Source organism: Kitasatospora sp. NPDC057692 (assembly GCF_042799475.1).
Classification (GTDB): domain Bacteria; phylum Actinomycetota; class Actinomycetes; order Streptomycetales; family Streptomycetaceae; genus Kitasatospora.
In genome coordinates this window covers 1-57671 of record NZ_JBHVIV010000035.1, presented here as the reverse complement: position 1 = coordinate 57671, position 57671 = coordinate 1, and the positions used below count along the sequence as shown (strand labels likewise).

General features: G+C 74.1%; 37 protein-coding genes and 4 pseudogenes (1 of these 41 running past the window's edge). 19 read left to right on the top strand and 22 right to left on the bottom strand.

Annotated elements, in window-relative coordinates; genetic code table 11:
* On the top strand, positions 1–252 hold the final stretch of the coding sequence (locus ACFVFS_RS20865; protein ID WP_380626080.1) for a LamG-like jellyroll fold domain-containing protein. It extends 4104 nt beyond the left edge of the window; 252 of the gene's 4356 nt are visible here — the last part of the coding sequence; the start codon falls outside the window, past its left edge; its stop codon occupies positions 250–252.
* 148 nt (positions 253–400) lie between these two features.
* On the opposite strand, the gene ACFVFS_RS20860 is transcribed toward ACFVFS_RS20865, so the two are convergent.
* Together ACFVFS_RS20860 and ACFVFS_RS20855 are read right to left on the bottom strand one after the other, a co-directional pair.
* Positions 401–1963: a class I adenylate-forming enzyme family protein gene (locus ACFVFS_RS20860; RefSeq protein WP_380626079.1), complete on the bottom strand. Its 1563-nt coding sequence runs from the start codon at positions 1961–1963 to the stop codon at positions 401–403.
* 183 nt (positions 1964–2146) lie between these two features.
* Positions 2147–2899, bottom strand: coding sequence for a glycosyltransferase family 2 protein (locus ACFVFS_RS20855; RefSeq protein ID WP_380626078.1), 753 nt, complete (start codon positions 2897–2899; stop codon positions 2147–2149).
* A gap of 253 nt (positions 2900–3152) precedes the next feature.
* Here ACFVFS_RS20855 and ACFVFS_RS20850 point away from each other — a divergent pair, with 253 nt between their 5' ends.
* Positions 3153–4343: a cytochrome P450 gene (locus ACFVFS_RS20850; RefSeq protein WP_380626077.1), complete on the top strand. Its 1191-nt coding sequence runs from the start codon at positions 3153–3155 to the stop codon at positions 4341–4343.
* Positions 4344–4461: 118 nt separating this feature from the next.
* On the opposite strand, the gene ACFVFS_RS20845 is transcribed toward ACFVFS_RS20850, so the two are convergent.
* The 9 genes and pseudogenes from ACFVFS_RS20845 to ACFVFS_RS20805 form a co-directional block, all read right to left on the bottom strand.
* Positions 4462–5691, bottom strand: coding sequence for a TIGR02679 family protein (locus tag ACFVFS_RS20845; protein WP_380626076.1), 1230 nt, complete (start codon positions 5689–5691; stop codon positions 4462–4464).
* Complete coding sequence (locus ACFVFS_RS20840; RefSeq protein WP_380626075.1) at positions 5688–9773, bottom strand: TIGR02680 family protein; 4086 nt, start codon at positions 9771–9773, stop codon at positions 5688–5690. The genes ACFVFS_RS20845 and ACFVFS_RS20840 overlap by 4 nt, the downstream gene beginning before the upstream one ends.
* A gap of 16 nt (positions 9774–9789) precedes the next feature.
* Positions 9790–11004 (bottom strand): TIGR02678 family protein, encoded by a 1215-nt coding sequence (locus ACFVFS_RS20835; protein WP_380626074.1) that lies wholly within the window; start codon positions 11002–11004, stop codon positions 9790–9792.
* Between the two features lie 34 nt (positions 11005–11038).
* Positions 11039–12553: a TIGR02677 family protein gene (locus ACFVFS_RS20830; protein WP_380626101.1), complete on the bottom strand. Its 1515-nt coding sequence runs from the start codon at positions 12551–12553 to the stop codon at positions 11039–11041.
* Positions 12554–12832: 279 nt separating this feature from the next.
* Positions 12833–12991, bottom strand: a complete 159-nt coding sequence (locus ACFVFS_RS20825) for a hypothetical protein (protein WP_380626073.1) — start codon at positions 12989–12991, stop codon at positions 12833–12835.
* 235 nt (positions 12992–13226) lie between these two features.
* Positions 13227–13928: pseudogene (locus ACFVFS_RS20820) on the bottom strand (phospholipid scramblase-related protein); the annotation flags it as partial.
* A 373-nt stretch (positions 13929–14301) separates the two neighbouring features.
* Positions 14302–14919 (bottom strand): hypothetical protein, encoded by a 618-nt coding sequence (locus ACFVFS_RS20815; protein WP_380626072.1) that lies wholly within the window; start codon positions 14917–14919, stop codon positions 14302–14304.
* A gap of 286 nt (positions 14920–15205) precedes the next feature.
* A pseudogene (locus ACFVFS_RS20810) lies at positions 15206–15334 on the bottom strand (family 1 glycosylhydrolase); the annotation flags it as partial.
* Positions 15335–15623: 289 nt separating this feature from the next.
* A complete protein-coding gene (locus ACFVFS_RS20805) occupies positions 15624–20201 on the bottom strand; it encodes a DUF5979 domain-containing protein (RefSeq protein WP_380626071.1) in 4578 nt (1525 codons plus the stop codon).
* 744 nt (positions 20202–20945) lie between these two features.
* Here ACFVFS_RS20805 and ACFVFS_RS20800 point away from each other — a divergent pair.
* A complete protein-coding gene (locus ACFVFS_RS20800) occupies positions 20946–21566 on the top strand; it encodes a hypothetical protein (protein ID WP_380626070.1) in 621 nt (206 codons plus the stop codon).
* 351 nt (positions 21567–21917) lie between these two features.
* Here ACFVFS_RS20800 and ACFVFS_RS20795 read toward each other — a convergent pair.
* Positions 21918–22702: pseudogene (locus tag ACFVFS_RS20795) on the bottom strand (glycoside hydrolase family 1 protein); the annotation flags it as partial.
* 438 nt (positions 22703–23140) lie between these two features.
* Between ACFVFS_RS20795 and ACFVFS_RS20790 the strand changes: the two are divergent.
* Entirely contained in the window at positions 23141–24262 is a 1122-nt protein-coding gene (locus ACFVFS_RS20790; protein ID WP_380626069.1) for a DUF6615 family protein, read from the top strand.
* Between the two features lie 338 nt (positions 24263–24600).
* Here the strand turns inward: ACFVFS_RS20790 and ACFVFS_RS20785 are convergent, their stop codons facing one another.
* The 3 genes from ACFVFS_RS20785 to ACFVFS_RS20775 form a co-directional block, all read right to left on the bottom strand.
* Positions 24601–25956 (bottom strand): GH1 family beta-glucosidase, encoded by a 1356-nt coding sequence (locus ACFVFS_RS20785; protein WP_380626068.1) that lies wholly within the window; start codon positions 25954–25956, stop codon positions 24601–24603.
* Positions 25957–26058: 102 nt separating this feature from the next.
* On the bottom strand, positions 26059–26808 hold the full coding sequence (locus ACFVFS_RS20780; RefSeq protein ID WP_380626067.1) for a hypothetical protein: 750 nt from the start codon (positions 26806–26808) through the stop codon (positions 26059–26061).
* Positions 26809–27385: 577 nt separating this feature from the next.
* Positions 27386–27667: a hypothetical protein gene (locus ACFVFS_RS20775; protein ID WP_380626066.1), complete on the bottom strand. Its 282-nt coding sequence runs from the start codon at positions 27665–27667 to the stop codon at positions 27386–27388.
* Between the two features lie 1039 nt (positions 27668–28706).
* Between ACFVFS_RS20775 and ccsA the strand changes: the two are divergent.
* Together ccsA and ACFVFS_RS20765 are read left to right on the top strand one after the other, a co-directional pair.
* Positions 28707–29361: pseudogene (ccsA, locus tag ACFVFS_RS20770) on the top strand (cytochrome c biogenesis protein CcsA).
* A gap of 102 nt (positions 29362–29463) precedes the next feature.
* Positions 29464–29727, top strand: a complete 264-nt coding sequence (locus ACFVFS_RS20765) for a zf-TFIIB domain-containing protein (RefSeq protein WP_380626065.1) — start codon at positions 29464–29466, stop codon at positions 29725–29727.
* A gap of 339 nt (positions 29728–30066) precedes the next feature.
* Here ACFVFS_RS20765 and ACFVFS_RS20760 read toward each other — a convergent pair whose 3' ends face one another.
* Complete coding sequence (locus ACFVFS_RS20760) at positions 30067–31725, bottom strand: PxKF domain-containing protein (protein ID WP_380626064.1); 1659 nt, start codon at positions 31723–31725, stop codon at positions 30067–30069.
* A 523-nt stretch (positions 31726–32248) separates the two neighbouring features.
* On the bottom strand, positions 32249–33466 hold the full coding sequence (locus ACFVFS_RS20755; protein ID WP_380626063.1) for a TetR/AcrR family transcriptional regulator: 1218 nt from the start codon (positions 33464–33466) through the stop codon (positions 32249–32251).
* A 175-nt stretch (positions 33467–33641) separates the two neighbouring features.
* On the opposite strand from ACFVFS_RS20755, the gene ACFVFS_RS20750 reads away from it, so the two are divergent.
* The 3 genes from ACFVFS_RS20750 (at position 33642) to ACFVFS_RS20740 (ending at position 39201) form a co-directional block, all read left to right on the top strand.
* On the top strand, positions 33642–34928 hold the full coding sequence (locus ACFVFS_RS20750; protein WP_380626062.1) for an MFS transporter: 1287 nt from the start codon (positions 33642–33644) through the stop codon (positions 34926–34928).
* A gap of 55 nt (positions 34929–34983) precedes the next feature.
* Positions 34984–37446, top strand: coding sequence for a glycoside hydrolase family 3 C-terminal domain-containing protein (locus tag ACFVFS_RS20745; RefSeq protein WP_380626061.1), 2463 nt, complete (start codon positions 34984–34986; stop codon positions 37444–37446).
* Positions 37447–37554: 108 nt separating this feature from the next.
* Complete coding sequence (locus tag ACFVFS_RS20740; protein ID WP_380626060.1) at positions 37555–39201, top strand: family 20 glycosylhydrolase; 1647 nt, start codon at positions 37555–37557, stop codon at positions 39199–39201.
* A 70-nt stretch (positions 39202–39271) separates the two neighbouring features.
* Here ACFVFS_RS20740 and ACFVFS_RS20735 read toward each other — a convergent pair whose 3' ends face one another.
* Positions 39272–39829 (bottom strand): hypothetical protein, encoded by a 558-nt coding sequence (locus ACFVFS_RS20735; protein WP_380626059.1) that lies wholly within the window; start codon positions 39827–39829, stop codon positions 39272–39274.
* Between the two features lie 133 nt (positions 39830–39962).
* Between ACFVFS_RS20735 and ACFVFS_RS20730 the strand changes: the two genes are divergently transcribed.
* From ACFVFS_RS20730 to ACFVFS_RS20720, 3 genes are all read left to right on the top strand, one after another.
* Positions 39963–40625 (top strand): TetR family transcriptional regulator, encoded by a 663-nt coding sequence (locus ACFVFS_RS20730; protein WP_380626058.1) that lies wholly within the window; start codon positions 39963–39965, stop codon positions 40623–40625.
* Between the two features lie 165 nt (positions 40626–40790).
* Positions 40791–40985 (top strand): DUF1918 domain-containing protein, encoded by a 195-nt coding sequence (locus ACFVFS_RS20725; protein ID WP_380626057.1) that lies wholly within the window; start codon positions 40791–40793, stop codon positions 40983–40985.
* A 47-nt stretch (positions 40986–41032) separates the two neighbouring features.
* Positions 41033–42892 carry a SpoIIE family protein phosphatase gene (locus ACFVFS_RS20720; RefSeq protein WP_380626056.1) on the top strand — a complete coding sequence of 620 codons (1860 nt, stop codon included), beginning with the start codon at positions 41033–41035 and terminating at the stop codon, positions 42890–42892.
* On the opposite strand, the gene ACFVFS_RS20715 is transcribed toward ACFVFS_RS20720, so the two are convergent.
* Complete coding sequence (locus tag ACFVFS_RS20715) at positions 42889–43632, bottom strand: PIG-L deacetylase family protein (RefSeq protein WP_380626055.1); 744 nt, start codon at positions 43630–43632, stop codon at positions 42889–42891. The two genes, ACFVFS_RS20720 and ACFVFS_RS20715, sit on opposite strands and share 4 nt — an antisense overlap.
* 263 nt (positions 43633–43895) lie before the next feature.
* Here ACFVFS_RS20715 and ACFVFS_RS20710 point away from each other — a divergent pair, with 263 nt between their 5' ends.
* The 5 genes from ACFVFS_RS20710 (at position 43896) to ACFVFS_RS20690 (ending at position 49858) form a co-directional block, all read left to right on the top strand.
* On the top strand, positions 43896–44915 hold the full coding sequence (locus tag ACFVFS_RS20710; RefSeq protein ID WP_380626054.1) for an MDR family NADP-dependent oxidoreductase: 1020 nt from the start codon (positions 43896–43898) through the stop codon (positions 44913–44915).
* A 36-nt stretch (positions 44916–44951) separates the two neighbouring features.
* On the top strand, positions 44952–45332 hold the full coding sequence (locus ACFVFS_RS20705) for a MerR family transcriptional regulator (RefSeq protein ID WP_380626100.1): 381 nt from the start codon (positions 44952–44954) through the stop codon (positions 45330–45332).
* Positions 45333–45410: 78 nt separating this feature from the next.
* A complete protein-coding gene (locus ACFVFS_RS20700; protein ID WP_380626053.1) occupies positions 45411–46058 on the top strand; it encodes an ArsR/SmtB family transcription factor in 648 nt (215 codons plus the stop codon).
* Positions 46055–47350: an MFS transporter gene (locus ACFVFS_RS20695; RefSeq protein WP_380626052.1), complete on the top strand. Its 1296-nt coding sequence runs from the start codon at positions 46055–46057 to the stop codon at positions 47348–47350. The genes ACFVFS_RS20700 and ACFVFS_RS20695 overlap by 4 nt, the downstream gene beginning before the upstream one ends.
* 495 nt (positions 47351–47845) lie before the next feature.
* Positions 47846–49858 (top strand): FUSC family protein, encoded by a 2013-nt coding sequence (locus ACFVFS_RS20690; RefSeq protein ID WP_380626051.1) that lies wholly within the window; start codon positions 47846–47848, stop codon positions 49856–49858.
* Between the two features lie 15 nt (positions 49859–49873).
* Here the strand turns inward: ACFVFS_RS20690 and ACFVFS_RS20685 are convergent, their stop codons facing one another.
* The gene (locus tag ACFVFS_RS20685; protein WP_380626050.1) at positions 49874–51280 is read right to left on the bottom strand and encodes an amidase; all 1407 of its coding nucleotides are present in this window, start codon (positions 51278–51280) and stop codon (positions 49874–49876) included.
* 242 nt (positions 51281–51522) lie between these two features.
* Between ACFVFS_RS20685 and ACFVFS_RS20680 the strand changes: the two genes are divergently transcribed.
* Positions 51523–53319, top strand: a complete 1797-nt coding sequence (locus ACFVFS_RS20680; protein ID WP_380626049.1) for a beta-galactosidase family protein — start codon at positions 51523–51525, stop codon at positions 53317–53319.
* 77 nt (positions 53320–53396) lie between these two features.
* Here the strand turns inward: ACFVFS_RS20680 and glmS are convergent, their stop codons facing one another.
* Together glmS and ACFVFS_RS20670 are read right to left on the bottom strand one after the other, a co-directional pair.
* Positions 53397–55223 (bottom strand): glutamine--fructose-6-phosphate transaminase (isomerizing), encoded by a 1827-nt coding sequence (gene glmS, locus ACFVFS_RS20675; protein ID WP_380626048.1) that lies wholly within the window; start codon positions 55221–55223, stop codon positions 53397–53399.
* 73 nt (positions 55224–55296) lie between these two features.
* Positions 55297–55581: a hypothetical protein gene (locus tag ACFVFS_RS20670; protein WP_380626047.1), complete on the bottom strand. Its 285-nt coding sequence runs from the start codon at positions 55579–55581 to the stop codon at positions 55297–55299.
* A gap of 203 nt (positions 55582–55784) precedes the next feature.
* On the opposite strand from ACFVFS_RS20670, the gene asnB reads away from it, so the two are divergent.
* A complete protein-coding gene (asnB, locus tag ACFVFS_RS20665) occupies positions 55785–57635 on the top strand; it encodes an asparagine synthase (glutamine-hydrolyzing) (protein ID WP_380626046.1) in 1851 nt (616 codons plus the stop codon).
* Positions 57636–57671 lie beyond the last annotated feature (36 nt).

Below are 57671 nucleotides of genomic sequence, written 5' to 3'. Positions count from 1 at the left end.
AGGATCAAGGTCCCCGGTACCGAGCGCTGCCTCAGCACCAGTCCCACCGGCTCGCCGGTCGTCATCCTGCCGTGCGGCAACGCCGACCAGCAGACCTGGGTCCGCCAGAGCGACGGCCGGCTCTACAACCCGGCGTCCCAGAGCTGCCTGGAACTGCCCGGCTGGCAGGACGCGAACGGCACCGCCCTCGGGCTCTGGCCCTGCAACTCCGGCGCCAACCAGCGCTGGCACCTCCAGGCCCGAGCCGCCTGACCACCCCGCTCAAAGGCCACCGAACCCTGTAGAACCCCGCGGCCCCCGTCCGGAACCCATCCGGGCGGGGGCCGCTCTGTCGAGCGGTCGCCGCGACGCGGCTTCCGTGCGCGGCCATCCGCACGGGTGCTCCGTGCGACTTCGGCGATCACCGCCTCTCCCGCGCGACCAGCGCGCGGAGTTGTTCGCGGTCGGGCTTCTCGGTCCGTCCCCGGCGGGGGATCGCCGGGAGGCAGTGGATCCGGTCCGGCAGCGCCGCGTGGTCGATCGTGCGGGGCAGTTCGCGGTGCAGGCGGCGCAGGAGTTCCGGTTCCGGGACCGAGCCGTCCGGACGGACGGCCAGCACCACCGCCTCGTCGGCCGTCAGCGGATCGGGGACGCCCACGATGACGGCCTCGGCGATGCCCGGAAGGGCGGCTATCGCGGGTTCGTACAGGCCGGGGTAGAGGTTGAAGGAGCCGCGGATCAGCATGTCCTTGGTCCGGCCGAGCAGGACGATCCGGCCCTCGGCGTCGATCCGGGCCCGGTCGCCGGTGTTGAGTTCGCCGATCGCGCCGTCCCCGACGTAGCCGATCGCCAGGTGGGCGCCGCGGAGGAGCAGTTCGCCCTCCTCGTTGAGGCGTGCCGTGACGCCGGGCAGGGGGTGGCCGGCCAGGTCGCCGTGAGGTGCGTGGTCGAGCTTCTCCCCGGCCTCGGTCACGGCGATCGGCAGCATCTCGGTCGCACCGTAGATCACGGCGATCCGGGCCGAGGGGAGCGCGGTCCGCAGGCGGCGCAGAATCGGGGGCGGCACGGGAGCGGCCCCGAGCAGCACCGTGCCCAGGGTGTCCGGGAGCCGACCGGCGGCGAGCAGGCGGGACAGGGCGGCCGGGGTGCCGAAGGTGTGGGTGGCGCGGCGGCGCCGCAGGTCCCGCAGGAACCGCTTCGGACGCACCGGGAGCGGCGCCGCCGACCAGGTGGCGCCGGCGGCGAGGAAGGCGAAGGCCATCATCAGCTGCTCGGAGTGCACGACGACCGGGCCCCGGGCGGCGGGCAGGCCGAGGCTTTCGCCGAGCAGGTCCGCGCCGGCCAGCAGCGTCCCCTGGCTGTGCACGACCCCGCGGGGGCGGGCCGTGGTGCCGGAGGTGAACACGATCAGGGCGGGGCGGTCCGGATCCCCCGCGGGCTCGGACGGGGGTGCGGACGCCGTGCGCGCCAGCGCGGCGGCGGAGAGTGCGTGCGGGGGCAGGCCGGGGAGGCGCGGGCCGGTGTGGACCAGGCGCAGGGTCGGGTCGTGGAGCGCGGGAAGGTCGAGGCCGAGGCGGCGCAGCAGTGTGCGCCCGGCCCTGCGCGCGGAGAGCGCGGAGAGCCAGGACTCGGCGGCCAGCCAGCGCGGCGCGGCGAGCGATTCGGCGACGAGCCGGCCGCGTGCGGCGTCGAGCTCGGCGCCGGCGCCCGGGTCGGCCACCACCACGGCGGCGCCGACCGCCATGACGGCCAGGCCGAGCACCAGGGCGTCCCGGCCGGGGCGGACCGCGAACAGCACGGTGTCACCGGCGCCCATTCCGGCGGACCGCAGCCCGCTCGCGGTCGCGGCGATCCGCCGGGCGAGCTCGCCGTAGGTGAGCGTGCCGTGCGCGTCGAGCAGGGCAGGCGCGTCGGGCGTCCGGCGCGCGTGGTCCGCGATCCGCCCGGCCAGTCCGGTGCCTGCGGGGTCCGGCGTGCTGCTCATGGGGTGGTCACCTCCGGGGACTCGCCGCTCATCCGGCCGTCACCTCCCGTCGTGCGGACGCCGGGATCAGCACCCGCCGTTCGATCCGTCGCCGTGCGCTCCGCCCGGCCCGTCGCCGTACGATCCGCCCGGCCCTCGCCGCCGGCTGCGCCGCCCGTCGCTCCCGGACGTGTTCCCGACGCCTCATCGGATGTCGACCACGTCCGGCCGGTACCGGTGGTCCGCGTACCAGGCCAGCGTGTTGCGCAGCCCGAAGGCGCGCAGCCGCCGCACCGAACCGTGGACCGTCATGCCCGGGACCTGCCCGTACGCCGCGGTGAGCCTGCGGACCCGGTTCACCAGGGCGCGGTCCTCGTGCTCCTCCTCGATCGCGGTGCGCGGGAAGCCGCCGCAGCGCTGGTAGAGGTCGGCGGTGATGGCCAGGTTGCAGCCGGGGCACATCAGGTACGGGCCGAGGTACTGCGGATCCTGGTTGCCGGGCCGGAACCTGCCGAACCGGGCCGCCACCGCGACCACCGCCGGAAGCAGCCGGCTCTCCCACAGTTTGAGCCGGAACTCGTCGGTTCGCGGCCTCAGTGGGCCGGTGACCAGTTCCAGCCCGCCGGACAGTCCGCGCCGCACGGCCGCCGTCCAGCCGGGCACCGGCAGGCAGTCGGCGTCGGTGCGGGCCAGGTACCGGGCACCGGCCTTGATCGCGTACCGCATCCCGGTGTCCGCCGCCGCGCCGGTGCCCTTGCGCGCCTCGGTGATCAGGTGCAGCGGGAACCCGGCGGTGACGGCGAACTCCCGGACCACCTCGGCGGTCCGGTCGGTCGAGGTGTTGTCCACCACCACGCACTCGAAATCCACGTCGTTCTGCCCCGCCAGCGCCCGCAAGGTGGCCGGCAGCGAGGCCTCCTCGTTGTAGGCCGGCACGACCACCCACAGATCCGTCACCGATGCTCCCACTCGACCAGGTTCACAACCGCGCGAAGAGGACGCCGAGCGGGACTCCGCCGGCCAGGCCGATCAGGGCCGCCCCCGGCCCGTACCGGCACCGGTGGCCCGACCACCTGTCCACATTCCCCGACACCGTGTCCAGGCTGTCCAGGCCTCCCCCGGGCCGCCCGATCATACGATGATCCCAGGGCCGGGCCCTGCCACGGTACGGTTCCTCGCACGGACACCCAAGGCGGCGGCGGGGGCGGCGATGAGCGCGACGACAACGGCGGAACGGCACGAGAGCAAGCTGCTGTGGGCCAGCCGACCCGCGCTGTGGACGCTGACCAGGATCACCATGGCACGGCCCTTCGGACCGATCCGACGGGTGCCCCGGCTCGGCTGGGTGGCGGGCGAACCCACCCTGATCCGGGCCGTGCTCAACGACCACGAGCACTTCACCCTGCTCGGCGAGGGCGGCGTGGGCCATCTGTGGGAGCAGATCCTCGGACCGTACGTCACCCGGCTCTTCGACGGCGCCGGCCACGCGGACCTGCGCCGCCGCGCCCGGGACCTGTTCACCGAGCAGAACTCCGCCGCCCTGGTCGAGCGGGCCGCCGGACCGGTCTACACCGATGTCACGGCTCGCCTCGCCGCCGGCGACCGGGTCGACGTGGCCGCGGCCGCCCGGCTCGTCGTCGGCCGCCTGATGGCCGACCTGCTGGGTCTTCGACTCCCGCCGGACAGCGACGACTCCGCCTACCTGGAGACCTTCGCCGCCGGCGAGCGGCTGGCGGCACTCGCCCTCGACACGGCCGCCTCGACCGAACTGCCGCCGGAGCGGATCGAAGCGGCCAGGGACATCGTCAGGTCACTGACCAGCGGCGTCCCCGCCGCCTACGCCGACGCCGGACCCGACACCCTGCTCGGCCGCTGCCGCGAAGCCGGGATCACGCTGGAGGAGGCCTGCGGCCTCGCCTCGCTGCTGCTCGTCGCGGGCACCGAGACCGCCGCCAGCGCGATGGCCCGAACGGTCGCCCTGATCCACGACACCGAGCAACAGGAACCGCTCCTCGCCGACCCCGGACTGGTCCCCGACGCGGTCCGCGAGGGACTGCGGGTGACCACCCCCGCGCCGGTGGTCGGACGGCACGTCAGCGCGGACGTCACCCTCGCCGGCCGCCAGCTCCGCGAGGACGACCGCATCCTCCTCGTCACCTACGCGGCCGACAACCTCGCCGGCGGCTTCGACCTCGCCCGCCCGTACGACCCACGCTCGCGCCAGCTCTGGTTCGGCGCCGGCCGACACCTCTGCCTGGGCGCCCCCGTCGCACGGGCCGAGATCGCCCGCATGGTCGAGGCGGTCTGCACCGCGGGTCGCCCGTACCGCATCGTCTCGCGCAGCTACGCCCGGAAGGTGATGATCCCCTCCTACGCCTCACTCGTCCTCGAACTCCGATGACCGGGACGTTCCGGGTCAGTCGCAGATCAGGAGCCCCGGGGGTACGGCGTCGGGTGGGGAAGTCGACGTGGACGAGGCCGAAGCGTTGGTGGTGGCCCTCGGCCCGTCGAACAGGCTGTCATTCTCCGTGCCGGTGGTCTGCCAAGTCGTCGAGGAGAGGGTCTGCGACCATCTCCTCGACCACTGCGGTGCGCAGTTCGGCCATCGAGTCGACGAGCCCCGGATCCCATGGAGCAGGCGTGAGGCGGCCCGGATCGGGGCCCGAGGGAACCCGCGTCACGGCGGCCCGGTAGTCCTCGGCCGCCATCCGCCAGGGAGCGGCGCCGGTCTTGGCCATGACGTGAGCCGCGATCCGGATGCCCTCGCCGTCGAAGTCGCCGTGGTAGTGCAGGAATGCACCGTCCTCGGCGAGTCGGCGCAGCAGGTGGATCACGGCGGTGTTGGGCCAGCCGGAGGTGCAGACCAGCGGCGGGCACTGCCGGCCGAAGCGTCGTAGGGCGAGGGCGAGCACACTGGGGTTCTCGGTGATGTGCACGGGTCCCGCGGGACCGGTGAATTCGCCGGGTGAGCGCAGTTGGGCGAGGGTGAGGCTGACGGGGTGCCCGGCTCCGGCGCAGATCCGGGAGATCCCGGCGACCGGGCCTTCGCCCCCGGGGCGGAGACCGGCGGCGAGCACGGTGGCGGACAACTCGTCGTCGGCCACGCCGGCTCGGCCCCAGAGTGCGCGTCGCCCTTCGGCGGCGTCGGGCATGTCGGTGCCGTACAGCACCGCCAGTGCGCGCAGGACCAGGGAGGACAGCCGGGTCCCGTCGTCGAGGGCGTGGGAGTCGCCGTCCAGGAGGCGAGCGGCGAGGACCGGTAGTGGCTCACCGCCGGCCGGGAGCGCTGCGAGGACGGTCAGCGCGGCGGTCATCAGGCCCCTGGTCCGATCGGGTGAGCCGTCGACGAGGCCGGCGGTCCGCAGGTGGCCGACCCATTCCAGCAGAGCGGGCTGGGCGGTGACCACCTCGTGGTCGCCCAACCACGCCCACAGGGCGTCGCGTTGACCGGTCCTGTGGTGGCGCTCGGCGGCCCGGTCGTGGATCGGCCCGAGGATCGCGGTCACCACGTCCCGGACGGGCCGACCGCAGGCGTCCAGCACGGCACCGTCGAGTCCGGCGAGGGGGATCGTCGGTTCGGTGCCGGGGAGCCGGTCGAGTCCGAGGAGGTCGGCCAGTGCCTCCCGACCGGCGTCGTCGAGCGGTCCGGACCGTACTCGGCTGACGGGGCGGCCGGTCGAGAGGCGGTCGTGGACGGCCGACCAGAGGGGCCGGAGTTCGGGAAGGTCGAGGGGGTGCCGGTCCGTCATGCCGGTTCTTCCGCATCGGCTTCGTCGGACAGCAGGTCGGTTCCCGTCCAGGTGAAGCGGGCACTGGTGACGGCGTCGTCGCCGTCACCTCCGGTGATCAGCTGGTGGACGGCGATGCCGGAGAGCTCCCGGTAGGTGCACCACTCGTGGTCGGAGGTGAGCAGCAGGTCGAGGTCGAGTGCCGCGAGGAGGCCGAAGACCTGCCCGCGGTTGACGGTGTCGACGCCGACGAAGACCTCGTCGAGCAGAATCAGTCGCGGCGACTCCGGCACCGCCTCGTAGTGGGCGGCCACGGCGGCGAACAGCGGCAGATGGAGGGCGATGGCCTTCTCGCCGCCCGAGAGCGCGCCGTGGAGCTTCTTGGTGAGCAGCTGCCACCCGGAGCCGTTGGCGCGGTCCAGTTTGACGACGAACTGGTGCCAGGCCGTGTAGTCGAGGACCTCGGCGAGCTGCTCCTCCCAAGTCGCCGCCGTGTTGCGGGTCTTCGCTTCCTCGATACGGCCCCGGAAGAACGTGTGCAGGGCTTCGCGGTCGGCTTCGGTGATCCGCGCCGGGTCCTTGAGCAGCAGCTCACGGGCCGTCCGCGTGCCGGCGGGCAGGTCGGGGTGGATCTGCCACACCAGACGGACAGCCACCCGCGAGGCGGTCCGGACCCGTTCGAGGTGGCCGTTCATCCGCTCGACGAGTTCACCGGCCTGGCGGATCCGGGAGGCGAGGTGGCGGCGGGTGTCGCCGGTGAGGGTCCGGTCGAAGAGGCCGCGTTCGGCGGCGGTGATGTCGCCCTGACTGCGGTCACGGTCGCCGGTGAGGATGGCGAGGAGGCCGGCCGCGCCGACCCGGATTCCGTCGACGGTGGCGGTGAGGACGTGGACGTCCTCCGCCGCTTCGAGTTCGAGGTCGGCACGGCTGCTGAGGGTCTGGCGGGCTCGGTGGACGGCCTCGGAGAGACGGTTCAGGGAGTCGCCGAGGTTCCTGGCGCCGTGCAGCACGCTGGGCCACGCGGCGGCGGTCTCGCGCGCCGCTTCGAGGGTGGCACGGGTGCCGTCCACGGAGGTGAGGACGAGCCCGAGGCCCGCGTCCTCGGGGAAGCCGAGGACGCACAGGCGCCGGAAGCCGTGGGCGGCCTCGTTTCGGACCGCTACGGCCCTGCCGTGCAGGGCCTCGTCCCGGGCCGTGGTCGCGCCCAGTGCGCCGATGCGGCCTTCGAGCGTGAGAAGTGCCTGGGTACCGGATTCGAGGTCGCGGCGGATCCGGTCGAGAGACTGCCGGAAGTCACTGATGCGGGCCGCCACTTGGCGGTAGTCCTCGCCGACGGTGCTCTCGACCGCCCGGAGCGTTGATCGGAGCCCACGGGCGGCGGTCTCGGCGGTCTCGGCCTCCTCCAGGCTCTCGGCCGCCGCGCCCCTGGATGCCTCGGCATGGCTGCGCGCGGAGTTCCAGGCATGCTGAGCGGCTGTCCAGGCGAGGTGGGCGTCGAGCCAGACGTCGGCCTGTTCACGCAGCGCGTCGACGGCTGCGGCCGTCTTGTCCAGCGCGGCTCGTTCGGTCGGCAGGGCGTGCTCGGCCGAGGCGACGGCGAGTGCGCGCAGCGCGTCCGCGACCGCGGCCTCCTGTCGCGCGAGCCGTTCGACCGCCTCGCGTACGGCCTCCTCGCGGGCGCCCACCTCGGACTCCGACCGCTCCCAGACACTCCTGGCCCCCTCCACCTCCCGGTGGTGCGGCCGGGAGCGGAGGTCGGCACCGAGGCGCGTCCGGCGGTCGGCGAGGGCACGCAGCCGCGTCTCGTAACCGGTGACGGCGGTGTCGGCCTCGGCCAGTTCGGTGGTGAGCTCCGCGATCCGCCGTTGCCTGGCGCGCTCCCGGGCCGCGGCACCGATGTGGCTGGACTCCTCCTTGCTCCAGGAGCCGACCGCCATCGCCAGCCGCCAGCTTCCGTCGGCCCCCACGGCGGCCGGGTGGTCCGCCGGCAGGGCGGGACCGTAGGCGATACCGCGAAGCAGCCTCTGCACCAGAGCGGGAGGCACCAGGCCGTCGGGTTCCGGAGCCAGGACGTCGAGCAGCGAGGGGCCCGGCGCGGGCACGGCCGCTGCCGGGTCGGCCAGGGTGTCGTGTCCGGCGATGACGAGACCACCGTCGGCAGTCACCAAGGCGTCGAGCAGGCCGGCCGCTTCCAGGGCCGCCTCGACGCCTGCCTGATCGGCGGGCGGCACATCCGGCCGGAAGGCCAGCAGTCGCCACAGTGGCGCCCCGGGCAGGACCGCCCGGTCGGCCGTGCGGGTCCGTGGTGGAACCGGCGGGAGATCCGCCGCGACCGCGGTGCGTTCCAGTTCTCCGAGGAGCCGGTCACGCCCGGCGCGGGCGTCGTCCCGGCCGGCGCGGGCGGTCGTCTCGTCGGCGGTGATGGAACTCTCCGCCGCCCGGGCCGCGGCTTCGACCAGCGCGAGGACATCGGTCTCGACGGCGGCACGGGACGCGAGCTCCTCGACGTCGTCGATCGACAGCTCCGCGCAGTCCTCCGTCGCCCAACGGTGCAACAGGGCGGCGTGGGCGTCGACGGCCTCCTCGTAGGCGCGGGCGTTCCCGTCACGCCGTGCGGTCGCCCCGGCCAGCCGTTCCCGCGCCGAATCGAGGTGCTGCTCCGCCATCGTCCGGCCCGCGAGGGAACGCTCGTGGCACTCGACGGCGGCGCGGACGTCGGCGATCTGGCGGTGCCGCGAGACGACCGCACCGCGCAGCAGGCGGCGCGCCGTACGCCCCTGCTCCTCGTCCTCCCCGGGCGGCCCCTGTGCGGCGCCGAGCACCGTCTGCACCTCGGCGCAGACGGACTCCATGGCTGCTCGCCGCGCCGCGCCGCGTGCGTCCTCGTGAGCGGCCCGGGTCTGTTCGGCCCTCTGCTCGGAGCGCAGCCGCGCACCGTCCGCACGCCCCGCGTCCTCGTCGGCCGCCCGAACCTTCCGGTCTGCGGCGGTGCGTGCCCCGACGGCGGCCCGGTCCGCCTGTTCGCTCCTGCGACGGAGCTGATCGAGTTCCTGTCCCTGCCGATACGCCTCGGAGTCGAGCAGCCCCTCGATCGCGCCCTCGATCTCCTGCCGCCCGTATTCGCGCTCCTGCTGCGCCCGCTTGTTCTCCTCCCGCTCACGCACGGCTTCCGCGTGCGCCTCCGCGCTCTCCCTCGCGATGCGAGCGAGGTTGTCCATTTCGGTCGTCGCGGAGATGAGCGCGGCCGCGCCGGCGCGCAGGACGCGCTGGGCGTAGCCGCGTTGTTGGTTCGCGACGGCGGTGGCCGCGGCCACCTCGTCGTCCAGGGCCTTCAGGTGTTCGCGCTGGCGGTCGAGGCGCTCGAATCCCTCGGCCAGTTCGGTGATCTCCCCCTGGCCGAGCGGGGGCAGCGCCCGCGAGAGCAGGGAGGACAGCAACGACGGATCCAGGCGCTCAGAGAGCTTGGGGGTGCGGAGTTGGAGCAGCGCGGTGATCAGGGCGTCGTAGCGCTGCTCGCTCAGCCCCGGGAAGAGCGTGCTCCGGACCGTGTTGCGGTAGTCGGTGGGAGACCCGTGCAACTCACCCTGCCCTTGCAGGGCGTCGGCCAGCGCGGCCCGGGTGAGCGGCTGGCCCGCGTCGTTGACCAGGGAGAGGCCCCCGGGGCGGTCGATCCACGCGCCGGTGGTGAAGTAGTCCACGGTGACACCGGTGGTGTGAACGCCGGCCTGGAGCCTGGCGCCGCAGGTGAACCGGACAGGGTCGCCGTCGCCGCGGACGAACTCCAGCCACACGTACCCGACGCGGGTCTTGCCCGAGGCGCCCTCCCCCATCAGGTTCCAGTGCATGGTGCGTTCGGAGCCGCCGAAGGTCGACAGCCGGTTGGGGCGCAGGCTGGCGTCGAGCAGGAACGGCAGGAGCACCTCCAACGCCTTCGACTTGCCCGTGCCGTTCTGCCCCCGCAGGAGCAGCCGGCCCTCGTGAAAGGTGAAGGTCTCGTCGTAGTAGCGCCAGATGTTGAGGATTCCGGCCCTGGAGGGCCGCCAGCGCACTGCTGCGGCGGCCGTCGGGGACACGGGGCGCTGCGGTAGCCGGGTCACGGTCATCGGAGGTCTTCCCTGGTCAGGTTGCGGGACCGTCGGCCACGGCGGTCCGGTACCGGAACGCCACGGGGCGGGGGACGGTGCGGTCGCCGATCCGGCACGCCAGGCCGAAGTCGTCGAGGACGCGAAGGGCATCGGTCGTGAGCCGCTGGGCGCCGTCCTCGGACTGGTAGCCCTTCGCCCACTGCGGGAAGCGCCGCAGCAGTCCGTTCGCCTCGGCCACGAGCTGTTCCGGTGTCAGCCCGTCCGGAGCGTCCGTCAACGGTTCCAGCAGGAGCAGGGCGGCGACGCGGGCCGTCGCGGAGTCGTCCGGAAAGCGGCTGTCGGTGGCGATCCCCTCCGGGTCCACGAGCAGCAGGCCGTCGGCCCGTTCCTCCAGCACGAAGCCGCCCTGCTCGGCGGCACGCCGGACGATCTGCCGCCCCGTCGGCGAGGTCAGGTAGGCAAGTTCGTCAGCGCCGAGTTCGTCGTGGTGCAGGACGGGATCATCGAGGAGCCGACGGAGCACCGAGTGCCGCAGCCTCAGGTTGCGCTGCGCGTCGGAAGCGTCGGCACCGCCGTACCTGCTCTCGCGCACCGTGCCCCGCAGGAGTTCCTCGAAGCGCAGTGGTACGTCCGCCGTCGGCACGGCCAGCCGGGACGGCCCGACGGGCGCGGCGAGCAGGCGCATCAGCACGGTCGCGTCCACCCGGTAGAGGACCTTGGCCTTCGCCGAGTCGACGAAGCTCTCCGTGGCGCCGTCCACCGTGAGGAGTGCGCCGAAGGTCTCCAGCAGCTTGAGGACGTCCACGAAGGCCATGCGCTCGGGCTTGCTCGCCGTGTCGAAGGGCGGCAGCGCCTCGTCGGTGGCACACGCCTGGACGACCCGGTCCGCGAGCAGGCCGACCGTCGTCACCGGGACCGGGAGCAACTCGGCCGCGACGACGCACAGCAGCGTGTAGCGGCGGCGGTCGAACGGGGCTCTGCCGGACCGCAGCCGTCGGGCGGGGCGCGAGTCGTCGGGCACGGTCCGGATCTTGAGCAGGCGCACGTACCCCAGGCGTGGCTCCACCACCAGCTGCCAGCCGCAGTTGTAGTCGAACCACTTCGTCAACGGATCCTGGCGGCGGCGTATCAGTTCGAAGGCGGGCGGGTCACCGCGCTCGGTGATCAGCGGTCGGCCGAGGAGCAGCCTGATGCCTCGGGCGATGTCCTGCCGCTCGGCCAGGACCAGCTGGTTGGCAAGGGTGCTCATGCGCTCCTCCTGGTGGTGATCGCACTCCGTCGGCTCATCCGGTGTCCTCCCGGATGACCGCCCGAATGACGCCCGGGCTTCGGATCTCCACCAAGTAGTCGGGGCCTTCGAGCTGGCCGTGGGAGGTCCGCAGGACGGCCCGTCCGCCGTCGGGACAGGGCCTGAGTACGACCTCGACGCGGCCGTCGGAGGTGACCGCCCGACGCGCCCCACCCGCGTCCGGCGCTGCGGCCAGTGCCCTGCCGAGGAGGTCGAGCAGCCGGTCGAAGACGACGTGGTCCAGCATCCGGAAGCCGGAGAGTCGCACCGGGCCGTCCGTGCCCAGGACGTCCCAGGCGGCTTCGAGTTCAGCCCTCTCCTTCCGGGCCCGCTCGGCCCGGGCCGCCTTGATGCCCCCGATGTCGCGCACCTTTCCGGTGCGCGTGAACCGCTCGGTACGGCCGCTGGTGCGCAGCAGTGCCGATACCTCCACCGGCGGGGTCTCGGCCCAGCTGCCCGACGACGGCACCAACTCCGGATCGGGGTGCGCGAGATGGGCGTGCCGAGCCGGGCCGAGGCCGAAGGCGGCCGACCACAGGCGGTGCAGGTCGTCCTCGCCGGGCGCTGCGGCGAACCAGCGGGCCAGCTCCCGGAAGTCCTGGACGGCACTGGAGGAGCGACGCCGTGACTCGGTGATCCGGTCGAGGACCTGGAGGAGCGTCACGATCGCCCGCCGCGCCACGTCGTGCAACTGCTCCACGCGGGCACGCGCCCCGTCGGCCGGCCGGAACCAGGACTGGAGCCCCTCCCAGCGCGCCCGGCGCCGCTCCAGCCAGGCCGGTGCGGGATCACCGTCGGCGGCCGGCGGCAGTTCGGCGCCCCACAGCGCCCGCGCGTGCAGCAGGCTCACGCCGCGGTGCTCGACCCGCTCCACGGCCGTAGCCACCGCCTGGCCCCGCTGGTCCAGGTTCACGAGGAACTCCTGGAGGTAGGCCACCGTCGCGGCCTTCACCTCGCGAAAGGTCGCCAGGTCCGCGCCCTCGGCGCGCAGCAGACGCTGCAACTCTCCGTTGAACGCCTTGGTGTTGGACAGCAGCGCCTCCAGGTGGCCCTCCAGCTCCATCAGCGTCGTGAACACCCGACGGTCCGAGGCCGCGGAATCACCCATGAGGACGTACAGCTCGTCGAGCCGGTCCGTGATCGCCTCCAGCACCGCCGTCTGGAGCGCCCCGGTCGATGCGAGCACGGCCAGCGCGTGCTCGACCCCGGCGAACGCGGCCTCACCGCGCCGGGTCAGCGAGTACTGGAGGTTGCGGCGCTCGTACTCCTCGGCGGTGCGGTAGTTCTCCGCGTGGTTCTGGACGACGTCGAGCAGCTGCCACTCCCTGAGCTTCCCCAGCGCCGCCTGGAGGTCGTCGTCATGGACCGCGTCGAGCCACCCGATCATCCGCAGCCGACCCCGGACGTCGTCCACCCCCAGCGCGGTCTCCAACCGCTCGTTGGCCGCCCCGAAGGCCTGGAGGATCGCACCGTAGAGTTCGGCCCTGTCCCCCGTCGTGAACCGGAACATCTCCGGCGGCACCCTGCGCAAACGGCCCCCTCCTCTTCCCGGCCGACATCAGAGTACCCGGCTACTCATGTGGACTGCTGTCGCAGATCGTGGACCACCCGCCACGCCTGATCGGCGGACTGCTGCCGCGCCACGTACTTCTCCTCAAGTTCCCGGCGTACGCGTTCCGGCTCACCCTGGAAGGCCGGGGGAAGCCCGGTTGTGATCCGAGCCGCCGCCTGGAGAGCGGCAAGTGTCGGCGCGCTCTCGCCGAGATCCAGACGGCATTCGGCTGCACGATCACCTCAGCCACGTCCGCCGGGACCACAGCACTCCTCGGAGCCGCTGCTCACGCAGGTGCTGGTCGCGCAGGGCGCCCTCGGTCCGGCCGTCGTGCGGAGGTCGCCCCGAGCAGAGCAGGTAGAGGACGCAGCAGAGGCTGTGAACGTCGCCGGCCACCGTGGGCTCACGATCCAGCAACTGCTCCGGGGACTTGTGACCGTGACCTCCCGGAGTCGACGTGGACGAGGCCGAAGCGCTGGTGGCAGCCCTCGGCCCGTCGAACAGACTGCCGTTCCATTCGTGACGGCGGCCTGCCAGCTCTCCACCCCTGCCCGCCCCGGACACCTACCGGCTTCGTGCCCCGCCCCCGGCCGGGGGTGGGGCACGAACAACGAACGGGGTGCGGTCGCGGCTATCCGAGGCCGCGGGCGTCCTGCTTCAGCGCGGTGTCCACGGTCAGCGCGGTCGCCACGACGAGGCTGAGCAGCGGGTCGGCGAGCGGGCGGTGGATCTGGAGCACGTAGTTGTCGGCCGTGGTGAACATCGTCTTCGCCAGGCCTTCCCAGGTCTTGGTGATCCGGGCGATCTCGGCGTCCGCCTCGTCGACGATGGAGAAGTTCCAGGCCCGCCAGTTCTCGGCCTTGACGGCGCCGACCTTCCGCCCGCCGACCTCCAGCGCAAAGTTGATCTTCCCAATGGCGTTCTGCTGAACGATCTGGCCGACTTCCTGGCCGTTCGGAAGCTGCACGACCACCCGCGACTTGATGAACTTCGCCGGGCGGGTCAGCAGCAGCACCGGGCTGCCGTGCGCGTCACGGATCTCCAGCTTGTGGGTCAGATACTGATCGAGGGAGGTGAGCAGTCGTACCGCCTTGCGCAGACCGCTCTGGCCGACCTGGACCACCGAGCCCAGCGTGGCGCCCTGCTGGTCGAAGACGGCGTACTCGTTGGTCAGCTCGATCAGCTTGGCCTTCTGGTTCACCACAAGGACCGGCTCGGAGAACAGGGTGCCGCCGCCACCGGAGACCGGGCCGACACCCGCCTGCTGCTGTACCTGGCGCTGCACCTTGGCGGAGTCGCCGACCGGAGCGACCGGCTGCCCGGGGAAGCCGGGAGTGTTCGTGTTCTGGGACATGGCGGGCAGGCTAGGCTCAATCCTCCCCGGATAGCCAGATCATCAGACCGCCGCGGTTCGTCCACGGACCACCGGCTCCGCCCGTGACCTGCAGCTTCTGCGGCCGCGAGCGCCAGTCGCCCGCCACCCGACGGCGGCGGTATGACCGACGTCACACCCGGGACGCCGGATCGGGCCCGGTCGAGACAGAACGCCCTGCCGTCCTGCGCAGGCCGGCACGTCGTCAGCCCGGGGAGAACATCCGGGCACGGATGGCCAACAGTCAGGTGCACCTGCCCACACCGGTCATGTCCGTCCGACGGACTTCGTCGACGAGGCGGCCGCCCACCACGGGCCGGTGTGCCCGCCTCGCCTATTGCAGGATGTTGATCGCGCGGGCGATCACCAGGGCAGCGACGATGAGGGAGGCCGCGACCTCCACCATCATCAGCAGCTTCGCCCATCTCCTGACGGCGGAGACATCGGCCGGGCTGAACGCCGTGGCGGTCCAGAAGGCCAGCGACAGGTAGTCAGCGAACCTCGGCACCCAGTCGGCCGTCACGTAGGCCGAGTGCTGCATCTCGGGGAACACGAAGCTCGGGCTCGGCTGGAGCGGATGGGCGCGGGCAGCCGCGCCGCCTCGGTCGAGGTCCCAGTACCACAGCGCGAAGGCGATCACGTTCGTGGCCCAGGTCACTCCCCCGGTGGCCAGCAGACCGGTGGCGTTGTCGGCGAACAGCTTGTTGTCGGTCAGGATGTCCACCACCAGGTGGACACCCGCATAGAGGTTGGCCGCGGTGATGAAGCCGATCATGACATCGGTGACCACTCTGAGCCACCGCTTCTGCCGATCGATCCGCCCCGGGTCACCAAGGATCAGCGCCCCCAGCAGGGTGAGCATGACCACGGGAACCATCCATGCGGGGTCCAGCCGGTACGAGGCGGGCAGCGCCAGGTGGAGCATCGCGGCCGTGGCGATCGCCAGTGCCACCGGCCACCAGCGCTCGCCCCGCGCGGCGGCCCGATCGAGTGTCGCCGACGGTGAACCGACCGGCCCAGGGCTTGATCCCATGCCTCATTGTGCCGACGCCCGCCGCGTGGGCCTGGGACGGCACACCAACCCGGACGGGTGGACCAGGTGATCTTCACGGTCCTGCGGCCCCCTGCAAGCCGCTGAGCCATCGTTGCCGTGACGCGCGGCCACGGACGCCCCTGTCCACCGTGCCCCGCCTTCCGGGGCCGGACCGTCGCGTGCCACCACTGGCCCCGAGGTCCACCTACCGTACGCGGCGATTCCGGTGAGCGGCGATCAGGCCGCGGTACCAGGCGCAGGACGCCCTGGGGGTGCGGCGCTGGGTGGTGAAGTCGACGTGGACGAGGCCGAAGCGCTGGTGGTAGCCCTCGGCCCGCCGAACGGGCTGTCACCGTGGTCGCCTCGTCGCGAGCTCCGACCGACTTCGCCCGAAGTGAGCTCGGCAACGTCAGAACTGGTGCCTGGCAGGACGACTCCCCCACAGGCTCTCGGTGACGAACAGGCCCCGGGATGTCGTGTCCCCTCGTCTGCGCAGGTGGCGATGGATCCGACCGGGGCGAACCCGGCCCACTGCCCGCGTGCGACGGCCGGCGCGGTGGCGGCGAACGGCGGCGCCCGCCCCGGGGAGGGGGCGGGCGCCGTGGTCCACGGGTCGGCCGTCGTCAGCGGCGTCGCCTGCTGACGGTCAGGGCCAGGGCCGTTCCGGCGAGCAGGACCAGTGCCGCGTATCCGAGCATCGGCGCGATGCTCATGCCGGACTCCGCGAGTTCGTGGCCGGGGTGGGTCGGGGCGGGGTGGGTGGGGCCGGGCTGGGTGGGGCCGGGGTGGGTGGGGCCGGGGTGGCTAGGACCGGGGTGGGTCGGGCCAGGCTGGGTCGGACTGGGCGACGGAGACGTCGGAGACGCGGACGGGCTGGGCGTCGGTGACGGGCTCTGCGACGTCGAGGGGCTCGGCGACGCTGACGGGCTGGACGACGGTGACGGGCTCGGCGACGGGCTGGGGCTCGGCGAGGGCGAGGGCGAGGGGCTCGGCGACGCTGACGGGCTGGGCGACGGTGACGGCGACGGGCTCGGCGAGGGGCTCGGCGACGGCGAGGGACTGGGTGACGGGCTCGGCGACGCCGAAGGGCTGGGCGACGGGCTAGGCGACGGGCTGGGGCTGGCCACGTCCACCGCCACCTGGGCGGTGGCCCCGGGCGAGGTGGCGGTCGCACCGCCGGGCGCGTGGCCCGTGGCGGTCGCGGTGTTCTCGATCCGCTTCTCCCGCAGGTCGTCCCCGGTGACGGTGTAGGTGGCGCTGCAGGTCACCGTCCCGCCCGGGAGCAGTCGGGCGGTGTCGGCCGGCGGGCAGTCGGGGGTCGGCGCGGTGCCGTGGCCGTTGAACGCGGTTTCGGCCACGGTCACGTCGGTGAGAACGACGTTGCCGGTGTTGGTGACGGTGAAGGTGTAGTGGATGGTGTCGCCCGCCTGGTGGACGGTGGTCGGGGACGCGGTCTTGGCCACGGTCAGGGCCGGGTTGGCCTGGGCGGGGAGGACGGTGACGGTGGACTCGGCCTGCACGGGCCGGCCGCCGGGGTCGGTCGCGCTCGCGGTGGCGGTGTTGGTGATCGATCCGGCGGCGGCGTCGGCCGCGGTGACGGTGTAGGTGGCGGTGCAGGCGATGGCGACGCCCGGGGCGAGGGAGCCGGCCTCGGGCGGGCAGGTGACGGTGGGCGGGGTGCCGTGGCCGTCGAACGCGGTCTCCCGGACGTCGAGTCCGCTCAGGGTGACGTTGCCGGTGTTGGTGGCGAGGAACCGGTACGTCACCGTGGAGCCCTCCATCGGCGGCGTGTCGGCGGAATCCGCGGTCTTGGCCAGGGTGAGCCCGGCCACGGCGGGCGCGGTGACGGTGGCGTGGACCTCGGCGGAGACGGGGCTGTCGAAACCGGTGGGCGCGCGGCCGGTGGCGGTGGCGGCGTTGGTGATCGTGCCGGTGTCGATGTCGGCCTGGGTGGTGGTGTAGGTGGCGGTGCAGACCACGGAGTCACCCGGCGCCAGGGTGAGCGCGGCGGCCGGGCAGTCGACCGCCGGCGCGCCGCCGGAGCCGCTGAACGCGGTCTCGGTGATGTGCACCTCGGTGAGCGGGACGCCGCCGGTGTTGGTGACGGTGAAGGCGTAGGACAGCACGGTGCCCGCCCGGTCGACGGTGTCCGGGGTGACACCCTTGGCGAGCAGGATGCCGGGCGCGGTGACGGTGCGGACGGTCGCGGTGGCCTCGTTGCTCACCGGGTCGGGCCCGGTGGCCGCGGTGGCCGTCGCGGTGGCGGTGTTGGTGATCGATCCGGCGGTCACGTCCTGCGCGGTGACGGTGTAGGTGGCCGTGCAGGTGGTGGTGGCGGCGGGGGCGAGGTCGGTGCTCCGGCAGACGGGGACGGGCTTGGTGCCGCTGCCGGTGAAGACGCTCTCGTTGATCGTCGTGCCGGTGACCGGGACGGTGCCGGTGTTGGCCACCTCGTACGTGTAGGTGACGGTGTCCCCGGCGGTCGCGGTGACCCGGTCGACCTCCTTGGTGAGGCTCAGGTCGGCGTTGTCGCCCAGCGGGGTGGAGCTGATGACCTGATGGTCGGCCTGCGGCCCGAGGCTGTCGATGACGGAGGGGTTGATCACCGTCGGACCGGTGTAGTGCAGGCCCCCGGGCGGGGGCGGCGGCGGGTCCTCGGTGATGGTGCACTGCTGGCCGTCGTAGAAGGTGAGCGGCGCGGCGGTGGCGCCGCTCGCTCCGGCCGGGACGGTGACCGACCAGGTCTGCGGTGCCTGGGTGCCGCAGGTGACCGTTCCGGTGAAGGTGAGCGGGGCGGGCAGGCCGCCGGCGGGCAGGCCGGTGAGCTGCTTGACGACGGTGATGGTGGACGCCGTGTTGAAGACCTGGAGCGAGACGGTGCTCTCGTTCGAGGCGGGGATGGCGTCCAGGAACGCGTCGGGACCGGTGGAGGACCGGCCGGTCGCGGTGTTGGGGTAGGTGCCGGGGATCGGTCCGGCGGTGCCGGTGACGGTGATGGTGACGAAGTCCCGTCCGGCGCCGATCTGCGGGATGGTGGACGTCACGGTGCGGGTCACCGGGTCGAACACCACCGGACCGCACACCGAGGCGCCGGAGTTCGCCACGCAGCTCGCCGAGCCGTAGACGAAGGCGGTGGCCGGGGGCAGCGGGTCGGAGAACTCCACCGTCCTCGCCGTCTGCGGCGACCCGTTGGAGACCTTGATCGTGTAGGTGACGGCCTCTCCGGCCTGCACCGCGGCCGGCTCCACCGCCTTGTTGACCGCGATGTCCGCGCACGGAGCCGTCGCCGTGGTGCCGGCGGAGCTGTTTCCGGTGTTGACCAGCGTCGTCGGGACGAAGAAGTTCGCGTTGTTGCCGACGATCGTGGCGGTGTTCGGGCAGGCCGCCAGCGGGGTCGGGTCCGCCGGGTCGATGGTCACGACGACGACCAGCTTGGCGCCGGGCGGGAACGCGCCCAACTCACCGGAGTAGGCCGGCTGGCTGTCGCCGACCGTCCCGTCCTGGATGAACGACGGGCAGGTCGCGCCGCCGGTGCCGTCGCAGGAGACGATGTGCACGGCGTACGAGCGGAAGAGGGTCGTCGGCGAGCTGAGGTACTCCCGGATCGTGGACCCGTCCGCGGCATTCGGCCCCTTGTTCTCGTACGTGACCGTGTACGTGTTGGGCATGCCCGGCAGGATCACCGTGTTGGCCTGCGTCTTGGTGACGGAGATCTCCGTCTGCGGGCAGGGCTCGGGCGTCAGCCCGGTCGCGCTGGTGTAGGCCGTGCTGTCGCCGGTGTTGACCAGCGGCCTGGCGGTGAACAGTTGTGCGGTGTTGCCGATGATGTCGACCGTCGGATTCCTGCTGCACGTGGTGGGCGCGCCCGTCGGGTCGACCGTCATGACGACGGTCAGCGCGGCGCCGGGCGGGAACGCGCCCAGCTCGCCGGAGTAGACCATCGTGTTGTTGGTGGCCGTGGTGTCCTGGATGAACGACGGGCAGCTCACCCCGCCGGTGCCGTCGCAGGACACGATGTGCACGGCGTAGGAGGTGAAGATCCGCTGCGTCGACTCCAGGTAGTCGCGGATGGTCGAGCCGTCCGCCGCGTTCGGACCGTTGTTCCGGTAGGTGACCGTGTACGTGTTGGGCGTGCCCGGCAGGATCTGCGTGTTGCTCTGCGTCTTGGTGACGGAGATGTCCGTCTGCGGGCACTGGCTCGGGGTGAGGCCGGTGGCCGAGACGAACGCCTGGCTGGACAGGGTGTTGGTCACACCGTTCGGCGTGAAGAAGTTGGCGGTGTTGCCGACGATGTCGGCGGTCGGCGCCGACGAGCACTCCGGCTCCGGACCGGACGGGTCCACCGTCATCACCACCGTCAGCGTCGCACCCGGCGGGAACGCCCCGGCCGGACCGGAGAAGATCACGGTGTTGTTGGTGGCCGTGGTGTCCATGATGAACGACGGGCAGCTCGCACCGCCGGTGCCGTCGCAGGACACGATGTGTACGGCGTACGACGTGTAGAGCGACCTCGACGCGCTCATGTAGTCGCGGATCGTCGCACCGTCCGCCCAGCCGCTGCCCTCGTTGCTGAAGGTCACCGTGTAGGTGTTCGGCTGGCCCGGCAGGATCGTGGTCGACGACTGGGACTTGGTGACCCGCAGGCTCATCTGGTTGCTGACCGTCGTGCTGACCGAGCTGTCGTTGGAGCTCGGGTCCGTGTCCGTGGCCCCCGGCGGCGGGTCGATGTGGGAGGACGCCGTCACCGACGATGACGAGGGAGCGCCGAAGCGGCCGGTCACGGTCAACGTCAGCACCCCGAGGTGCGGCAGGGTCACCGCCGTGCCCGAGATCTGACTGTCCGACACGGTCAGCGAGGCGGGGCAGGCGGCGCCGGCGGCGGCCGAGCAGGTCGCCGCCACGTTCGTCGCGCCGGCCGGCAGCGTCACGGTGAACGGCGCTCCGTCGGCCGCGGTCAGCGCGTTGTTGCTCATGGTCACCGTGTAGGTGAACCCCTGGCCCGCTGACCCGCTGGTCGGCCCGGCGACGTTGGTCGTCACGTCGACCTCCACGGCCCGCTTCGCCCGCGGTGCCATCGGCGCGGGCGACGTGGGCGACGCCGTCCGGGCGGCGGCGGGCGTCCGGTCGGCCGGGCCCGGATCGGCCACGACCACCGGCGACACGGCGAGCACCACCGCCCCCCAGGCCAGCAGTGCGGCCACGAAGGACGCGCACCGCCTCCGCCGGTATCCCGACCACGTCCGAACCATGGCGATCCAGCCCTCCGTGCCGGCCGATCGGACCGGGCGGCCCCTGGAACGTCGATCGGTCGATGAGTACAGAACGCCCCCACGTTCACCCGCCGACGCGGACACGCCCGGCAGGCAGGCACGGACAAGCCGGGGAATCAGTCATATGAACTACCTGGAAGCCGGGACCGCCCCCCGGATGGCGGAATCCGACCACGACCGGATCACCACACCCGTCACCCGGACCTCCTTGAACGCACCGCCGAACTCGACTTCCCGAAGATCGGGCCGCACGACCTGCGCCACGCCACCCTCACGACCACGATCAACCTCTGCGGCCACCTCTTCAAGGACTCCGCCGACCAGGCCGTCAACGCCCTCGCCCCGAGCGCTCGACCAAGCCCAGGCAGGCCGGCTCCGAGCTGTCCCCCGTGGCGACGACGACCTGCCACTGGCGGCGTAGCTGCTCGGTCGATCAGTCGGTCGCCCGACCTGCCGTGCTGGGTCGAAAGTACCCCATCGGCCTCTCTCCCCGGTTTGCCGCAATCAGCCCGGGGCGGGCGCACCCGGAGCGGCCCGGCCGACGCGCGGCGCACGCCGGGTACCGGTACGGGGACCGAGGGCACAGGTCCCGGAAAAGTCCGGACGCCGCGCGGGGAGGGTGGGCTAGCCTGCCATGGGCAGTTCCGGACTATTCGACGGAGCATCATGTTGCGTGTGAGCCAAGGCCGTTGCTCGATCCTCACACTCGGGGCACTGGCCCTCGCACTGCTCGGCACGGCCGGCTGCGGCGGCGGCTCCGCGCCGACCGCGGCGCCCCCGGCCCCGCCCCCGGAGGCCACCGACGGCCCGGGGGACTACCGGCCGCCGCGGGACGTGTGCGGCGTCGTGGACTTCTCCCCGCTGACCCCCGTGCTCGGCCTGTTCAGCAGCACCCCGGAGAACACCCTCACGGGCGCCGACCCCAAGGTCTCCAGCGGCGCCCAGTGCCGGCAGTACCTGGGCGGCACCGGGGTGTTCGCGCGCTCGGTCGTACACTGCAGCGCCTGGTCGGACGTGGCCAAGGCGATCAAGATGCACGAGTACGCGCGCGAGACCGCCGCCAAAGACGCGGTGGGCGGCGTCACCGACGTCCCCGGCCTCGGGCGGCAGGCGTTCCGGTACCGGGCCCCGGACAGCATCCCCTGGCGCACCGACCTGCGGCTCACCGTCCGGGACAGCAACCTCGACTGCGAGCTGAAGGCCCAGACCGACCAGGTCCTCACCCCGGACCAGACCGCCACCGCCTACCAGGCCCTCGCCGAGATCGTCCGCACCGCCGCCCCCCGCCTGCGCTGACCATCGCCCGGGCGGTCCGGCCGTCGGGTCAGACGGGCCGGGACGGCCGGCCGCCTCTGGCCCGGCCCGGCCCGGTCGACGCGCCGCAGACGATCCGCCGCCACTCCCCGCGTAAGCCCCGGCCTCGTGGCGCTCGGACGCCGGCCGCCCAGGTAGTCGTTGCGCAGCCGGGGCTCGCTCGCGCTTGCGGACCGCTCCACACGGGTGGCGTGACGGGCCGTCGGCCCGATTGTCGTTTGGAGCGACCGGAATCTTCTCCTATTGTCCTGCCTTGTCGGACGGCTGGAAGCCAACCCGGTTCCGGTCGGGCGATGCCGATCTACGGCGCCCAGTCCGAGAGGTCCTCTCGGACTACCGCCCATGCCGAGCCCGGTGGGCGGCGATCAGGTCGCGGTACCAGCTGTAGGAGATCTTCGGGGTACGGCGCTGGGTCTCGAAGTCGACGTGGACGAGGCCGAAGCGCTCGTGGTAGCCCTCTGCCCACTCCAGGTTATCGATCAGTGACCAAGTGTAGTAGCCGCGGACGTCGATGCCCTGGGTGGTGGCGGTGGCGAGGGCGTCGAGGTGGGTGGCGAGGTAGGTGATGCGGGCGGGGTCGTCGAGGGGTTCGGGGGTGGAGCAGCCGTTCTCGGTGATGGTGAGGGGTGGGAGGGCGGTGCCGTAGGTGTCCTTCAGGCCGAGGAGGAGTTCGGGGAGGGCTTCGGGGACGACGGGCCAGCCGAAGGTGGTGTGGGGGACATCGGGGATGTCGACGAGGTCGGTGGGGAGGGCGGGGTCGGTGGGGACGGCGACGCGGGTGGGGTTGTAGAAGTTGACGCCGAGGCCGGGGGTGTGGATGAGGTCGAGGTCGCCGGGGTGGACGGCGCCGTAGATGTCGTCGGGGACGCCGAGGGCGGTGAGGTCGGGGTAGCGACCGAGGAGGAGGGGGTCGGTGAACAGGCGGTTGTGGAGGGTGTCGTAGGCGTGGGCGGCGGCGAGGTCGGCGGGGGTCGGGGTGGCCGGGTGGACGGGGGTGAGGTTGTTGGAGCGTGGGCGAGGAGTTGGTGGTGGGCGGCCGGAAGGGCCTCGAACATCAGGGTGCGGCCGGGGGCGTGGATGCCGAGGGCGTAGCCGAAGACGGTGTGGACGAAGGGCTGTCTCCCATTCCTCGCAGCACGTCATCCGGGATCTCGCGGAGCCTCCTGGTGAGACTGGCGACCGCGTTCGCCCTGTACGCCTGGACGACACGGCTGCCGTCGCCGTCACGGAAGACCAGGCCGTATTCCTTCTCATCGAAGGCGGGCTATGACCGGAGCGCACGTGTCGGCCGAGTTGAGGCCGCCCGGACACGCCCCAGCAGCGGATCAAGGCCGGCACTGGGCACTTCAGCGAACCGGCCTCGTCCGTCCCGGGGGTGCAGGCGTTCTTGGAAGGGCTGCGTCCTCGTACGACGTCGCAACCGGACGGTCCTGGCGGTGACGGGCACGTGCTCCCCTCCGGTCTCGGTGGAGGGGCAAGAATCTCGATCAACGTGCTTACCGTCAGCTCCAGCACCTACCGTTGTCCCATTGATGCGGCGGCTGAGGAGCGCGAGCGTGAACTGTCCATGCGGTTGGAAGCTCAGCCCGGAGTACAACTACTGTCCGGGCTGTTCCCTGCCGCTCAACCCGGCCATCAGCGTGGAGGATCTGCCCGGCAGTGTGGTGGGACAGTCGTTGTGCCACACATTCCGGGCACTGTCGGCGCGGACGTTCGAGCTCCAGGCCTACGACCACTTCGACGGTGGGCGCCTGGTCCCCCACGAGGACGATCTCACCCGCCGGAATCTGACCGATCTGACCCGCCTTCATGAAGATCAGATTCATTCTCACCGCTTCGTAGCGATGGAGGAGGCACGGAACGGATCGGACTGGGAGTGGTGGCTGCACTCAGGGGACTTCGGGATCGGGCTGCGGGTGCAGGCGAAGCGCGCCAGCCGCGGAGGGGGGTTCAAGTTCGACGCGCCCGCCGGCACCACCGGCCGCACTCAGTGCGACGCGCTGATCCAGACCGCTGACGAGGAGAGCATGATCCCGGTCTACGTTCTCTACAACCACAGGAACTGGGTGCCCCTCCCGGGGCTTGGGATCGGCAGTTGCATGCACGGACCTGGGCAGCAAGCTCATCTGGGCTGCACGATCGTGTCCGCGCGGATCGTGCAAGCCCGACTCGACCACGGTAAGAAGGGCTACGCCCCCGTGCGGAACCAGAGCGTTCCGTGGCACAGGCTGTTCTGCGAAGGACAGATGGACAGCCTGCAGGGCCTGGATGCGGTGGCGTACAGGTTCAGGCGGATGGACATGGACGGCGCGGACGCTGTACGGCTGGCGGATGAAGCTGCCGCCGAGTGGGAGGCGAGGGCCAGAGCCGCTGAATCCGGACCCGAAACGGGAACCTTGGGCAGCCTCCCTGACATGGACTACGCGACGCACCCCCGGGAGCCGCTGCTGTACGAGACCGAGTCCGGCGCACCGTTCGATGAGGACCCGTCGTCCGGGCGGTGGCCGTTCACCGACGTGATGGCGGACGAGTTCCGCGACGCTGACGCTCCGCGACGGTACCGCCTACCGGACTACGTGAAGGATCTGATCGCAGGCCGGGAGATCGAGCAGCCGGACGAACGGGTCAGCTGGGTAGTCGCCCTGGATGTGGGCGAAGGTCAGGGCAAGTCTTCCTGAGCTGCTTCGTCGCGGAGCTGCAGTGGGGCGGCCTGACCAAAGGGCTGGGTGAGGACTCGGCGGGCGGCTTCCTTGCGGTCAACTGGTGGCGGCCCGGCTGGCCGGACCGTCGTCTGCCCCACCTCCACGTCGAAGGACACGCGGAGAACTACCAGCCGAAACCCACCCCCGAGGCACCCCGCTCCCTGGCGGCGGTCCGGTAGTGGCAGCGGCGGACCGCGGGCGCCCCACGACGCCCGCGGTCGGCCGTCGCGGAACGGACGACCATCGCCGACGATCGTGACGGAGCTCGACGTGGAGCCACTCATCCGACCCGACCCGGTGACTTCAGGGGCAAGTCACACCGACTCCTCCTTCGTCCACCGCGCCCGGTGGGCGGCGATCAGGTCGCGGTACCAGGCGTAGGAGGCCCTGGGGGTGCGGCGCTGGGTGTCGAAGTCGACGTGGACGAGGCCGAAGCGTTGGTGGTAGCCCTCGGCCCATTCGAAGTTGTCTAGGAGGGACCAGGTGTAGTAGCCGCGGATGTCGACGCCTTCGGCTATGGCGGCGGCGAGGGCGTCGAGGTGGGTGGCGAGGTAGTCGATGCGGGGGCGGTCGGGGGTGGTGGTGGCGTCGACGGAGCAGCCGTTTTCGGTGATGGTGATCGGCGGAAGGGCGGGGCCGTACAACTTCTCTAGGTCGACGAGGAGTTGGCGCAGGCTGTCGGGGACGACGGGCCAGCCGAAGGCGGTGTGGGCGGGGGCCTCGGGGATGTCGAGGAGGGTGAAGGGGAGGACCGGGTCGGTGGGGGCGCCGATGCGGGTGGGGTTGTAGTAGTTGACGCCGAAGGCGTCGAGGCCGGGGGCGTGGATGAGGTCGAGGTCGCCGGGGCGGACGGCGCCGAAGATGTCGTCGGGGACGCCGAGGGCGGAGAGGTCGGGGTAGCGGCCGAGCAGGAGGGGGTCGGTGAAGAGGCGGTTGTGGAGGGCGTCGTAGGCCTCGGCGGCGGCCACGTCGGCGGGCGAGGGCGAGGCCGGCTCGACCGGGGTGAGGTTGTTGGAGAGCATCACCTCCAGGCCTCGGTCGTGGAGGACCGAGGCGGCCAGGCCGTGGGCGAGGAGTTGGTGATGGGCGGCCGGCAGGGCGTCGAACATCAGGGCGCGACCGGGGGCGTGGATGCCCATCGCGTAGCCGTAGACGGTGTGGACGAAGGGCTCGTTGAGGGTGATCCACATCGGGATGCGGTCGCCGAGGCGGTCGGCGACGATCCCGGTGTACTCGGCGAAGCGGTACGCGGTGTCGCGGTCGAGCCAGCCGCCGCCGTCCTCCAGGGCTTGCGGGAGGTCCCAGTGGAAGAGGGTGGGGAGCGGGGTGATGCCGGCGGCGAGGAGGGCGTCGACGAGGCGGTCGTAGAAGGCGAGGCCGGCGGGGTTGGCGGCGCCCGCGCCGGTGGGCTGGACGCGGGGCCAGGCGATGGAGAAGCGGTAGCCGTCCAGGTCCAGGCCGCGCATCAGGGCGATGTCCTCGGGATAGCGGTGGTAGTGGTCGCAGGCCACCGCGCCGGTGTGACCGTCGCGGACGGCCCCGGGCCGGGCGACGAAGGTGTCCCAGACGGAGGGGCCGCGGCCGTCCTCGTCGACGGCGCCCTCGATCTGGTAGGCGGCGGTGGCGACACCCCAGCGGAACCCCGCCGGCAGGTCGAAGCGGTCCGGCATGGCAGCCTCCTGGAAGGAACATGAGGAAGGCTCATGTTACTGGCGCCACGCCGAAACGCCAGAGGCTGCGGGCCGTCACGGCGGAGGACCGCCGACGTTCCGTCAGCCTCCCGTGCCCACCGCGGCGAAGGGCTCGGAGCTCAGGCCGAGCAGCCCTCCGAAGGGGGAGTTCAAGGCGTAGATGAAGACGACCATGAAGGCGATGAGGCTGGTGAACCCCAGGCCCAGGACCAGATGGGTGCGGGTGCGCCGGATTCCGAAGAGGAACATCAGCCCCAGGGTGAGCGCACCGCCGGCGAGCAGGCCGAACCACATCACGCCCGACATGCCCCCGCCCCCGTCCGCCTCGCGCCCCTGGCGCGCCTGATAGGCCACGGAGATCTGCCCGAACGCCAGCTGGTCCACCTGCTGTTGCGCGTTGGTGGTGGGCTCGAAGGACGTCCACGCGTTCTGCACGTCGTGCAGAAGCGTCCAGCCGCGCGGGCCCAGCGGCTTGCCCTGCTCCATCAGGGGCCACTCCTCGTTCTGGACGTAGGCGGCGTAGGTGACCGCCGCCGCGCGAGCCCGCTGGGCGGCGTCGGGCGGGAGGCCGTCGGCGAGCAGATACGTCTGGTGCAGCGCCCCCGCCTCGGCGCTGATGTTGGTGTCGGCGCCGTCCTTGGCCTCCCACACCGAAACCAGCGCGACACCCAGCACCAGGGCGTACAGCACCCCGACCATCATCGTCAGGTACTCGGCCGTGTCGTCTTCGCCCACCTCTTCCGTCGGCGCCGACCGTTTGGCCCGACGACTGTTGAGCAGGGCCGCGCCTCCGGCGATGACGATGAATCCGGCGACGATGCCGATCACCACGATTACTTGTTCCATGGCGCCCCTGGGCTTCGGTCGGGTCGGCGGCGCGCCCTGCGGCGGCGTCGCGCGATGGCTGCGGCGGCGGTCGCGGGAACGAACAGGACCAGGAAGAACATGAGGAGGAAGGTGTGCGGCAGGGCTGCCGTGTTGTTGCTGAAGCGGCCGGAGTGCAGGAGGGGTGACCCCGCGTGGCCTCCCCCGCCACCCGCTCCGGGGCTGCGGGAGGGTGTCGGGGACGCGGCGCTGGAGGCACTGGAGGCACTGGAGGCGCCGGGGGCACTCGGTGAGGCCTGGGCGGGCCTACGCCCGGTGCCGCCCGGCACGCCGGCACCGGGAGCCGCGGGTGCAGGTGCCCCCGCTGCGGGAGCTACGGGAGCCGCGGGAGCTACGGGAGCCGCGGGCGCTACGGGAGCCGCGGGCGCTACGGGAGCCGCAGGGGCGGGTGCCCCTGCGGCGGGAGCCGCGGGAGCCGCAGGAGCGGGTGCCACTGCGGCAGGAGCTCCCGCTGCGGGTGCGGGTGCGGGCACCACTGCCGCAGGGGCGCCCGCTACGGGCGCGGGCGCCACGGGTGCGGCTGCTACGGCCGCGGCTGCTGCGCCCGCCGGAGCCGCGACCGGGGCGGCTCCGGGCGCAGGAGGAACAGCCCCGGGCGCGGGAGGAACAGCCGGGGGCGCACCAGCCGCAGGGCCACCAGGCGCAGGAGCACCAACCGCGCGCGCCCCCGCCGCAGGAGCGATGGCCCCGGCTGCTCCGGGTGCGGGAGCACCGGGCGCGGCTGCTCCGGGTGCGGGAGCACCGGGCGCGGGTGCTCCCGGCGCAGCAGCACCAGGCGCGGGTGCTCCCGGCGCGGGGACCCCACCCGCAGGACCACCAACCGCAGGTGCTCCGGGCACAGGAACCCCCAATGCGGGAGCCCCGCCCACGGGAACGGCAGCGGCCGGAACGCTGGCCGCAGGTGCTCCACCCGCCGGGGCTCCGACTCCAGGAGCAGCAGGCACCCCCGCCCCGCCCGGGGGAACCCCGGGTACGCACGCGGGGGCGCCAGGCGCTGCCGGAGCCGGCACCGCCGCCGCCGTCACCGTCGCCGTCGCCCCGGCTCCCGCCGGAGCCGGTGCCCCCACCGCGGGTGCCCCCGCACCAGCCGCTCCCCCGCCCGGGGGCGGCACCGGTCCCGCCCCCACGCCGATGTACCCCGAGTGCGCCGTACGAGTGATGGCGCGGTGGCCGTAGGCCAACACCCCTTGGGCGGTGGCCAGTCCGTCCTGTGCACCGGGCAGGGCCCGCAGCGTCGACGTGCAGACAACCGTGGTGATCGGGGGGAGTTCGGGGATGTACCCGTCCCCGCGTCCCGGGCAGCGGGGTTCGGCCCCGGCGAGGGTGTCGGTGATCCGCAGGTCGATCACCGGGGCCTCGCCGTCGTTGCGGAGCCGGTAGCTCACCCGCACCTCGTCGCCGGTCCTCACCTCGGGGGTGCCCGGCCGGCCGTCGACCGTCACCGACAGCAGCAACCCCCCGGCCCCCGGCCCGCCGTAGGGGAGGCTGGCGGCCAGGTTGCCCAGGGGCAGATCGGCGACCGCGCCGGCCAGCACCAGGCCGGCGGCAGCCGCGCAGAAGGACAGTCTCCAGCCAGGCATATGGTCTAGTTATCGCCCGGAGGACGGCCCAAGCCCCTCCGACACACCTGCCGAGGGGTATTCACCCGCGCCGATCACACCGACGGGGGAACGGCAGCGCCCTCAGGGACCGCGGGCGATCGAACCTGCGCGAACGGAAGCAGCGGCGCCCGGCCACCCCCTCCCCCCGCCGCGTAAAGGCGTGCGAGACTCCCTGGAACCTGGAACTTCTAAGTAGATTAGAAGAACATCGCGGCCCCGCCGCACGACCGATCCGGAGCACCCGTGGAATCCGTCAGCGTCCTCGCGGATGCCAGTGACAAGCTCGTGTACTGCGCCATCGCGGTCTACCTGCTCGCGTTCGTCGCGAGCTGTCTGGAGTGGGCGTTCAACGCCGGCGGTCCCGTCCGCCGGTTCGAGCCGGCCGTGGCACGCGAGCCGGCCGTCGCGGCGCAACCCGGGGCCGCGAGCCGGGTGCGGGTGATGGCCCGGGGGCGGCCGGCGGACCTCCCGGTGGCGGCTCCGCCACCCGTGGGGCCGGTCGGCGGCGGCGAGCGGGCCGAACTCCTGGGCCGCGTCGGGGTCGCCCTCACCGTCCTCGCCTTCCTCCTGAACACGGGCTCCATCGCGACGCGGGCGCTGGACACCGGGCGAGCGCCGTGGGGGAACATGTTCGAGTTCTCCACCGCCTTCGGCTGGGCCGTCGGGCGATCTGGGCCGAGGCCGCCTGGGGCCGGTACTGGGGCTGGGACCCGAAGGAGACCTGGGCCTCCATCACCTGGGCCGCCTGCGCCGCCCACCTCCACGCGCGGTCCACGGCCCCGGCTGGAAGGGACGGCGGGCCGCCGTGGTCTCCCTGGTCGCGTTCGGCTGCTTCGTCTTCAACTACTACGGCGTCAACATCTTCGTCACCGGGCTCCACAACTACAGCGGCGTGTGATCCCCCTGCCCGGGCGCCCCTGCCCGGCCGCCGCTCACCGGGCCCACCCGCACCACGAGGCCCCGTCCCCGTCCCCGTCCCCGTCCCTGAGGGAGCATCGACATGACCTACCCGCCTCCGGCCTCCGGACCGTCGTTCCGCCCGATGTCCTGCCCGCGTTGCGAGGGCCCCATGGCCGCCTTCCAGCGGGCGGGCATCCCGGTGCAGTACTGCCAACAGTGCGGTGGGGTCTTCCTCGACGTCTCGGCCCTCGACCGGATCGTCGCCGCCGAACTCCGCGCCGCGCCCTCGGCCCCCGGCTACCGGCTGACCCACCACGCGCCGCACGGGCCCGCCCCCACCGGCCCCCGCCCACCCGGGTTCTGACACCGCCGACGCGTGGCCCGCTACCTCCGGGGCCGGTGCAACCGACCCCGGCGGCTCGCGCTCAGGCAGTCGGCCTGCCGCGACAATCACCGCGCCCCGGCTCCCGCCGTCGGCGGAGGACACCTTCGCGTCGGTGGACAGGGACGCGGACGGGGACGCGTCGGCGGACACGTCGGTCGCGGCCGGCGTCCTGCGCACGGTTCCGGCCCTCGCCCGACGGCGCTTCCGCCGCACCTGATCAGCCCTCACACATGCCTTGGACAAAGCCGCCTTGGCACACGGCCTCCCATCGACGCCCGTGCGGGCACCGGCGGGAGGCCGAAGCGCCGTTCCGGCCGGTCAGTTGAAGCGGAACAGGGCGGTGCGGGTGGTGCCGTCGTCCAGGCCCAGGGTGAACACCCGGCAGGTCCCGGCGTAGGAGGCCGAGGTCTTCCACACGTAGGTGTAGACGCCGGTCGCCGGGTCGTACCGCAGTGCGCTGTTCCCCGCCGTCACGGTGGGCGCGGGCGGGTCGAGCGGCGCCCCGGTGGTGCAGTCGACCTCCCGCGCGGTCGGATAGCCGCGGGCGATGACGTCCGGACCGCGGTCACCGCCCAGGGAGAACTTCATCGGGAACGCCCGCCCGGCGTGTCCCCGGTTGACGGCGGGCGGATCTGCGACCGGCGGCAGGAAGCCGCTGAAGGGGTACTCGTAGGTGTACCGGGCCGCACCGGTGAGGGCGCTGCGGCCGGCCGGGGTGGCCACCGTGACGTCCACGGTGCCGGCGGCCCCCGCCGGAACGGTCGCCCTGACGGTGAAGTCGTCGACGACGGTGACGCCGGTCGCCGGAGCGGTGCCGAACAGGACCGTCCGGGTGCCGGCCAGGTGGGTCCCGGTGATCGTGACGGTGCCGCCGCCCGCCTCGGGGCCGTGCCCGGCGCGCACCCCGGTGACGGCGGGCGCGACGGTGGCCGTGGCCAGGCCGTACGGGTTCTTCCCGGTGGCGGCGGTGGCGGTGACGGTGTTGGTGGCGGTGTCGATCACCGACACCGTGTTGGCGCGGCCGTTGGCGACGTAGGCCGCGCCGCCCGCCGGGTCGGCCAGCACGCCGATGGGCGTGGCGCCGACGTCGACGGTGGCGCTGACGGTGCCGCTCGCGGTGTCGATCACCGACACCGAGTTGGCGTTCTGGTTCGACACGTAGGCGCGGGCGCCGTCCGGGGTGATCGACACGCTCCCGGGGCCGGACCCGACGGCGATGTTGCCGGTGATCGTATTGGTGGCGGTGTCGATGACGGACACGTTGCCGCTGTTGTAGTTCGCGGTGTAGGCGCGGCTGCCGTCGGGGGCGACCGCGACGGCGGCCGGGCTGCGGACGTCGGGGCCGGCGATGGAGGCGGCCAGGGTGTTGGTGGCCGTGTCGATCACCGAGACGGAGTTGCCGATGAGGTTGGCGACGTAGGCGCGCGACCCGTCGGGCGTCAGCGCGATGCCGAAGGGCTGGGCGCCGACCAGGACCGTCGTGGTGACCGTCCGGGTGGCGGTGTCGATGACGTCCACCCCGCCGGTGCCCGGGTTGACGTAGTGCCCGACGTAGGCGCGCGAGCCGTCCGGGGAGAACGCCACCGGGCCGGGCAGCCGGCCGACCGGGATGGTCGCGGCGACCGCGTTGGCGGCGGTGTCGATCACCGACACCGTGTTGCTGCCGTCGTTGACGACGTAGGCCTGGGTGCCGTCCGGCGAGACGGCCACCCCCTCGGGGGCGGTGCCGACCGGAATGGTCGCCACCACCGAGTTGGTCGACGGGTCGTAGGCCGTCACCGAGTTGCCGCGCAGGTTGGCGACGTAGACCAGCCGGTGCGCGGGACTCCCGGCCTCGGCCTGCGCCGACGGCACGGGCACGAGCACGCCCAGGGCCGCGAGCGCGCCGGCCACCGAGGCGGCCAACGCCCGGGGCCGCGACCTCCGGTGACGCCCCGCCCTCGCGGGTGCGTCCGGTCCGTTGTGGACCACTGTCATGCGACTCCACCTCTCCGCGTGACACACCGGCCGGCGGCCCGTCCCGCGCGAGAGGCCGCCGCGCGCCGATCGGCGTGCGCATCAGTCCGTCGATGAACCGGGCGGCCGCCCGGCCGCCCCGGGAAGCTTGACCGCCAGGACGGAGCCGCACCAGGGCGCGCGAAAGCGAGGGCGTGCGCTGGGCGCGCGCCCCCTCCCGGCGGAGCGCGGCCGGTCGTTCAGGCCCCGCGGAGGTCCGGGGCCGGCGCCCCTCGGACGTTCTGGGCCGGTGCGGCCCGGAGCGCGGGTGGTGCCTGCGGTACTCGCGCGGGCCGACGCCCTTCCGGCGGCGGAAGGCCCGGGAGTAGCTGGAGACCTCGATGCAGCCGAGCTGCCGGGCGATCCGGTCGACGGGCGGGCCGGCGGTCATCTGCGGTTCCTCGGCCAGGTGCTCGCGGACCTCGGCGAGCAACGCACGGCACGAGCTGCCCTCCGCGGCGAGCCGGGTGACCAGAACGCGCCCGGACCCGGCCGTGCCGCCGGGTCAGCGCGCGAGCGCCTCGCCCGCCGCGTAGCCGCGCGCGTGCAGCGGGAGCGCGCTCTCCACGAGGGGTTCCAGCTCGACCTCCTCCGGCTCGTAGAGCGAGGCGATCACGGCGCCCAGCGCGACCGCCACGATCCACTGCGCGGCGGTCCGCGCCTCGCCCTCCGGCACCCCCTGAACCTCCTTCAGGTCCTGTTCGGCGCCGGAGAGGCCCTCCTCCAGCAGCGCGGCCATGTGGCGGTGCGCCGGGTGGGAGGGCGCGATGGCCTCGCACATGAGCACGATCTCGGCGGCGGCCTGCCAGCGGGGGCGGTCGAAGGCCGCGCGCAGCCGGCCGCCGGGGCCGGTCCAGTGCGGCGCCGGGACGGCCAGTTCCGCCAGCACCAGCTCCAGGAGCGCGCCCTTGGTGGGCGCGAGGTGCACCAGCGCGGCCTTGGTCAGGCCCGCGTCGTCGGCGACGGCCTGCATGGAGGTCCCGGAGTAGCCGTGGCGCGCGTACAGCACGCACGCGCTGTACAGGGCCCGCTCGCGCGGCGTGCGCTCCGGCGCGGCGTCGGCCGCCGGGCCGGGCTCCGCCGTCGACACGCCCGTCGACACGCCCGTCGACACGCCCGTCCGCGCCCCCCGTGCGGGGGGCGCCGGTGGGATCCCGTGGGTCCGCACGTCCTCCTCGTACGCGGCGAGCCGGGCTGGGATGTCGATCCGGCCGGGAAAGTACAGCGAGAGGATCTGCAGGCCCTCCCAGCCGGCCACCAGCCGCTGGACGGCCAGCTTCACGGCGCGCTCGTCGCCGCCCAGGGCGCCGTACTCCCGGACACCGATCGCGGTGGCCTCGCGCCTGCGGGACCGCATGAGGGCGCGGCCGGGGTGCTCGGGGCTGGTCGCCTCGCCCAGGAGGGCGGTGAACAGCGGGATCCAACCGGGCGTGGCCTCGTTGTGCCGGGCCGTCTCGGCCGCGGGGGCGGGCCGGTACTCGCCGTCCGGACCGGTCGTCCGGTCCAGGTAGCGGCGGTCGAGGCGGTCGACGAGCGCGGTGAGGATCTCCGCCTTCGAGGAGAAGTGGCGCAGCAGCGCCGGGTGGGAGATCCCCGCGGCGCCCGCGATGGCGCGCAGCGAGGTGGCGCGGTAGCCGGTGTCGATGAACAGCTCGTGGGAGGCGTCGAGGACGCGTTCGACGGTCTCTCGTCCGGTCCGGTAGCTTCCCCGCTTCATCCCCATCGCTCCAGTATCCCCGCCCTGCGAACTCTTCCCAAACGTTACCACCATGGTGGTAACTTACGGCTGGCGTGAACGTGAACGACGAGCGGCGCTCGTCGAGCACGCCCTGCTCCGCTGGGCCGACCCCCACCCGGCCCGACCCTCCCCGCCCCTCACATCGGAGGCAAGGATGTCCGTGCACGCTGATCCACGATCGGCCCACGACCCGTCATCACCGGTCGACGGTGAGGCGGGAGAACCGTCCCGCGCGGTGCCGGCCGACCTGCGCCGCCTGTTCCGGACCGCCCCGTTCGTCGCGGCCGCGGCCCCGATCGCCTACGGCGTCGCGCTGTACTACGCCGCGCTCCAGGTCGAGCACCTGGACCCGGACGCGAAGACCGGCAACCTCGCGATGATCAACGCCCTCGGCGCGGCGGCGGCGATGGTCGCCCAGCCGATCGTCGGCGTGCTGTCCGACCGGACCCGCAGCCGCTACGGCTCGCGAAGACCGTGGATGCTCGCCGGCGCGCTGATCGGCTCCGCCGCCCTGCTCACCTCCGGCCTCACCTCCGGCCTGGCCGCGCTGACCGTGTGCTTCATGCTGGTGCAGTTCGGGTTCAACGCCTTCCAGGGGCCGTTCTCCGCACTGCTGCCCGACCGGGTCCCCGAGCGGCTCCGCGGACGGTTCTCGACGGGCGTCGGGCTCGGCGTCGTGCTCGGCTCGGCCCTCGGCCCGATCCTCGGTTCGCTGTTCGCCGACGCCATCGCGGTCGGCTACGCGGTGCTGGCCGGGGCGGTCCTCCTCGGGATCGTCCTGTTCGTCGCCCTCGTCCCCGACCGGGACAACCGCGGCGAGCCGCGCCGGCCCTTCTCGGCGCGCGCCTTCCTCGCGGCGTTCTGGGTGAACCCCGTGCGCCACCGCGACTTCTTCTGGGGCTTCACCGGGCGGATCCTGCTGTTCGGCGGCTACACGATGCTGAGCACCTACCAGCTCTACCTGGCGCAGGAGTACATCGGGCTCTCGCTCGACGACGCGGCGCGGACCGTGCCGCTGCTCGGGCTCGTCGCGCTGCCCGCCATCATCATCGCCACCGCGATCGCCGGCCCGCTCTCCGACCGGATCGGCCGGCGCAAGCCGGTCGTCCTCGGCGCGGGACTGCTCATCTCCCTCGGCGCGGTGATCCCGCTGGCGCTTCCGACGGTCCCCGGACTGGCGCTGTCCCAGTTCGTGGTCGCGGCCGGCTTCGGCGCCTTCGTCTCGGTCGACCAGGCGCTGATGAGCAGCCTGCTGCCCAACCCCGACGACTTCGGCAAGGACCTCGGCGTCCTCAACCTCGCCGCGACCCTGCCGACCACCGTCGCGCCGGTCCTGGCCGCGGGCATCGTGCACGCCTTCGGCGGCTACGGCGCGCTCTACCCGGCGGTCGGCGTGATCACCCTGCTCGGCGCCCTCGCCGTCCTGCGCATCCGCAGCGTGCGCTGACCACCGACCCCCTCCACCACGCCTCTTGAACCACCGTCACGAAAGGAAGACGACGATGCACACCTCCTCCCCGCACCTCACCGCTCTCGTCGAGCGCCTCAGCCTGGAGCAGAAGGTCCGCCTGCTGACCGGCGCCTCCGTCTGGTCCCTGCACGACGAGCCGGCCGTCGGCCTGCGCCCGATCGTCGTCTCGGACGGCCCCACCGGCGTGCGCGGCGCCGCCGTGGACGACCGCGAGCCCTCGGCGAGCCTGCCCTCGGCCAGCTCGGTGTCCGCCACCTGGGACCTGGAGCAGGTGCGCCGGCTCGGCGCCCTGATCGCCGCCGAGGCGCGTGCCAAGGGCGTCGACGTGGTGCTCGGCCCCACCGTCAACCTCCACCGCTCGCCCCGCGGCGGGCGCCACTTCGAGGCGTTCAGCGAGGACCCGTACCTCACCGGCGAGTTCGGCGCCGCCTACGTCGGCGCCGTGCAGGCGCACGGCGTGGCGACCACCGCCAAGCACTACGTCGCCAACGACACCGAGACCGACCGCTTCACCGTCGACGTCCGCGCCGACGAGCGCACCCTGCGGGAGCTGTACCTGGCCCCGTTCGAGCGGATGGTCGGGGCCGGGGCGTGGCTGGTCATGTCGGCCTACAACGGCGTCAACGGGGCGCCCATGTCCACCAACCCGCTGCTGCGCGACCCGTTGAAGGACGAGTGGGGCTTCGACGGCGTCGTCATCTCCGACTGGGGCGCGGTGCACGACACCGACGCGTCGGCCGCCTCCGGGCAGGACCTCGTCATGCCCGGCCCGGACGGCCCGTGGGGCGGGGCGCTGGTCGAGGCCGTCGAGGACGGGCACGTGCCCGAGGCCGCGATCGACGAGAAGGTCGCCCGGCTGCTGCTGCTCGCCTCCCGCGTCGGTGCCCTGGAGGGCGCTCCCGAGGCCGTCCCCGTCCGGCCCTGGGAGGACTCCGCGATCGCGGACCTGCTGCGGGAGACCGCGGCCGACGGCATGGTCCTGGCCCGCAACGACGGCACCCTCCCGGTCGAGCCCCGGGACGGCCTGAAGGTCGCCGTGATCGGCCAGCACGCCCGGCGCGCCCGCGCCCAGGGCGGCGGCTCGGCCTCGGTGTTCCCGCGCCACGTGGTCACCCCGCTCGACGGCCTGCGCGAGGCCTTCGGCGAGGAGGCCGTCACCTTCGCCCCCGGTCTGCCCCCGGCCGACGAGCTGCACCCCTTCACCCGCGGCCAGGTCACCGACCCGGTCACCGGCACCCCCGGCGTCCACGTCCGCTACCTCGACCAGGACGGCACCGCGTTCGCGGAGGACACCACCCCCTCCGGACGCCTCGCCTGGCTCGGCGACGAGCGGCTGGTCAGGGCCGCCCGCATCGAGCTGACCACCCGCGTCACCGCCGACCGCGACGGCCGCCACGACCTCGGCTTCGCCGGGCTGGGCGGGTTCACCCTGGAGATCGACGGCGAGACGGCGGCCGCCGAGACCGTCTCCCCCGCCGGCGAGGACCCCGTCACCGCCGTCCTGAACCCACCCTCCGTCACCGTCACCCGCGACCTGGCCCTCGGCCAGTCGGTCGAGCTGCGCCTGACGTACAGCCCCACGCTCATGGGCGGCTTCCCCTTCGGCCTCGTCCTGCTCGGCGCCAAGGACGTGTTCGGCGACCCCGCCGAGGAGCTCCGTTCGGCGGTCGGGGCGGCCGCCGCCGCCGACCTCGCCGTGGTGGTCGTCGGCACCACCGAGAGCATCGAGTCCGAGGGCTTCGACCGGCCGCGCCTCACCCTTCCCGAGGGCCAGGACGAGCTCGTCCGCCGCATCCGCGAGGCCAACCCGCGGACCGTCGTGGTCGTCAACTCCGGTGCCCCGGTCATCATGCCGTGGCTCGACGAGGTGGCCGCCGTCCTGCTGTCCTGGTTCCCCGGCCAGGAGTTCGGCGCGGCGCTCGCCGACGTGATCACCGGCGCCCGCGAGCCCGGCGGCCGCCTGCCCACCAGCTGGCCCGCCCGCGAGGAGGACGTCCCGGTGTGGACCGTCGAGCCCCACGAGGGCCGGCTCGCCTACACCGAGGGCCTCCACATCGGCTACCGGGCCTGGCTCAAGCGCGAGCAGGCCGGCGGCCACGCGCCCGCGCTGCCGTTCGGCTCCGGCCTCGGGTACACCACCTGGCGGATCGGCGAGCCCTCCGTCACCACCGCCGGAGACCGCCTCGTCGTCGAGGCGGACGTCGCCAACACCGGCGCCCGGCCGGGCAAGCAGGTCCTCCAGGCCTACCTCTCCCGCCCCGGCTCGGCCGTCGAGCGGCCGGTGGCCTGGCTCGCCGGGTTCACCGCGGTGCGCGCGGAGGCGGGCGGCCGCGTGCGGGCGCGCCTGGAGATCGCCCCGCGCGCCTTCCAGCACTGGGACACCGACGCGCACGCCTGGGTGACCGAGAGCGGGGAGTTCACCCTCCGCCTCGCCACCTCCGTCGCCGACCCCGGCCACACCGTCACGGTCACCCCCGCCGCCGGGACCGTGTAGGCGCCGGTACGCCACCCCCGCGTCACCCCGCCGCGGGACCGGACCGCCACCCGGCCCGGTCCCGCGGCCGCTCCGACGGAGCGGACCGACCCGAAGAAGGAGACCAGCATGCCCGCACCGGCCGACGCCGCGCTGCGCCACATCCTCCCCGTTCCCCGCACGGTCGTCCGGGGCGAGGGGACGTTCGTCCTGCGCCCCGGCACGCCCGTGGTCGTCGCGACCGAGGACCTCCTCGGACCCGCCGGGCTCTTCGTCGAGCGCCTCGCCGCCGAGACCGGCCTGGAGCTCGGCCGGCCCCGCACCGGTATCGCCGGGCCCGAGGCGGTCCTGCTCGCCGTGGACGCCGGCGACCCGGGCGTCACCGCCGTCCCCGCGGCCCGCGGGCTCTCCGCCGCCGGCGAGGACCTCGGCGCCGAGCGCCACACCCTCGCCGTCGGCCCCGGGGGGATCCGTGTAACGGGCGCCTCGCCGACGGGCGTCCACCGGGGGCTCGGCACCCTGGTCGCCCTCGCCGAGCAGCTCCCCGCCACGGCCGAGGGCATCGAACTGCCCGTGCTCGACGCCGCCGACGGCCCGGCCCTCGCCTGGCGCGGCCTGTCCTTCGACGTCGCGCGCGCGGCGTTCTCCCCGGCCGAGGTGCGGCGGGTGATCGACCTGCTCGACCGCTACAAGCTCAACGTGCTGCACCTCCACCTGACGGACGACCAGGCCTGGCGGCTGGAGATCACGGCGCGGCCCGAACTCACCCGCGGCCTGGCCCCGGAGGCCTACTTCACCCAGGCCCAGTACCGCGAGCTCGTCGCGTACGCGGCGGCGCGGTTCATCACCGTCGTGCCCGAGATCGACATGCCCGGCCACAGCACCGCCGCGATCACCGCCTGTCCCGGGCTGACCTCGCAGGACACCGCCTCCCTGCCGCGCACGGCCGAGGAGCGGCTCGCCCGGTTCCTCGCCGGGGAGTTCCGGCCGCTGTGGCTGGAGCCCGGCCGCCCGGAGGTGTGGCGCTTCGTCGACGAGGTGCTCGCCGAGGTCGCCGCGCTGACGCCCGGACGGTTCGTCCACATCGGCGGCGACGAGGCCTTCGGCATGCCGGCCGGGGACCACCACGACTTCGTGGCCCGCGCCCGGGAACGCGTCCGCGCGCACGGCAAGGAGCCGATCGGCTGGCAGGAGACCGTCCGCGCGGCGGCGGAGCCCGGCGAGGCGGTGCAGCTGTGGATCGACCCCGAGCTGGCACCGGACCCCGCGCACCCGTTCCTCGCGATGCTCCCGCCGCAGGTCGTCGACCTGCTCCTGGAGTCCGAGCGGGAGTCCGCCGCGGACACCGTCCGGATGGGCGGGCAGCGGGCCGCGGTCGTCCTGTCCGCGCGGGGCCGCGCCTACCTCGACCGGCGCTACGCCGAGGCCGTCGACGGCGAGGCGGAGGAGCGCCGCGCGCGGATCGGCCACCCGATCTACCCGCCGCACACCGTCCGCGACGCCTGCACCACGCCGATCACCGGCATCGACGACGATCCCGGCTTCGACGTCGCCGGGTTCGAGGCCGCGGTCTGGTGCGAGACCGTCGGCGACGCCGACGACCTGTCGTTCCTCCTGCTGCCCCGGCTCCCCGGACTGGCCCAGCGCGCCTGGGCGGCGGGCCCGGCCCGCGACTGGGAGGACCTGCGCACCCGGCTCGCCGCGCAGGCGCCCGCCTGGCGCCGCCACGGCCACACCTGGTTCCCCGCGCCCTCGATCGACTGGCCGCAGGGCTAGTCACGGCACGGGATCGCCTCCCGGCGGGCGGGCGGCGCGCACCGGCCGCCCGCCGGGAGCGGTGCGGGCGTCAGCCGAGCGTGGCGCCGCGCTCGCGGGCGAGGTCCTCCAGGCCGTAGCGGGTGACGTGCTCCGGGTTGGCCAGGTCGACGGTGCGGATGCCCTCGGCGGCCAGGCGCTCGTTGACCTCGTCCAGGTGCTCCCGGACGAGCTGCTTCTCGGCGTCGGTGGTGCGGCCCTTGTGGGGGCGGCCGGCGTGCTCCAGGCTCGCGTAGTTGACCCGTTCGCGGGCGGCGGCGCCGGTCGGCGCGCTCTGCACCGGGATCGTGCGCGCGGCCCGCTCGGCGCCCCGCAGCACCTCGGCCATCGGCGCGGCCGTCGCCAGCCGGTCGAACGCCTCGGCGGTCATCACGACGGTCTCCGGCTCCTCGCCGTCCGGGTGGTGCAGCTCGACCGTCACCAGGTCGAGCGCCAGGCCCGCCACCCCGGCCAGCTCCCCGGGCAGCGCCTCGATCTCGACCGGGCCGTCCGCCAGATCGGGGTGCTCGCGGACGACGATCCGCACCAGCTCGTCCTCCTCCGCGTGCCGGCCGGTCAGGTCCGAGAACCGGATGATCTTCTGCCCCATGTCTTCCTCTCCTACCCCTGGTGATCAGGCCCTGGTGATCAGCGCAGAGCCTAGCCCGGTCGCAGAACGCGCAACGTCCGCCACCGGGCCCGGTGATTGGCCCGCCGAACAGCGGATGCGGCACAGTGGCCCCATGAGCGCGGACACGAGGAGTCACCCGGCCCCCGGGCGGCGGAGGCCGGTGCAGCAGCGCAGCCAGGAGCGCTACGAGCGGATCCTGGACGCCTGCGCCGCGCTGCTCGACGAGGGCGGGGCGGCGGCGCTCACCACCAAGGAGGTGGCGCAGCGCGCGCAGGTGCCGATCGGCACCCTCTACCAGTTCTTCGCGGGCAAGGAGGACCTGCTCGCCGCGCTCGCCGGCCGCAACCTCGACCGCTACCTGCACCGGCTCGACGAGCGGCTGCGCACCGAGGCCCCGGCCGGGCCCGCCGGGTTCACCGACCTCGCGGTGGAGGAGTTCGTCGCGATGAAACGGTCCGTCCCCGGCTTCGGGCAGGTGGACTTCGGGCTCGCCGGACCGGCCGTGCCGAGCGGCGTGGACGACGACCGGCACCTGCTGGACACCGAGCTGGACAACAACACGGCCGTCGCGCTGCGGCTCCAGGCGCTCGGCGGCGAACTCTTCGCGACGGCCGACCCGGCGGCGCTCACCCTCGCCCTGCGGGTGGCCCTGGAGGCGGCCGACGCGGTGCTCAAGCTCGCCTTCCGCGTCGACCCGCAGGGCGATCCGGCGATGATCGCCGAATGCGGGCGACTGGTCCGCTGCTACCTCCTCGAACAGCTCGGACCGCGCTGAGTGACCGGCCTCGGCGGGCCCGCGGCACAGACCCGCCGCCGGCCCCCGGCGGGCCCCGGCGAGCCGTTGCGGCCCGGGCGGGCGGGCAGCACAGTGGAGACAGGAGGGCGGCACCAGCCGGCCCACCGGTCCCCGCTGTCCCCCCGACACCCGAGGAGCAAGACCATGCACGCAGCGGTAGGCGACCAGCTCCACATCCACAGCCGGGCGGTGGGCATGGTCGACCAGAAGGGCGAGATCGTGGAGGTGCGCGGCCAGGACGGCCAACCGCCCTACATGGTCCGCTTCGAGGACGGCCACACCGGCCTGGTCTACCCCGGCCCGGACTGCAACATCGAACCCCGCGAGGCGATCCACTGACGCCACCGGCCACCGCCCCGCGCCCGTCCGGCCCGGGGCGGTGAGCCGTGCTGCCCGCGGCGGCCTCCGCCGCCGGCACCCCGGCCCTGCCCGGGCCGCTGGCCGCGCTCGCGCCGCTGCTGGAGCAGTACGGCTACCCGGCGCTGGCCCTGTTCGTGCTGCTCGACAACTGCGGGATCCCCGCGCCCGGGCAGACCGTCCTGGTGCTGGCCGCCGTCTTCGCGGGCACCGGCCACCTGGAGTTCGCCGCCGTGGTGGCGATCGCCTTCGCGGCGGCCGTGCTCGGCAACACCCTCGGCCACCTGATCGGCGCCACCGGCGGCCGCGCCTTCGTGCACCGCTGGGGCCGGTACGTGCTGCTCACGCCGGAGCGGACGGCCCGCGCGGAGGTGTTCTTCGAGCGGCACGGCGGCCAGGTGGTGACCGTCGCCCGGTTCGTCGACGGGCTGCGGCAGACCAGCGGCATCATCGCCGGGACGACCGGCATGCCCTGGCCCCGGTTCCAGGTGTTCAACGTGCTCGGCGCGGCGCTCTGGGTGGGCGTGTGGTCCGCCGTCGGCTACCTGGCCGGCAGCCACGTCGGCACGGTCTGGCGGACGGCGGTGCGCTACCAGCTGTGGCTGCTGCTCGCGCTCGGCGTGCTCGCCGTCCTGCTCACCGCCCGCCACCTGCTGCGCGGCCCCCGGGGCCGGGCGCGGTTGCGACCGGCGGCCCGGCCGGTGAGCCTGGAAACGATCACCTGGGAGGCGAGGATGGCCGAGGTCGGCACGCGCAGGGGCCCCCGGAGCGAGGAAGCGCACCGGGCGCCCGCCAACCGGACCGTCGTCCTGGCCGTTCTCGGGGCCACCGCCGTGGCCCTGGGCGCGCAGGCGGTGGGCGGCACCAGCGCCCGGCTCGTCCTGCTGCTGGTGTTCGTCCCCGCGCTGCTGGCCGGCCTGGGCACGCTCGCCCAGACCGTCGGCGCGGCGATCTGGGTCACCGGGGTGATCATCGTCAGCTCGGTGTACTTCCCGCCGGAGTCGATCAACGGGCGGGCGCTGACGCTGGCCACCGTCGTCGGCGCCTCGGTCGTCGCCGTGCTGCTCTGCGCCCGCCGGGTGCGGCGCGAGCGCGAACTCCACCGGATGCGGCAGAGCGCCGTCGCCCTCCAGCGCCAACTGCTGCGCCCGCTGCCCGCCCTGACCCCCGACGTCCTGCTGCACGGCCGCTACCGGCCGATCGAGGAGGACGCCATGGTCGGCGGCGACCTCTACGACATCGCCGACACTCCCTACGGCACCCGGATTGTCATCGGTGACGTCCAGGGCAAGGGCCTGCCCGCGATCGGCACCGGCTTCGCCGTGCTGGGCGCCTTCCGCGAGGCGGCCTTCCGCGAGCCCGCGCTCACCGACGTCGCCCTCGCCCTGGAGGCCGCGGTCACCCGGCACAACGCGTACGCGGCGCAGAGCGGCGAGGCCGAGCGCTTCGTCACCGCCACCGTGTTCTGCCTGGACCGCACGGCCGCCGTGCAGGCGGTCAACTGCGGCCACCTCGCCCCGTACCTGCTGGCCGACGGGGCGGCGGAGGCCGTCCCGCTGGCCCCCGGCGTGCCGCTCGGGCTCGCCGACCTGGCCGGGGAGGTGCGGACCGTCCAGTGGTTCGACCTCCCCGCCGACGGGACGCTGGTACTGCTCACCGACGGGGTCACCGAGGCGCAGGACGGCACGGGCGCCTTCTACCCGGTCGAGCAGCGGCTGCGCGCCCTCGGCGACCGCACCCCGGACCGGCTCCCCGAGGCCGTCGACGAGGACGTCCTCCGCTACAGCCGGGGCCGCCGCCGGGACGACCTCACCGTCCTCGCCCTGCGCCGCAACCCCGTCGCCCGCCCGGCCGGACCGGCGTCCCGGGGCGTGTCCGGCAATCCCTAGCGGAGCGGGAAGACCTCGAAGGCGACGGCGAAGCGCGTCCCGAGGCGGGTGCCCGCGCCGCGGCCGGCGCCCTCCAGGAAGCCGCGGGCGTCCGCCATCGCGCCGCCGAGGCCGGCCAGGTAGGCCTTGTGGGCCTCCAGCGAGGCGACGCCGCGGTCGAAGTGCTCGGTGGTGTCCGCCGCGTGCGCGGACTCGGGGGAGCCGGCCGCCCAGATCTCCTTGACGCCGTCCCACGGCTCGTACCCCTCGTCCACCAGCTCGCGGAAGACCCAGCGGTTGCCCGCGTCCCGCACCGCGTCCAGGGTGGCCCGGCCGACGGCGATGTGGTCGGCCTGGTTGAGGAAGACCCCGCCCCAGGTGTCGCGGAAGTTGTTGGTGATCACGATGTCCGGACGGTGCCGGCGCACCGCGCGGGCGATGTCGCGGCGCAGCGGCAGGCCGTACTCGACGACGCCGTCCGGGTGGCCGAGGAACTCCACGGTGTCCACGCCGACGAGGGCGGCGGAGGCGATCTGCTCGGCCTCGCGCAGCGGGCCGCACTGCTCGGGGGCCGTGCCGTCGATGCCGGCCTCGCCGCTGGTGACCATCACATAGACGACCTTCTTGCCCTGGTCCGTCCACCGGGCGACGGCGGCGGCCCCGCCGTACTCCATGTCGTCGGGGTGGGCGACGACGACCAGGGCGGTCCGCCAGTCCTCGTCGACGGGCTGGAAGGGCGCGGGTGCCTGCTGCTCGGTCATGGTGGTGCTGCCTCTCCGTGGTGCCGGTGCGTGCGGTCGTGCGGTCGTGCGGTGGTGCGGTCGTGCGGTCATACGGTCGCGCTGCCATACGGTCGTGCTGCCATACCGGAGGTGACTCTAGAAGATCACCGGGCCGCCCGCCGGGTGATCACGGCGCACGGATCGGCGGGCTTGCCCCTGACGCGCGGGGCAGGGGTTAGCGTCCCCGCACGGCGCGGCGGAACGGCCGCCGCGCCACCGCCCGCACACCCTGGAGTCCGCCCGTGCCGTCCTTCCCCACCACCGTCCGCGAGGTCCGGCTCGTCACCGCCCCGCCCGGACTGCCCCGCCCCGAGCACTTCACCGTGGCCGAGCGCCCGCTGCCGGCCCCCGGCCCGGACGAAGTGCTCGTCCGCAACCGGGGCTTCGTGGTCTTCCCCGGCCTGCGCACGCTCATCGGCGGCGCCTTCGCCGACGCGCCCTTCACGATCCGGCCGGGCGACCCGCTGCTCGGGCCGGCCGTCGGCGAGGTCCTGGCCGCGCCGGCCGGCGGCCCGCTGCGCCCCGGCGATCTGGTCACCCACCTGCTCGGCTGGCGCGACCACGCGGTCGCCGGGGCCGCCGCGTTCACCCGGGTGGCCGACGGCTTCCCCGACCCGCTCGCCCTGCTCTCACCCGGCCTCGTGGGCTACGGCGCGCTGACCCGGGCGGCGGCGGTCCGGGAGGGGGACGTCGTCCTGGTCACCGGCGCGGCGGGGGCGGTCGGCACGGTGTCCGGGCAGGTGGCCCGGCTGCTCGGGGCGGCCCGGGTGATCGGCACCACCGGCTCGGCCGCCAAGGCGAAGCGGCTGACCGACGAGTTCGGCTTCGACGCCGTGCTGGTGCGCGGCGCGGGCCCGATCGCCGACCAGCTCGCCGCGGCCGCCCCGGACGGCATCGACGTGCTGCTGGACATGGTCGGCGGCGAGCAGCTGACGGCGGCCGTGGACGCCGCCCGCCCGGGCGCGCGGTTCGCCCTGATCGGCGCGCTGGCCGGGCAGCTGGACCCGGCCCGGCGCGGCGCCGACGCGCCGACCGTGGTGGACAGCTTCCGGCTGCTCACCCGGAACGTCACCGTGCACGGCATCAGCGCGCAGCGCTACGAGGAGCTGGATCCGGAGTGGCGTGAGCGCCTCGGCGGCTGGCTGCGCGCCGGTCTGCTGACCGTGCCGCTGACGGTCCTGCCGGGCATCGAGCAGGCCCCCGGAGCGTTGTCCCGACTGATCGACGGAGACGTCTTCGGCGCCATGGTCGTCGAACTTTAGGCGGGACGCGCTCGGGGAGGGCGGATGGCGGGACGGATGAGGATCGGCGACGCGGCGGCGGCCGCGGGCACCACACCGCGGGCGCTGCGCTTCTACGAGGAACGGGGCCTGCTGCCACCGCCCGCCCGCACCGCCGCGGGCCAGCGCGAGTACGGGCCCCAGGCGGTGAACCGGGTGCGGGTGATCCGGGCGCTGCTGGCCCTCGGACTCACCGTCGAGGACCTCGCCAGCCGCTCGCACCGGCTGGACCTGCTCGCCGCGGACCCGCCGCGCAGCTGCGCGTCCGAGGGGGACTTCGGGCCGGACACCTTCGCCCCGGTGATCGAACAGCGGCTCGCCGCCCTGGACGCGGAGATCGCCCGGCTGACCCGGCTGCGCGAGGCCCTGGCCCGGCACAGCGGGACCGACATCCGGTAGCCGATCCTCCTTCGCCTTACAGAGACTTCTCTGCAGAGACCTCTATGCAGAGAAGTCTCTGCATTCTACGATTCCGCCATGCCCACCGAACATCCCGGCACCCCCGCCCCCGGCGAGCCCGAGCGGCCGATGCGCCGCCTCGACGCCCGCAGCCTGCGCGGCCTCGCGCACCCGCTGCGGATGAAGATCTTCGAACTGCTGAGCCTCGACGGCCCGGCGACCGCCACCCGGCTCGCCGAGCGGCTCGGCGAGAACACCGGCACCGTCAGCTGGCACCTGCGCCACCTCGCCGAGCACGGGTTCATCGAGGAGGAGACCGGCCGCGGCACCAAGCGCGAGCGCTGGTGGCGGCGCGTTCCCGTCACCAACCGGCTCGACACCGGCGACTTCCACGACGACCCGGACAGCCGCGGCGCGGTCTCGCTCTACCTGCACGAACTCGTCGGACAGTACTTCAACCGGATCAACACCTACATCACCGAGGACTGGCCGGCCGAGTGGCGCAGCGCCGGGACCATCTCGGACTGGAGCCGGCTGCGGCTGACCCCGGACCAGCTCCGGGAGCTCAACGACGAGCTGTTCGCCGTCATCCGCCGCCACCAGCCGGCCCCGGACGCCGAGCCGGACCCGGAGGCGCTGCCGGTCGTCGTCCAGCTCCAGTCCTTCCCGCGCCGCCCGCAGCCCGGGGCACCCGGCGGCCCCGAGGACACCCGGAGCGCCGAGTGAACCACGAGGCCACCGCCCCCCGCAGCCTGCTGCGCCGCCACCGCGACTTCCGCCTGCTCTGGTGCGGCGAGACGGCCGGCAAGTTCGGCTCCTCCGTCACCGGCGTCGCCATGCCGCTGATCGCCGTCTCCGAACTGCACGCCTCCACCTTCGAGATCGGCCTGCTGAGCGCCGCCGCCTGGGCCCCCTGGCTGGTCATGGGCCTGCCGGTCGGCGTCTGGGTGGACCGCTTACCCCGCCGCCCGGTCATGCTGGCCGCCGCGGGCGCCTCGCTCGCGCTGTTCGCCGCCGTCCCGGTCGCCGGCTGGACGGGCCGGCTGAGCGTCGCGCTGCTGCTGGCCGTCGCCCTGCTCACCGGCACCGCGGCCGTCTTCTTCCAGACCGCCTACACCGCCTACCTGCCCGACCTGCTCTCCCCCGCCGACCAGCCCGAGGGCAACGCCAAACTGCACGGCAGCGCCTCCGCCGCCCAGATCGCCGGTCTCGGCTCCGGCGGCCTGATCGCCCAACTCGCGGGCGCCGCCAACGGCATGTTCGCGAACGCGGCAACCTTCCTGGTCTCGCTGCTCTGCCTGGGCCGGATCCGGCACCGCGAGACGCCGCCCCGCACCGCCGCCGACCGGTCCCTGCGCCGCGAGGTCGGCGAGGGCCTGCGGCTGCTCGCCGGGGACCCCTGGCTGCGCACCTTCGCCCTGTTCGCGGGCGCCTCCAACCTGGCGCTGATGGGCTACCAGTCGATCCAGGTCGCCTTCCTGGTCCGCGAGGTCGGCCTCGCCCCGGGCACCGTCGGCGGGCTGATCGCGACGGTCAGCAGCGGCGGCGTCCTCGGCGCCTTCACGGCCCGCCGGGTCGCCGCGCGGATCGGCACGGCCCGCGCGATGATCCTCTTCGAGCTGGGCCTGTGCTCGCTCGCCCTGCTGATCCCGCTCACCGGCCCCGGCGCGGGCGTGCTCTGCTACGCCGCGGGCGGGTTCGGCGTCTCGGCGGGGGTGGTGGCCGGAAACGTGGTCAAGTCGAGCTTCCAGCAGCGCTACTGCCCGCCCGAGCTGCTCGGCCGCATCAGCGCCGGCGGGGCCGTCCTCAGCTACGGCACCATCCCGCTCGGCGCCCTGCTGGCCGGCGCCCTCGGCACCGCGCTCGGCCTGCGCCCGGCCGTGTGGATCACCACCGCCGGCGTCCCCCTGGCCGCGCTCGTCCTGCTCCTCTCCCCCGTCGGCCGCACCCGCGACCTGCCCACCACCCCCCGCCCCGCCGACACCCCGCTCCCGTCCCCCGAGCCCGCCGCCACCTGACCGGCGCCCACCTGACCGACGCCCACCTGACCGACGCCCACCCGTCCGCGACGGTCGGCGAGCCGGTCCGATGCCGCCGCCCGGGCCGGCGCCACGGCGACCGGAGTGGCGCCGGGCCCGGATCACAGTTGAGGGCGGGTCCGGCAGCCGGAAGCCGTCCACCACAGCCGGCACGTCGGCGCCGCGGCGGACCGGCGTCCTTCGGCCGCCCCGACAGCCGCACGTGCCCGCACGCTCGGCCCGGCACTCCGCCCGCGCGGCCGAGCCGACGACCCCACTCCGGCCCGCACCACAGGCCCGCGCATGCCGCGCCCGGGGCGGCGGCGCCACCCGGCGGGATCCACCCTCCCACCGGAACCAACCGCCGCACCCGCGCCCGTGGCGACAGCGCGGGACCGCTGAGAACCGGCTCACCGGCGACCACCGGAAGCGGACCCGCCCACCCCGCGCGTGCCGCGCCCGGGGCCGCGCGGGCGGGCGCCGTAGGTTGACGGCATGGCACAGGACGCGCCGGGTGGCCGGCTCTCACCTCCGAAGTGGCTGACCGCCGGGCTGCGGCCGCAGCCGGCGCCGGTCCCGTGGGCGGCGGTGGCCCGGGCCGCCGTGGCGCTGGGGGCGCCGCTGGCCGTCGGGCTGGCGGCGGGCAGGCCGGTGTACGGGGCGCTGGCGTCGATGGGCGCGCTGTCCGCCGTCATCGGCGACACCGCCGACGCCTACCGGATGCGGGTCTTCAACATCGCCGTGCCCCAACTGTTCGGCGCCGTCGGCGTCGCGCTCGGCACCGTGGTGTTCGGCCGCGACTGGACGGCCGTCGCCGTCCTGACGCTGGTCGCACTGGTCTCCGGAATGATCTCCTCGATCGGCTCGGTCGCCTCCGTCTCCGGCCTGCTGCTCCTGCTCAACGCCGTCGTCGGGGCTGGCCTGCCGATGCCGCGCCCGTGGTGGACGGCGCCGCTGCTGCTGCTGGCCGGCGGCGCGGTGGTGCTGCTGCTCACCCTGTTCGCCTGGCCGCTGCGCGGCGGCGTACCGGAACGGGCGGCGGTGGCCGGCAGCTACCGGGCCGTCGCCGCGTTCGTCCGCGCCGCCGGGACCCCGGAGCACGACGAACGGCGGCTGGCCGTCACCCAGTCGCTCAACTCCTCGTACGACCTGCTGCTCGCCCACCGCACCCGCCGGCACGGCCGCTCGCCCGGGCTGGCCCGGCTGATCGCCCGGCTCAACGCGCTGATACCGGTCGTCGAGGCGGCCTCCGCCGCGAAGCTGCGCCCGGTCGACCGGCTCGGCCCGCTGCCGGAGGCGTACCCGGCCGCCGTCCTGAGGCTCGCCGACGCCGTCGAGCACGGCCGGGCCGCCCCCGCCCCGGACGAGGACCCCGCCGCCTTCCTCACCCTGCCGCCGCCTACCGGGCCGTCGGAACGGGCCCTGGACCAGGCCCTGCGCTACGCGGCCGCCGTCGACGCCGAGCCCGGGCGCGGCGACGCCGACCCCGACCGGCTCGGCCGCCCCGCCGCCCCCGGCGAGCGGGTCCGGCAAGCCGCGCGGGCGGCGCTGCTGTCCGGCGCGTCCTGGCGGTACGGCCTGCGGCTGGCGCTGTGCATCGGCCTGGCCCAGGCGCTGGTCTCGGTGCTGCCGGTGCCCCGCTCGTACTGGGTCGCGCTGACCGTCACCTTCGTCCTGAAGCCGGACTTCGGCTCGGTGTTCTCGCGCGCCGTGCTGCGCGCCTTCGGCACGGCCCTCGGGCTGCTGATCGCGATCCCGGTGCTCGCCGAGGTGCCGCGCGGCTGGTGGGACGTGCCGACCATCGCGCTGCTGGCCACCCTGATCCCGGCGTTCTCGGCGAAGGGCTACGCCTTCCAGACGGCGGCCATCACGCCGGTCATCCTGCTGCTCTCCGACCTGCTCAACCACCAGGGCTTCGGACTGGTGCTGCCCCGGCTGTACGACTCGCTGATCGGCTGCGGGATCGCCCTGGTGGCGGGCTACCTCTGCTGGCCGGAGTCCTGGCACACCAGGATCGGCGACCGGCTGGCGGACGCGGTCGCGGACACCGCCGGGTACGTGGCGCTGGCCTTCGCCGCCGCCCCCGGCCGCGACCAGCCCTCCCGGCCGCGCCGGCGGCGGCGGCTCTACCGGGACCTCTCGGCGGTCCGCTCCGAGTTCCAGCGGGCGCTCACCGAGCCGCCGCCGACCGGGACCCGGGCCGCCGCGTGGTGGCCGCTGGTGATCGCGGTGGAGCGGGTGGTGGAGGCGACCACCGCCACCCGGGTGCGGGTCGAGCACGGCGTCCCGGCACCGCCCGCGCAGGAGGTCGCCGCCATCGCCGGCGACCTCGCCGCGCTGGCCGAGGCGCTCCGCACCGGAAACCCGCTCCCGGCCCCGCCCGACGGCGCCCCCGCCGGGCCCGGGGCGGCTCCCGGCGGCGGCACGGGCACCGGCGACGACGTCCTCGCCCCGCTGCGCCGCGAGGTCCGCGCGGCCTGCGCGATCGCCTCCCCGGTCCTCGGCTGACGGTTCCCGGGGCGGTCAGTCCTGGATCCGCCGCCAGGGGCGGTCCGCCTCCAGCCCGTACGCCAGTTCCAGGAGCACCCGTTCCCCGCCGTGGGCGGCCGACAGGTGCACGCCCACCGGCAGGCCCTCGGGGCTCGCGCCGACCGGCAGCGCGACGGCGGGGCCGCCGGAGACGTTGTTGACCGGGGTGAAGGCGACGTAGCGGGTGAGCCGCTCCAGCAGCTCGCCGAACTCGACGTTCGGGCTCAGGTGGCCGATCGGCGGCGGGACGTGCGCCAGCACCGGCGACAGGACCGCGTCATGGGTGCGGAACATCCCCGCGTACGTCCGCTCGGCGCCGCGCAGCCGCCGCACCACGCCCGGCACCCTGGCGAACTCGCGGTGGAAGAGCCGCCGCAGACCGGTGGTCAGCCCGTCGAGCCGGGCCGCCCGGAAGCCCGGGTCGACGGTCAGCCGGCCGGTGGTGGCGATCAGGAAGGCGATGTAGCCCCAGTAGAGGACGAAGTCCCGGGAGAACTCCTCGCCGAACGGCAGCTCCACCGGCGTCACCTCGTGGCCCAGCGCGGCGAGCCGGGCGGCGGTCTCCTCGACCGCCGCCCGGGTCGGCCCGTCGGTGGGCGCCGTCGGGGAGTCCACCGCGAGCCCGATCCGCAGCCGGCGCCCGCCGGGGCCCTCGACCAGGCCGAGCGGGGGCAGCGCCGGGTTGCGGTGGTGGCGTTCGGCGGCGGCGAGGAAGGCGGCGGTGTCGCGCACGGAGCGGGTCAGCACGCCGTCGGTGACCAGGTCGACCGGCAGCCGGCGGCCCTGCGCGTTGGGCACCATCCGGCCGCGGGTGGGCTTGAGGCCGACCAGGCCGCAGCAGGCGGCGGGGATCCGGATCGAGCCGCCGCCGTCGTTGGCGTGCGCGATCGGGACGACGCCGGAGGCGACCAGCGCGGCCGCGCCGCCGGAGGAGGCGCCCGGCGAGTGCGAAGTCCGCCAGGGGTTGCGGACCGGGCGGGCCGCGGCGTACTCGGTGGAGGCGTTGAGGCCGAACTCCGGCAGCCTGGTCTTGCCGAGGACGGACAGGCCGGTACCGAGGAACTGCTCGGCGAAGCCGGCGGTGCGGCGGGCGGGCCGGGCGCGGAAGGCCGAACTGCCCTGGCCGGTGGGCATGCCGCGCAGGTCGGTGTTGTCCTTGAGGTAGCTCGGCACGCCGTACAGCGGCGCGTCCGAGCGGGGACCGTCCCCGCCGTACGGCCGCCCGTACGCGGCGAAGGCGACCGGGGCGAGCGCCGCGTCCACCCGTTCGGCGCGGGCCGCGGCGGCCGCCGCCAGCTCGGCGGGGCTCACCTCGCCGGTCCGCACCAGGGCGGCCAGGGCCACCGCGTCGTGCTCCCCCAGCGCGTCGTCCCCGTAGGCGTGCACCCGCTCGTCGGCCATCCGGACTCCCCATCCCTGCCAGTCGGTGGCGGCACCGGACCGGGGTTCCCTACCTACCCGTCGGTAGTGCCGCGCGAGCTGAGCAGTCTAGGTCGGCGGCGGCGCCCGGAGAACCCCCGCGCGGCGCGGGCACGATCACGCCGCACCGCCCGTTCGGTCCTGCGACGCTTCCGGGATCCCGACCGCCGGGCCCGACCCCCGGCGGCCCGCGTCACCCCCGTCACCACCGAAAGCTGGTCCGCATGATCGAGCTCGACTTCGACGGCAGCGGGTTCCGCCGCAACGGCGCCCCGCACCGCGTCGTCTCCGGCGCTCTGCACTACTTCCGAGTCCACCCCGGGCTGTGGGACGACCGGCTGGCCCGGCTGCGCGCCCTGGGCGTCAACACGGTGGACACCTACATCCCCTGGAACTTCCACGAACTCCCCGGCGCCGGCTTCGACTTCACCGGCTGGCGGGACGTCGCCCGGTTCGTCCGGCTGGCCGAGCGGCACGGGCTGGACGTGATCCTCCGCCCCGGCCCGTACATCTGCGCCGAGTGGGAGTTCGGCGGCCTGCCGGCCCGGCTGCTGGCCGTGGACGGGATCCGGCTGCGCAGCTCGGACCCCGCCTTCCTCGCCGCGGTGGACGGCTGGTTCGACGCCCTGGTGCCGGAGCTGCTGCCGCTGCTGGGCCGCCGGGGCGGCCCGGTGGTGGCGGTCCAGGTGGAGAACGAGTACGGGAGCTACGGCAACGACGCCGCCTATCTGGCACACCTGCGCGACGGCCTGGTCGCGCGCGGCGTCGACTGCCTGCTGTTCACCGCCGACGGCGCCGAGGACTTCATGCAGCAGGGCGGCGCCGTCCCGGGCCTGCTGGCCACCGCCACCTTCGGCTCCCGCGCCCCCGAGCGCTTCGAGGTGCTGCGCCGGCGGCAGCCCGAGGGCCCGCTGGCCGCCATGGAGTTCTGGATCGGCTGGTTCGACCGGATCGGCGGGCCGCACCACGTCCGGGACGCCGGGGAGACCGCCGCCTCGCTCGACGAACTCCTCGCCACCGGCGCCTCCGTCAACCTCTACATGGCGCACGGCGGCACCAACTTCGGCCTCTGGGCGGGCGCCAACCACTCCGGTACCGGCCCGGACACCCCCGGCTACGAGCCGACCGGCACCAGCTACGACTACGACGCGCCGATCGGCGAGGCGGGCGAGCTGACCGAGAAGTTCCACGCGCTGCGGGCCGTCATCGGCAAGCACCTCCCGCTGCCCGACGTCGAACTCCCGGCCCTGCCACCCCGCTTGGCGCCGCGCCGGCTGGAGCACGCGAGCGGCCGGGCCCGCCTGCTCGACTCCCTCGACGCCCTCTCCACCCCCGTCCACCGCCCCGTCCCCGAGCCGATGGAGCGCCTCGGCCAGTCGCTCGGCCTGATCCACTACCGCACGCACGTCCCCGGCCCGCGCCCCGAACTCCCGCTGCGCGTCGACGGCATCGGCGACCGCGCGCAGGTCTTCGCCGACGGCCGCCCGCTCGGCGTCCTCGACCGCAACCGCCCCGGCGAGACCCTCCCGCTGGCCGCCGGCCCCGCCGGCGTCACCCTGGACATCCTGGTCGAGGCCCTCGGCCGGGCCAACTACGGCCCCCAGCTGGACGACCGCAAGGGCATCCGGCGCGGCGTCTCGCACGAGCGCCAGCGGCTGCACGGCTGGGAGATCCGCCCGCTCCCGCTCACCGACCTCACCGACCTCGTCTTCCGGGACGCCCTCGACACCGCCGACGGCGACCCCGCCTTCCACCGCTTCGAGACCGACCTCGACGCCCCCGCCGACGCCTTCGTCGCCCTCCCCGGCTGGGGCCGCGGACTGCTCTGGCTGAACGGCTTCCTGCTCGGCCGCCACACCGACGAGGGCCCGCAGCGCACCCTGTACGCGCCGGCCCCGCTCTGGCGGCCGGGCCGCAACACCCTCGTCGTCCTCGAACTCGCCCGCCACGGCGAGTCGCTGGAACTGCGCGGCGAACCCGACCTCGGCCCCACCACCCGCGCCCCCAGCGCGGACTACTGACCTCCGCCGGAGGACCCCGCGCCGTCGCGCCGGGGCCGGCCGGGCCTCCCCCGGCCGGCCCCGGCGGGTGCGCCCGGCTACTCGACGGTGACGCTCTTGGCGAGGTTGCGGGGCTTGTCGACGTCGCGCTTCAGGGCCACGGCGGCGTGGTAGGCGAGCAGCTGGAGCGGGATGTTGAGCAGCAGCGGGTCCAGCTCGGGCTCGCTCTTGGGCACCAGGATGCAGTGGTCGGCGAGCCTGGCGTCGGGGCGCCGGTGGGCGACGGCGAGGACCCGGCCGGCCCGGGCCTTGATCTCGCCGAGGGTGGTGAGGTTCTTGTCGAGCAGCTCGTCGTCCGGGACGAGGGCGACGGTGGGCAGCTCGGGGCTGATCAGGGCCAGCGGACCGTGCTTCAGCTCGCTCGCCGGGTAGGCCTCGGCGTGCACGTAGGAGATCTCCTTGAGCTTCTGCGCGCCCTCGCGGGCGACCGGGTAGCCGCGCACCCGGCCGATGAACATCATCCCGGTGGAGTCGGCGTACTCGGCGGCGAGGCCGGCGATCTCGTCGCTCTGGGCGAGGATCTCCCGGATCTGGCCGGGCAACGCGTTGAGGGCGGAGACGATCCGGCGGCCGTCGGCGGGCGAGAGGTCGTGGATCCGGCCGAAGTGCAGGGCGAGCAGCGCGAAGGCGACGACGGTGGAGGTGAACGCCTTGGTGGAGGCGACCGAGATCTCCGGGCCGGCGTGCAGGTAGATGCCGCCGTCGCACTCGCGGGCGATGGCGCTGCCGACGGTGTTGACGACGCCGAGCACCCGGCCGCCCTTGCGCTTGACCTCCTGGACCGCGGCGAGGGTGTCGTAGGTCTCGCCGGACTGGCTGACCGCGATGTAGAGGGTGTCGGCCTCGATGACCGGGTTGCGGTAGCGGAACTCGGAGGCGGGCTCGCTGTGCGCGGGGATCCGGGCCAGCTCCTCGATCAGCTGGGCGCCCATCTCGCCGGCGTAGTAGGCGGAGCCGCAGCCGAGGATCTTGACCCGGCGGATCTCGCGCAGCTCGCGCGCGTCCAGGTTGAGGCCGCCGAGGTGGGCGGTGGCGAACCGCTCGTCGAGGCGGCCGCTGAGGGTGCGCTCGACCGAGCCGGGCTGCTCGTGGATCTCCTTGAGCAGGAAGTGCTCGTAGCCGCCGGTGTCGTAGGAGTCGATCTCCCAGTCGACGGTGGACGGCTGGCGGTGGGTGGTGCGGGCGTCCTCGGTGAAGGTGCGGAAGCCGTCGGCGCGCACGGTGGCCAGCTCGCCGTCCTCCAGGTGGACGACCTGGCGGGTGTAGCGGACCAGGGCGGAGACGTCGGAGGCGACGAACATCTCCTTCTCGCCGATGCCGAGCACGATCGGGCTGCCGTTGCGGGCGACCACGACGCGGTCGGGCCGCTCGGCGTCGAGGACGGCGATGCCGTAGGTGCCGACCACCTTGCCGAGGGCGGCGCGCACGGCCTCCTCCAGCTCCACGCCCTCGGTGGCGTGGGCGGCGATCAGGTGGGACAGCACCTCGGTGTCGGTCTCGGAGCGGAAGACGGCGCCTTCGGCGGCGAGCCGCACGCGCAGCTCGTCGGCGTTCTCGACGATGCCGTTGTGGACGACGGCGATGCGCTCGGCGTTGTCCAGGTGCGGGTGGGCGTTGGCGTCGCTGGGGACGCCGTGGGTGGCCCAGCGGGTGTGGCCGATGCCGGTGGTGCCCTTGAAGCGGGCCGGGACCTCGGCGGCGAGGTCGGCGACCCGGCCCTTGACCTTGCGGACCTTGACGCCGCCGGTGCGTCCGGCGACGGCGACGCCGGCCGAGTCGTAGCCGCGGTACTCCAGCCGGGCGAGGCCCTCCAGCAGGAAGGGGGTCGCGTCCTTGGGGCCGATGTAGGCCACGATTCCGCACATGGTGGACTCCTTGGTTCCGTGAAGACGAGGCCGGCCGGTCGCGCCGTGCCGACAAGACCTGAACGCGGGCCGGTCAGCCGTAGACGATCCGGCGCAGCTGGCGGGCCGAGAGTTCGGGTGCCGCGACCCGGCGGGCCGGCAGCTCCTCGGCGAGCCGGGCGAAGATCCGCTCGTTGGTCAGGCCGCGTGCCTGCAGCTCGCCGTGGCGGCGCCGGACGTACTCCTCGGTGGTCTCGGAGAAGTACGCCAGCACCTCCGCCACCACCCGCGCCGCCTCCCGGGGCCCGAGCGGGCTGGTCCGGGTGAGGTGGGCGAGCAGGTCGTCGTGAGGGTGCGAAGGACCGGTCGGGCTGGACACGAGTGGGGAGCCTAGGCGGCCTCTCGCCGAAAGATCAAAGATCCTGCCCGAAATCGGGCAGGATCCCGCTGTGTTCGAAGCATGAACGGGGGTCTTGTAGCCGCACGGGTGACCACGTAGCGTGATGACTTGCTCACACACCGGGGGGTCCGGGGGAGGAACGGGAGCGTCGGAAGAGTGTCGGAAGAACCGGAGGCTTGCTGATGTGCGGGATCACCGGATGGGTCGCGTACGACCGTGACCTCACCCGCGAGCGTGCGGTGCTCGGGGCCATGACGGACACCCAGCTCTGCCGCGGCCCGGACGCCGGCGGCGTCCACCTGGAGCGGCACGCCGCGCTGGGCCACCGGCGCCTCGCGGTGCTCGACCTGGAGGGCGGCGTCCAGCCGATGACCGCCGAGCACGACGGCCGGCTGCTGGCCGTCCTCAGCTACAGCGGGGAGGTGTACAACCACCGCGAGCTGCGCGCCGAACTGGAGGCCGTCGGACACCGCTTCCGCACCCGCAGCGACACCGAGGTGGTGCTGCGCGCCTACCTGGAGTGGGGCGAACACCTGGCCGAACGGCTCAACGGCATGTTCGCCTTCGCCGTCTGGGACGCCCGCACCGAGGAACTGCTGCTGGTCCGCGACCGGATGGGCGTCAAACCGCTGCACTACCACCCGACGCCGGACGGCGTGGTCTTCGGCTCCGAGCCGAAGGCGCTGCTCGCCCACCCCTCGGTGCGCCCGGTGGTCGACCTGGACGGGCTGCGCGAGCTGCTCACGCTGGCCCGCACCCCGGGGCGCACCCCGTACCGGGGCGTCGCCGAGGTCCGGCCCGGCCACGTGGTCCGGGTGCGGCGCCAGGGCACCACGGTGCGGCGGTACTGGTCACTGGAGGCCCGCGAGCACACCCAGGACCTCGCCACCACGATCGGCACCGTCCGGGCACTGCTGGAGGACATCGTCCACCGCCAGCTGGAGGCCGACGTCCCGCTCTGCTCGCTGCTCTCCGGCGGCCTGGACTCCAGCGCGGTCACCGCCCTGGCCGCCCGGACGCTGCGCGCCGCCGGCGCCGGCCCGATCCGCTCCTTCGCGGTCGACTTCACCGGCCAGTCCGAGCACTTCGCCCCGGACGCCGTGCGCGGCACCCCGGACGGCCCGTACGCGGAGATGCTCGCCCGGCACGTGGGCGCCGACCACCGGGTGATCGAGCTGGACACCGCCGACCTCGGCGCCCCGGCCCAGCGGCTGGCCACCCTGCGCGCCCGGGACCTGCCGGGCGGGGTCGGCGACATGGACGCCTCGCTGCTGCTGCTCTTCCGCGGCGTGCGCGAGCGCTCCACGGTGGCGCTGTCCGGCGAGTCCGCGGACGAGCTGTTCGGCGGCTACCGCTGGTTCCACGACCCACGGCTCGTCCACGCCGACGACTTCCCCTGGGCGCCCGTGCTGAGCAGCCTCGGCGGCACCGGCAGCGGACCGCGCGAACAGCTGCTGGACCGGGAGCTGCTCGGCAAGCTCGACCTGGACGGCTACCGGCAGGCCCGCTACCGGGAGGCGCTCACCGAGGTCCCGCACCTGCCGGACGCCGACCCGTTCGAACGGCGGATGCGGGAGGTGTCGTACCTCAACCTGACCCGCTTCGCCTGCATCCTGCTGGACCGCAAGGACCGGATGAGCATGGCCACCGGGCTGGAGGTGCGGGTGCCGTTCTGCGACCACCGGCTGGTGCAGTACGTCTTCAACACGCCGTGGGCGATGAAGCACTTCGACGGCCGGGAGAAGAGCCTGCTGCGCGCCGCCGTGCGGGACGTGCTGCCGCCCGAGATCGCCGACCGGATGAAGAGCCCGTACCCGATCGTGCAGGACCCGCGCTACCCGCAGCTGCTGCGCGGCGAGCTCGCCGCGCTGGCCGCCGACCCCGGCTCCCCCGCCCTCGCCCTGCTGGACCGGCGGGCGGTGTCCGACGCGCTGGCGCCGGACACCGACCCGCAGACGGTCCGGCTGGCGACCGATCTGGCGCTGGACCTCGACGCCTGGCTGACGGAGTACCAGGTGACCCTGGAGCTCTGAGCGGCCTGCCGCCGGGCGGCGCGGGACACCGCGCCG

Excerpts from the sequence above, each read along its gene's own strand:
- ACFVFS_RS20725 (WP_380626057.1), top strand. The coding sequence starts at position 40,791 with ATGCACGCAGCGGTAGGCGACCAGCTCCACATCCACAGCCGGGCGGTG.
- ACFVFS_RS20760 (WP_380626064.1), bottom strand. The coding sequence starts at position 31,725 with ATGACAGTGGTCCACAACGGACCGGACGCACCCGCGAGGGCGGGGCGT.
- ACFVFS_RS20740 (WP_380626060.1), top strand. The coding sequence starts at position 37,555 with ATGCCCGCACCGGCCGACGCCGCGCTGCGCCACATCCTCCCCGTTCCC.
- ACFVFS_RS20850 (WP_380626077.1), top strand. The coding sequence starts at position 3,153 with ATGAGCGCGACGACAACGGCGGAACGGCACGAGAGCAAGCTGCTGTGG.
- ACFVFS_RS20700 (WP_380626053.1), top strand. The coding sequence starts at position 45,411 with ATGCCCACCGAACATCCCGGCACCCCCGCCCCCGGCGAGCCCGAGCGG.
- ACFVFS_RS20680 (WP_380626049.1), top strand. The coding sequence starts at position 51,523 with ATGATCGAGCTCGACTTCGACGGCAGCGGGTTCCGCCGCAACGGCGCC.
- ACFVFS_RS20735 (WP_380626059.1), bottom strand. The coding sequence starts at position 39,829 with ATGGGGCAGAAGATCATCCGGTTCTCGGACCTGACCGGCCGGCACGCG.
- ACFVFS_RS20745 (WP_380626061.1), top strand. The coding sequence starts at position 34,984 with ATGCACACCTCCTCCCCGCACCTCACCGCTCTCGTCGAGCGCCTCAGC.
- glmS (WP_380626048.1), bottom strand. The coding sequence starts at position 55,223 with ATGTGCGGAATCGTGGCCTACATCGGCCCCAAGGACGCGACCCCCTTC.
- ACFVFS_RS20845 (WP_380626076.1), bottom strand. The coding sequence starts at position 5,691 with ATGACGGACCGGCACCCCCTCGACCTTCCCGAACTCCGGCCCCTCTGG.
- ACFVFS_RS20835 (WP_380626074.1), bottom strand. The coding sequence starts at position 11,004 with ATGAGCACCCTTGCCAACCAGCTGGTCCTGGCCGAGCGGCAGGACATC.
- ACFVFS_RS20755 (WP_380626063.1), bottom strand. The coding sequence starts at position 33,466 with ATGGGGATGAAGCGGGGAAGCTACCGGACCGGACGAGAGACCGTCGAA.
- ACFVFS_RS20690 (WP_380626051.1), top strand. The coding sequence starts at position 47,846 with ATGGCACAGGACGCGCCGGGTGGCCGGCTCTCACCTCCGAAGTGGCTG.
- ACFVFS_RS20765 (WP_380626065.1), top strand. The coding sequence starts at position 29,464 with ATGACCTACCCGCCTCCGGCCTCCGGACCGTCGTTCCGCCCGATGTCC.
- ACFVFS_RS20715 (WP_380626055.1), bottom strand. The coding sequence starts at position 43,632 with ATGACCGAGCAGCAGGCACCCGCGCCCTTCCAGCCCGTCGACGAGGAC.
- ACFVFS_RS20830 (WP_380626101.1), bottom strand. The coding sequence starts at position 12,553 with ATGTTCCGGTTCACGACGGGGGACAGGGCCGAACTCTACGGTGCGATC.
- ACFVFS_RS20860 (WP_380626079.1), bottom strand. The coding sequence starts at position 1,963 with ATGAGCAGCACGCCGGACCCCGCAGGCACCGGACTGGCCGGGCGGATC.
- ACFVFS_RS20840 (WP_380626075.1), bottom strand. The coding sequence starts at position 9,773 with ATGACCGTGACCCGGCTACCGCAGCGCCCCGTGTCCCCGACGGCCGCC.
- ACFVFS_RS20785 (WP_380626068.1), bottom strand. The coding sequence starts at position 25,956 with ATGCCGGACCGCTTCGACCTGCCGGCGGGGTTCCGCTGGGGTGTCGCC.
- asnB (WP_380626046.1), top strand. The coding sequence starts at position 55,785 with ATGTGCGGGATCACCGGATGGGTCGCGTACGACCGTGACCTCACCCGC.
- ACFVFS_RS20730 (WP_380626058.1), top strand. The coding sequence starts at position 39,963 with ATGAGCGCGGACACGAGGAGTCACCCGGCCCCCGGGCGGCGGAGGCCG.
- ACFVFS_RS20685 (WP_380626050.1), bottom strand. The coding sequence starts at position 51,280 with ATGGCCGACGAGCGGGTGCACGCCTACGGGGACGACGCGCTGGGGGAG.
- ACFVFS_RS20705 (WP_380626100.1), top strand. The coding sequence starts at position 44,952 with ATGAGGATCGGCGACGCGGCGGCGGCCGCGGGCACCACACCGCGGGCG.